The organism is Embleya sp. NPDC005971 (assembly GCF_040629175.1).
Lineage (GTDB): Bacteria > Actinomycetota > Actinomycetes > Streptomycetales > Streptomycetaceae > Embleya.
Genome location: NZ_JBEXUX010000019.1, coordinates 113,610 through 154,338 on the forward strand (window position 1 = coordinate 113,610; position 40,729 = coordinate 154,338).

Here is a 40,729-nt window from a genome sequence, read left to right on the forward strand (position 1 = left end):
CGGTACGGATGTGGTGGTCGGTGTCGTGGAGTGCCACGGACGACCCCGCACCGAGGAGCTGCTCGCCGGCCTGGAGGTCGTGCCGCGCAGGCAACTGTCGCATCGGTGCGGCTCGTTCACCGAGATGGACGTGGACGCGGTGATCGCCCGTCGACCGCAGGTCGTGCTGGTGGACGAACTCGCGCACACCAACGCGCCCGGTTCGCGCCACAAGAAGCGCTGGCAGGACGTCGAGCAACTGCTCGACGCCGGGATCGACGTGATCTCGACGGTGAACGTGCAACACCTCGAATCGCTCAACGCCGTGGTCGAGTCGATCACCGGTGTGGCGCAGCACGAGACGGTGCCGGACGGCGTGGTGCGTCGCGCGGACCAGGTCCAGCTCGTGGATCCGGCGCCGGAGGCCCTGCGGCGGCGGCCCGCGCACGGAAACGTGTATCCGCCCGAGGCCGCGGCGTCGGCCGACCGCTTCCGGCCGGGGAATCCGACGGCGTTGCGGGAGCTGGCGCTGCTGTGGGTGGCGGACCGGGTGGACGAGTACCTGCGCGAGTACCGCCACGACCACGGGATCGACGCAGCGTGGCGGGCCCGCGAGCGGGTGGTGGTCGCGCTGACCGGCGGGCCCGAGGGCGACACGCTGATCCGGCGCGCGGCCCGGATCGCCGGTCGGGGGCCGGGCGGGGAACTGCTGGCGGTGCACGTCGCGCGCAGCAACGCCCCGTCCGGCTGCTCGCCCGCCGACCTGGTCCGTCAGCGCCGCCTGGTGGACTCGCTGGGCGGCACGTTCCACTCCGTGGTCGGCGACGACGTGCCCGGTGCCCTGCTCGACTTCGCCCGGGGGGTCGACGCCACGCAGGTGGTGCTGGGCGGCAGCCGACGCAGATCCTGGCAGTACGTCCGCGGCCCCGGCGTCGGCGCCACCTTCGCCGCCCGCTCCGGCGACATCGACACGCACATCGTCACGCACGAACACGTCGGCCGCGGCCGGGACACCACGCCCAAACGCTCCGGCACCGCCCGGGGCCGGGCGGTGGCGAGTTGGGCGGTCGCCCTGCTCGGCCCACTGGTGCCGGCCGCCGTGCTCGTACCGATGCGCGGCGGTGTGGCGCTGCCCGGCGACATGCTGCTGTTCCTGGCCCTGACCGTCGGGGTCGCCCTGTTCGGCGGCCTGTGGCAGGCGGTCAGCACGGCCGTGGTCGGATCGTTGTTGCTGGACTACTACCTGACCGCGCCGACGCACACCCTGAAGATCGCCGCGCCGGGCAACGTGCTCGCCCTCGTGGTCTTCGTGGTGATCGCCCTGGCGGTGGCCTCGGTCGTCGACCTGGCGGCGCGGCGCGCGCAGCAGGCCGCGCGCAGCCAGGCGGAGGCGGACACGCTGAGCTTTCTGGCCGGCAGCGTACTGCGCGGTGAAGGAGCGTTACCCGCGCTGCTCGAACGGGTCCGCAGGACGTTCGGGGTGGAGTCGGTGGCCGTGCTGCAACGCGACGGATCGTGCGGGCCCTGGGAGAGCGTCGGCTCGATCGGCCCCAATCCGCCGACCCGGCCCGATACCGCGGACGTCGAGGTGCCGGTGGACGAGTCGCTCGCGCTGGTGTTGTCCGGTCGCGCGCTGCCCGCCGACACGCGCGCCGTCCTGGGCGCGTTCGCCGCGCAGGCCGCGCTGGCCCTGGAACGCCGCACCCTGGTCGCCGAGGCCGCCGAGGCCCGTCGGCTCGGCGAGGGGCACAGTGTCGACACCGCCCTGTTCGCCCTCGTCGCCCGGGATCTGCGCGCGCCCTTGGCCGTGATCAAGGCCGGCGCGTCCGGCCTGCGTTCGCACGAGGTGGACTGGGCGCGGGCGGAGCGGGCCGAGTTGCTGGCCACCATCGAGGCGGGCGCGGATCGGCTCGACCAACTGATCGGCAATCTGCTCGACATGAGCCGGCTGCGCATGGGCACGATCGAGCCGCTGCCGAGCGACATCGCGTTGGAGGAGGTGGTCCCGGGCGCGGTGGCCCGAGTCGCGCGGACGGCGGTACGGGTGTCGGTGCCCGGCACGCTGCCGACCGTGCGTGCCGACCCCGAGCTGCTGGACCGCGTGGTGGCGAATCTGGTCGAGAACGCCGTCCTGCACACCCCGCCCGAAACACCCGTGATCGTCGCCGCCGAGGTGGTCCGCGACCGCGTCGAACTGCGCGTGGTCGACCGCGGCCCCGGCCTGCCCGACGACGCCAAGGACCGCGTCTTCGAAGCCTTCGCCCGACACGGCGACGCCCCCCGAAGTCGTGGCGTCGGCCTGGGACTCGCGGTCGCCCGCGGCTTCGCCGAGGCCATGCACGGCTCGCTCGCCGCCGAGGACACCCCCGGCGGCGGCCTGACCATGATCCTCACCCTCCCCGCCTCCACCGAGCCCCGGCCCGAGCCCGAGCCGGACGACCTCCCGGCGGAACCCGCCTCCTGAGCCCTCGCGCCGAAGCGCGCCGACCCGGGCGAACACCCTGCGACCGGTCGTCGACCTCGCGATTGACAATAGGCAGGTATTTGCCTGCATAATTGATCGTGAGCCTCGAAGCGAGAGCGATGGACTCGATTTTCAAAGCACTGGCCGACCCCACCCGACGCCTGCTGCTCGACCGGCTGCACGAACACAACGGCCAAACGCTGCGCGAACTGTGCGAACGCCTGGACATGGCACGCCAGTCGGCGACCCAGCATCTGGACATTCTGGTGCGGGCCAACCTCGTGACCGTCGTGCGGCGCGGCCGGGAGCGGCTGCACTACCTCAACCCGGCACCGATCCACGAGATCGACGAGCGCTGGATCTCGGGCTTCGAGAAGCCCCGTCTGCAAGCGATCAGTGCCATCAGGAAACAGGCAGAGGAGTACGCCATGACCAACGCACCCGAACCCGTGCCCGACTACGTCTACGTCACCTACATCCGGGCGAGCGCCGACCAGGTGTGGCAGGCCCTGACCGACGCCGACCTGACGGCCCGATACTGGGGCCACGCCAACGTCTCGGACTGGCGGCCGGGGTCGGCCTGGGAGCACCGGCGCACCGACGGATCGGGCGCCGTCGACGTCGTCGGTCGGGTGCTCGAAACGGAGCCCCCGACCCGCCTGGTCATCACCTTCGAGGATTCCCCCGACGCCGAGGCGACGCGCGAACCGTCCGTCGTCACCTTCCTCGTCGAACCGCACCAGGACATCGTGCGGCTCACCGTGACCCACGAGAACCTGGCCGACCTCGCGATGCTCGACGGCATTTCGCATGGCTGGCCGGCCGTACTGGCGAACCTCAAGTCGCTGCTGGAGACCGGTGAGATCCTCCCCCAGGCGCCGTGGGAGATGCCGCCCGCACACGACTGAAAGACCCCCGCCCGCACTCCGCGCACCGGGTCGACCGCCCGCCGGGAGCGGAACCGGCGGGCGGGTCGCTTCGTTGAAGTAATCCCAGCAGGACCGGAATCGGGAGCGCGGATGCACGTGACGGTGGAGTGGGTGGACGCCCGCGAACGACTGCCCTTGGACGGCATGCCCGTGGCAGCGGCGACGACGGGCCGCTATCCCACGCACGCGGACGACCCCGAGTCCGGGCAGGACTTCTGGCTGGTGATGCCCATGCGCTTCGCCGCGCGCCACATCGACGAGGACGGCGTCGAGCGGCACGACTGCTTCGTCGACTCCGACCGCGTCGTGCGACTGCCGTACGGCCGCCCCGGCGCCGAACCCGTCACCCACTGGGCGGCGTTGCCCACGCTGCCCGGTACGACCACGCACTTTCTGCTGGGCGAGGACGTGCCCACGGCGCTGCACGACGCCCTGGGATAGGGCAGAACCCGGGCGCTTGGCCGAGCCGGAGCCTCAGCCGCGGACCAGGGTGCGGCCGAGGAGGTCGAGCAGCCGGTCCCAGTGGCGCTGCAGCCCGGCGGCGCTGAAGGCGTCGGTGTCGGCCATGGTGAAGCCGTGGGTCGTGTCGGGGTAGATCTCGGTGGTGTGGCCGACGCCTGCGGCGTCCAGGGCTTGGTAGAGCTCGCCGACGATCTCGGGTGTCAGGTCGCCTTCGGCCAGACCGAGATGCACCTCGGCGGTGAGCGTGGGGATCAGGCGGTGCAGGCTGTCGGGCGCGTCGCCGACCACGAAGCCGGGGTGGAATCCGGCGACCGCGGCCACTCGGTCGGGGTGGGCCGCCGCGGTGCGCATCGCGAAGAGGGTGCCGAGGCAGTAGCCGACCACAGCGACCGGGCCGGCGCCGACCTCGGCCCGGGTGGTGAGGAAGTCGAGGTAGGCGTCGGCGTCGCGCCGGCCGCTCTCGACGGTGTGCGCCCGGAGCAGGGGCATCAGCCGGTCGACGACCTCGGGTAGGACGTCCTCGCCGATGTGGTCCGGGAGTTCGACCGCCGGCGCCGGGCCGTGTCGGTAGTGGAGGTTGGGGACGAGCACGTAGTAGCCGTGCCCGGCCAGTTCGCGGGCCAGCGCCGCCGGCACCGGCCGCAGACCGAAGGCGTCCGTGTACAGCAGCACTCCCGGGTGCCGCTCGTTCCCGTCGGGGAAGGCGGCGAAGGCGTCGGCCCGGCCGTCGGGGGTGGGAATCGACAGTGTCTTGCTGGGAATGGTGGGGTTTCCTTCCGAGTTCGCTCGACGGCGTCGGCCGCACCGACGCCGTCGGCACGAGCGAACGTATATCGTTAGTCCGACTAACGCAACGGTAGGATGTGGGCCATGATCGAAGCCGAAGCCCCGAACCTGCCCGACGACGGCGCGCCCCGGACGCCCGACCGGCTGCGTCGACGGGCGAGCCGACTGTTGTCGCAGCTCACCACGCGGTCGGACCGGCTGATCAACGAGGGGCTGGCCCGAGTCGACGCCCGCAAGTGGCACTACGCCGTCCTGGCCTCGCTCCAGGACCTCGGACCGGGCAGCCAGGCGGCGCTGAGCGGGCGTACCGGCATCTACCGCAGCGACCTGGTCGGCGTGCTCAACGAACTGGCCGAGCGCGACCTCGTCGAGCGCACGCCGGACCCCCGCGACCAGCGCCGCAACGTCATCACCATCTCCCCCTCGGGCCGCCGACAGCTGCGCCGCCTCGACCGGGTCCTGGACGTCCTGCACGACGAACTGCTCGCCCCGCTGACCCCGGCCGAACGCGAGCAATTCGTGCAACTGCTCACCCGTTTGCTGGACCACCACTCCCAACCGTCCTGAGCCGGGCCATGGTCCGTGTGGCCTATGGCCGCAGGTTCGCGGAGTCGGCGGCGGAGGGGGTGGGGGACACGCGCTCGGCCAACCCGCGCACGCCGCTCACGGCGACCACGATCAGCACGACCAGGGTGTAACCGCCCTCGCGGGGGCCGGGGGCCCGGTACTCGGTCTGGGCCCACCAGGCGGCGGCGAACGCCACCCACAACAGACCGGTCAGGACCGAGGGGTTGTGCCGACGGCGGACGAAACCCGCGAGCGCGAACGGTACGAGCCCCAGGAACGGCAGCGCGTGGATCCAGGTCGGCGCCCCCAGGGCCGCGTAGTTGAGCGAGACCACATATGCCCAACTGATCGTGACACTCAGCCGAGCCGACCACAGCAGCGCCACCAGGGAGAGCACCAGCGCGACTTCGGCGGCGGGAATGAGGACGACCGGGACCGGCCGCTCGAACCGGACGAGCGCGATCGTGGAGATCAGCAGCAACACCCAGCCCACCACCGCGATGGCCCCCGCCTCGGTGAAGCGGTAGCGAATCTGCCACGGCGACTGCGGCCTCCCGCGCTCGGCCCCGAACCCGGGACCGGCCCCGAACCCCGGTGCGTACCCCGGCCCGGCGCCGGATCCGGGCCAGGGCCCGGCGCCGGGAACGGCTCCGGAAACGACCCGGGGTCCGGCGTCGAAACCACCCCCGAATCCCGCCCCGGCCCCGGGCGACCCCATCGGCGGCGCGGCGGGCCGCGGGGGCGGCGGCACCAGGGTGACCGCCGCCGCGGACCGGGCCGGCGCGGGCCGTCCGGCCCAGGCCGGTGACGGCGGTGTGCCCGTGGCGGTCGGCAGGCCGTGCGGCGCGACCGCCGTGACGTCGGCGCTCAGGGCCCGTTGCGCCGATTCCAACGCCGACCGGAACGCCGCCGCGTCGGCGTACCGCTGTGCCGGTGACTTGGCGAGTGCCGACAGTGCGAGTGTGTCGATCCCGCCCGGCACGTCCGCCCGCAGCGCCGACGGTGGCGGCGGTGTCTTGGTCAGGTGTTGGTTCATCACCGCGAACGGCGAATCTCCGGTGAACGGCGGTTGCCCGGTCAGCAGTTCGTAGAGCAGGCAGCCGAGCGAGTAGACGTCGGAACGCGCGTCGACCGCTTCCCCGTCGATCTGCTCGGGCGACAGGTACGCCGGCGTGCCGACCATGAGTCCGGTCGCGGTCAACCGCGTCGTCGTCTCGGCGAGTGCCTTGGCGATGCCGAAGTCGAGCACCTTGATCGCGCCGGACTCGGTGACCATCACGTTCGACGGCTTGATGTCCCGGTGGATCACCCCCAGGCCGTGACTGTGCACCAGGGCGTCGGCGACATCGCGGGCGATCGCCACCGCCCGCGCGATCGGCAGCGGGCCGGTGCGCAGCGCGTCGGTCAGGGTGTTGCCGTCGATGTACTCCATGACCAGGAACGGGACGGTGTCGCCACCGTCGACGTCCTCGCCCACGTCGTGCAACGTCGCCACACCGTGGTGGGACAGGGCGGCGCTGGTCCGGGCCTCCCGGCGGAATCGTTGGCGGAACTCCTCGTGACGGGTGAGTTCGGCGGGCAACACCTTCACGGCCACGGTGCGCCCGAGCTCGCGGTCGACGCCCTGCCAGACCTCCCCCATGCCGCCTCGGCCCACCAACCGCACCAGTTCGTACCGCCCTGCAAGTACCCGCATACCCGAGTGCCCCCGCTGCTCGACCGCCGTTGCCGCAGCCACGGTACGGCACCCGTCGGGCGGGGGGCGGTCGCGGACGCCGGCCCGACCACCCGCATACCGCGGCACGTTCGCGGGCCGAGGCGAGCCCGGACACGGCGCGCGTGGCCGGGACGAGCGGCGTGCGCGGTTCGTCGATGCCGGGCACGGGTGGAGGGGCGGGCGTCGGCCGCGAAGTCGAGCCCGCCGTACTCTTCGGCGGTGTTCCGGGTGGTGTCAGGCGGCCTTTGCCCGGCCTTCGGAAACCTGGCGCAGGGCGTCGTCGAGGTCGGACTGGGCGCGTTGCAGCCAGGCCGTGGTGATGTCCACGGCGTCGCCGAGTTCGCCGCTGCGCCGGTGCAGGTGCAGTTGCTCACCCTCCTCGGCGGCGCGGGCGTGCTTGATCGCGTGATGGATGCGCCCGGCTGCGGCGAGTTCGCCGCCCGCCACCTGGAGCCAGGCGCGGGTCGTCGCGTCGGCGACCTTGTCGGTGTTCGCGGAGTCGGTCAGCGCCCGCGCGATCGCCTCGATGCTCTTGCCCGCCAGCTTGCGTGTCGCCAACGCCGGTGGCAGACCGGGGAGTTGGTCCAGTTCGGCCAGGATCACACTCTCCAGCAGGGCCAGGCCGTACGTCACTCGGCCCAGTTTCAACAGATACTCGTCATCCGGAATCATCGAGCCATTGTGCGATACGGGTCGGACACGATCGCGACACCACACGGCGTGTCGCACCCAATGCAGCCGGACGCGCCGGGCTCTGCGCTCCCGGGGCCCGATCCGGTGGCCTCGACGGCTGCCGCAGGCATCCGCGTCGTCGGCCGGAGCAAGGAGCCGCCCGACGACTGGGGGTTGGATCACCGGGCGGTCCGGGCACCGACCACGGGGGTTGTCGGCGCATCCGCAACGATCCGCCGACCAACCGCCCGCGCTCAGTGCGCCGGTCGGGAGTGTTTGGGCAGCAGGCCGACCAGGAGAAGCGCGAGGAGGTACAGGGCGGCGCAGATGCCGAAGACCCATTGCGCGGCGTGGAAGTAGGACTGCGTGGTGCCGTGGGCGGCACGGGAGAAGAACACCGTGCCGAGGGCGGCGACACCGATGGCTCCGGCGAACTGTTGCACGGCGTTGAGCATGCCGGCACCGGTGCCGACCTCCTCGGCCGTGGCGTCGCCGAGGATGAAGTCGAAGAGCGGGATGAACATCAGGCCCGCGCCGAAGCCGGTGAGGAACAACGACGGCGCGAGTTGCCACACGGTGATGCCGGTGTTCCAGTGCACGGTGGACCACCACAGGGCGAGCAGGCCGACGATCGCGACGGACAGGCCGATGCGCATCGTGGCACGGCCGAGCTTCTCGGCGAGCACGGCACCCGCGAGCAGGACCGCGACGGCGGTGCCCAGCGCCCAGGGGATCAGGGTGAGGCCGGTGTGCAAGGGCGTCCAGTGCAGGCCGAGTTGCAACAACAGGTTGATGACCAGGACGAACGCGCCGAGCGAGGCGTAGAAGCCGCCGACGATCAGCAGTCCGACGACGAAGCTGCGCCGGCGGAACAGGGACGGCGTGATGACCGGGTGCGGGCTGCGACGTTCGGAGGCGACGAAGAGCGCGAACACCGCGACCGAGGCGACCATCGAGAGATACGTCCAGACCGGCCAACCCAGCTCGCGCCCCTGGATGAGCGGGACGATCAGCAGCGCGGAACCCGCGGTGAGCAGCCCCACGCCGACGAGGTCGAGCCGGCTGCCCGGGTCCTCACCGGCATGGTGGGGCAGGACGCGGCGGCCGAGGACCGCGGCGGCGACGCCGAAGGGCACGTTGATCAGGAAGATCGAGCGCCACTGGCTGCCGAACAGGTCCAGGTGGAGCAGCCAGCCGGCGAGGATCGGACCGGCCACCGTGGCCAGGCCCATGATCGGACCGAACGGCATGAGGGCCTTGCGCAGGTGCTCGGGCGGGAAGACGACCTTCACCAGTGCCATGCCCTGGGGGATCATCACCGATCCGAATAGTCCCTGGAGCAGGCGGGCTCCGATCAGGAAGCCGGGACCGGGCGCGAGGCCGCAGGCCAGTGAGGCGAGGGCGAAGCCGTTCAGGCCGATCAGGAACAGGCGTCGGCGGCCGAGGATGTCGCCGAGCCGGCCGGAGGTGACCAGGCCGAGGGCGAAGGCCGCGGTGTAGACGGTCAGCACCCATTGCAGGGTCATCGGGCCGCCGCCGAGGTCGGCGCGGATGGACGGACCCGCGAGGTTGGCGACGCTGGAGTCGATCAGGTCCATGATCTCGGCGATGAAGACGACGGCCAGGACCAGCCAGGCCCGCCGGAGGGGGATCGGATCGGCACGGGAAGCCGTCAACGAACTTTGTTCAGTAGTCATGAACTAAGTTCTAGGCGACGAACTTAGTTCTGGTCAAGCTAGAATGTGCCCATGCCCTCCGACCACCCGAGGCGGGGCCGAGCGGCCCGCCACGCACCACAGCCCGCCGATACCGCGCCGACGCCCTCGCGGAAGGCGCCGATCACCCTCGACCGCATCACCGACGCCGCCCTGCACGTCATCGCCACCGAGGGATACGACGCGCTCACCGTCCGCAGGATCACGCACGTCCTGGGGACCGGGCCCTCTTCGCTCTACGCGCACATCGTCAACAGGGACGACATCGACGACCTGATCATCGGGCGGCTCTGCTCCGAGATCGTGCTGCCCGAGCCCGATCCGGCGAACTGGCAAGCGCAGACCCGCGATGTGTGCGGCCAGCTCCGCGACCGGTTCCTCGCGTACCCGGGCGTCTCCCGCGCCGCGCTCGCCATGCTCCCCACCAACCTGGAGACCCTCCGGGTCAACGAGGGCCTGCTCGCCATCCTGCTCGCCGGGGGCGTCGATCCGCAGCGGGCGGCCTGGGCCATCGACAGCCTCTCGCTCTACGTCAGCGCCTACGCCCTGGAGCGCTCGCTGCTCGCGCAACGACGGAAGCACCCGGACCACGAGTGGGTTTTCAGCCGAGCCGAACTGGTCGGCCGGTTCGAGGCACTTCCGGCCGACCGGTTTCCGCAGATCAGGCGGCACGCGGCCGAACTGACCTCGGGCGCGGGGCACGACCGCTTCGACTTCGCCCTCGGCCTGATCATCGACAACCTCGTCCCGGAGCATCCCTCGACCCGGCCGGATCGGGTCGGGTAGGTCGTCCGGGGTCGGCGCGAACTCGGCGGAATCCGCAGGGCGGTTCGGTGCCGACCCGATGTCCGCGGCTGCGACGCCGGCCGCGGGCGAGGCGGGTCGGGCGGGGCATCACGGGTGTGCGACCGGGGCGTTCCTCGGATAGAGTTCCGCGGCCGATCGGCCACGGAACCACGGAGGCGACTTGTCCAACCATCCGGGATACCCAGGCCCCCAGGGCCCACCTCCTCCTCCGCATCCGAGCCAACCCAGGTGGGCCTGGTGGGTGGTGGGCATCGCCATCCCGCTGATCGGCATCTTCGTCACCATCGCCGTCAGTCGATCCGGGTCGGATTCGGATTCGAAGAGTCCGTCGGCGAATTCGGCCACCGTGCCCGGCACCTCGCCCCCGGCTGCCTCGCCGGGCGGGCAGAACCCGCCGGCCGGCGGTGCGGGCGGCCAGTCGGCGTCGAACACCCCGACGAACGCTGGTGGAACGGCGCGGGTCCTGTTCGGCCCGGGTCCGGTCACCGTCGACCCGAACAAGCAGTACGTCGACTTCGACACCAGTCCGCCGCTGGTCTCCCAGTCGAACAAGGCCGTGGACCTCGCCTTCCTGTACACGCTGGGCGCGCCCGAGCTCATGACGGTCGGCTCCAGCAACACCCTGGCCGCGATCCCGCAGGGCGATCCGGACCCGACGCCGCAGGTGTGCGCCGAGGCGATTCGCAAGCGCGGCACCTACCTGGGCGGCGAACTCGCCCAGGGCACCCGCTTGTGCATGGTCACCAACGAGGGGCGCACCGGGTTCATCCGGGTGGACGGGCCGGCCGCCGCCAACGTTCCGCTGCGACTCCAGGCGACCGTCTGGGATCTTCCCGGCTGAGGTCGGGGGGTCGCCGTCGGCGCCGGCCGTCGGGTTTGCCGAGGGTCACCGCCGATGACCGCGGTCGGGTTTGCCAAGACGGCAAAGAAGTTTGGCGGAATCGGCACCTCGGTCGCATGGTCGTAGTGGAGGTGGTCACGATGACCGATCGGCTGATGGACGACGATTACGACGTGGTGGTCGTCGGAGGTGGTGCCGCCGGACTGGGCGGAGCGTTGACGCTGGCGCGGGCCCGACGCTCGGTGTTGGTGATCGACTCCGGTGCCCCGCGCAACGCGCCGGCCGCGGGGGTGCACGGGCTGCCGACCCTGGACGGGATCGCGCCGGCGGAATACGTGGCCCGCGCCCGGGCCGAGGTGCGTGGCTACGGCGCCCACGTGGTCTTTGCCGAGGTCGACGCGGTCCGCCGTACCCGTGACGGGTTCACGGTGACGACGGCCGACGGTCGGGCCGTGCGTGCCCGTCGGTTGTTGGTGACCACCGGGCTGGTCGACGAATTGCCGGACGTACCCGGGCTGCGCGGCCGGTGGGGGCGGGACGTGCTGCACTGTCCGTACTGCCATGGTTGGGAGATCCGCGACCAGCCCGTCGGGGTGTTGGCCTGCGGCCCGCTGTCGGTGCACCAGGCGCTGTTGTTGCGCCAGTGGAGCGCGGATGTCACCTACTTCGCGCACACCATGCCCCCGAGCGACGAGGACGCGGAGCAACTGGCCGCCGTCGGCATCCGCGTGGTCGAGGGCGTGGTGGCATCGCTGGAGATCGCCGCGGACCGCCTCGTGGGCGTACGGCTGGGCGACGGCACCTTGGTCGCGCGTGCGGCGTTGGCGGTAGCGCCGCGGATGGTGGCCCGCGCCGGGTTCCTGGGCGGCATCGGATTGTGGCCGGTGGAGCATCCGTCGGGGGCCGGCGAGCACATCCCGGCCGACCCGTACGGCGCCACCGACGTACCGGGCGTGTGGGTCGCGGGCAACGTCACCGATCCCTCCGCCCAGGTCGGGACCTCGGCGGCCGCCGGCGCCGTCGCCGCGACCCGGATCAACGCCGACCTGGTCGCCGAGGCCACCCGATGCGCGGTCGCCGCCCGCCGGGACCCGTTCTCGGCGGACAACGAGGCCCGCGTGTGCGCGAGCGTGCTGGGCGACCGGCGCCACGGCCTGTGAGGCGCGGGCCGGCGGCGGCGCACGCTTTTGAGCGTCGTCGGCCGCCGACCCCGTGCGCTCGCGCCGGCCCGCCGCAGCTCCGGCCTAGACTCCGACCGTGGCCGGACAATCACGAACGACGACGAGTACGGCGCCGCTGTCGGGTGTGCGCTTCGTGGGGTTGCGCTTTCGGCTGGAGACGCGGGGGTTGCACCGCCCGGTCCCGGTCGAGGTCGCCGCGCTCACCCATCACGGTCCGGGCGATCACGTCGCCTGGCGCGCACACGCCCCGATCGAACCGCCCGCGCCCGACGGCGCGCCGCCCGCGCCGATCACCGTCCCGGTACCAGCCGCGGCGCCCGGCTCACTCGCCGCGGCACTGACGGACATCGAGCGCCACGTGACCCGCGATCTCCCGCACGCGATCATCGGGTTGCCGCCGTTCGCCGAGAAGACGCTCGTCCGGGAGCAGCGCGCCTACTGCCCGCTGCTCGCCTCGTGTGTCGTCCTGGACGTGCTCACCCTCGCGGCGATCGTCACCCCGACCGCCACACCGCAGTCCTTCGACACCAGGCTGCAACACCTGGGCCTGCGCCCGCCCCTCGAACGCGCGGTCACCTGGGACGCGTACGCACTGGCCCACCTGTTCCACACCACCGTCGCCAAGGGCATCGCCACCGGCCGCTGGTCCACGCTGGACGACCTGATCCGGGTCGCCGGCTCCTCCCCTCCCCCCGTCGAACCCGAATTCATGCCCGCACTCGACGTGCAGGAATCCCTCTTCGACTGAGGTCAGCGAGGTGGGGCGGAGAGCGGCCCGTTACCCGCCGTGCGCAGCAGGGGTTTGGTCATGGCCCGGGTGATCGTCGGGTCGCGGCCGTCGACGTAGGGGTCGCGGAGGGTGTAGCCGGCGCCCGCGAACAGGGCGAGGGCCCGTACGTTGCGGCTGCCGGTCTCCACGACCAGTCGCCGGGCGCCGGCCTGGGCGGCGGTGTGCTCCAGCGTGCCGAGCAGGCGGCGGCCGTGGCCGTGGCCGCGCTGTTCGGGTTCGACGTACAGGCGTTTGATCTCGGCCGCCCGACCGGGCATGGTGCGCCATCCGCCGCAGCCGACCGGGGTGTGTCCGCTGTAGGCGAGGACGAACAGGCCCTCGGGGAGCTCCAGATCGCGAGGCTCGGTGAGGTCGGGGTGATCGGCGAAGCCGTACAGGGCGACCTGTTCGGCGTACAGCGCATACAGCAGGATCTGGGTGTCCGGATGGGTGTAGGGACGCGGTACGAGCCGAACGTCGGCAAGGGCGTTGGGGCCATCGGCGCCGAACGGCCCGTGATGGCCCGGTGCCCCACCCAACACGGCCCCGCCCTTGGCGCGGTGCGCGAAACGGATCAACGACCTGCTCCCTTCCCGCCGACCCCGCACATCGGGGCTCCCCCACGATTCTCCGCGAAGCCCCCACACCCCGAACAGTGGCCCCGGCCAACAGACCACAATCCCTCCCCGTCAACTCCCCACCACCCCCGGGCACTCGCCACTGTCGAACCCGACGGGCCGACTCTCGGGTCGACGACTTCGGGGTTGCCCGGGGTGGTGGGGCGGAGCAGGATTCGGGGATGCGGTTTTCTGTGAATGTTCCGAACTTCGGTGACTTCGCCGATCCTCGGGTGGTGGCCGCGGTCGCGGTCGCCGCCGAAGAGGCCGGGTGGGATGGGCTGTTCGTCTGGGATCACGTGGTGCACGACAAACGGGCGCGGCGCGGGCAGCCGTTCGGTGATCCCTGGATGTTGCTGACCGCCGCGGCGTTGGCCACCTCGCGGATCAGGTTGGGCACCCTGGTCACCCCGGTGCCGCGCCGGCGGCCTCAGCAACTGGCTCGCCAGGTGGCCACGTTGGATGCGCTCAGTGGCGGGCGGGTGATCTTCGGCGCGGGGCTGGGCGGGCCGTTCGAGGACGAGTACGCGGACTTCGGCGAGCCGACGGACCCGGTCGTCCTCGCCGAACGCCTGGACGAGGGGCTCGATTTGCTCGATCGTTTTTGGTCGGGCGAGCCGGTGGAGCACGACGGAACACACTTCCGGGTCCGGGACGTGACGCTGCTGCCCGCCTCGACGCAGCGCCCGCGGCCGCCGGTGTGGATCGGCGGGTTCTGGCCCAATCGCCCGCCGATGCGCCGTGCCGCGCGCTGGGACGGCGCGGTGCCGTTGTTCGCCGACGCCCGGCACGGCCAGGCCCCGCCGCTCGACCAGGTGCACGACCTGGTCGCCTACGTGCGCAGGCACCGCGAGTCCGACGCACCCTTCGACCTCGTCCTCGGCGGCGTCAGTCCCACCGACCCCGCCCGCGCCCACGACCTGCTCGGGCCGCTGGTCGACGCCGGCGCCACCTGGTGGGACGAACGCCGACTCATGGCCGACGAAGACCTGTACCGGTCGGCCCCGATCCTGCGGCGCGTCGAAGCGGGGCCGCCGGTGTTCTAGGGCAGCCCGGTCCGCGACCCACGAAAGGTGGCGGCGGGCTCACGGTCGGCGGGCAGTAAGGGTTATAGTTGCGCTTCATCGGTTACCAAGGAGCGCAAGGCGTGCGAATCCCCCTTACCGACTACGCCCCCGGGGCGGCCGTCGCCACCGATCTGGTCAACACCTCACCGACCGTGCGACTCACCGGCGACGCCCTCCCCGATCCGGGCGCGCTGGCGAACTTCCTTGCCGAGCACGGGCTTTCCCTCGCCGCGACGGCCGACGGACGCCCGCCGACCGAGCAGGACCTGCATCGGGTACGGCTGCTGCGCCGCGAGGCACGCGTCGTCGTGGAAACCGAGACCGAGGCGCACGCCGTGGCGGGCGCGACCGTACTCGCCGACCGGGCCGGTCGCGCCCCCACCCTGCGTCGCGGCCCCGACGGCCGAGTGCAGTGGTACGTCCCGACCGCTCCCGAGGCCACCCTCGCCGACGAACTGGCCGCACTGATCGGCATCGCCCTGCTCGGCGTCGTCCAGGCGCTCGGCCACGAACGCTTCCGAGCCTGCGCCACCCCCCACTGCCGGGGCGTGTTCGTGGACACCAGCCGAGCCGGACGCCGCCGCTACTGCACGCCCGACCTGTGCGGCAACCGGGTCAACGTGGCCAACCACCGTGCCCGCAACAGGATTGGCGGCGTCCGATGAGCGCCCTCACCGGCACCCTGCACCTCCCGGACGGCAGCCCGATCCGCGGCCGCGGCCTGCGCCACCCGCTGCCGGACGGACCGGTCCCGGAGTTCGGGCTCTACCTCGGCTCCGACCGGCTGCGCCGCCGGCACGAGGACCGACTGCCGTGGCCGCACGCGTGGATCGACTGGCCCGACTTCCTCCTGCCGCGCGATCGGGACGCGGCCGTCCGCGAGATCCGGGCCCTGCACGAACGAGCCCGTACCGGCGCCTCGGTCGAGGTCGCCTGCGGCGGCGGCGTCGGCCGCACAGGCACGGTCATCGCCTGCCTCGCCGTGCTGGCCGGACTCGACCCCGCCGAGGCGATCGCCTGGACCCGACGCCGGCACCACCCGCGCGCCGTGGAAACCCCCTGGCAGCGCCGCTGGGTGAGCCGCTTCCCGGCGGCCTGAACGACCGCCGTGCGTGGCGCTACCCGCCCAGGTCGGCCAGCCGCTTCAGCGTCGCGTCGATCGACCCGCGTCCGGCGGGCAGCAGGGGCAGGCGCACGTCCGGGGTCGGAATGCGGCCCTGCGCGTGCAGCACGCCCTTGATCACGGTCGGGTTGGGTTCGCCGAACGCGGCGGCCGACAACCCGGCCAGCGCGTGGCCCAGCTCCCGGGCCCGCACGACGTCGCCGCCGCGCCAGGCGTCGGCCAGCGCCACGAACCGGTCGGTGGCCAGGTGCGCCGAGGCGAGGATGCCGCCCGCCGCGCCCAGGGCCAGCAGCGGGGACAGGAACAGGTCGTCGCCGGCCAGCACGGCGAAGTCCGGCGGCGACTCGCCGAGCAGGTCCACCGCGTCCTGATCGACATCGCCCGTCGCCAGCTTGACGCCCACCACGCCGGGAATCCGGGCCAACTCGCGCAGTCCGGCCGCGTCGAGCGGCTGCCCGGTGCGGTACGGGATGTGATAGACGATCAGCGGCAGCGGACTCGCGCTCGCCAGATGGGCGAAGTGCGCCCGTACGCCGGCCTGCGCGGGACGGGTGAAGTACGGGACCGGCACCAGCGCGGCGACGGCCGCGGGCCACCGCGCGAGCTCCGCGAGGGCATGCGCGGAGGCCCGGGTGTCGTTGTCGCCGGCGCCGATGGTCAGCGGCGCGCCCCGAGCCGCACACACCCGCGCGCACACGGCCAGGACCGCGAGTCGTTCGTCGGCGTCGAGGGTGGCGGCCTCGCCGGTCGTCCCCAGCGCGACGATCCCGGCGGCGCCCGCGTCCAGGACGCCGTGTGCGAGGCCCTCCAGTGCCTCCTCTGCGACGCCTCCGTCGGCGGCGAACGGTGTGACGAGCGGTACGTGAACCCCGTGCAGGGGTGGAAGCCGATGCATGCCCATCAGCGTGACCCGCACCTTTCGTTCAGGTCCAGTTCACATTGATAAATCCGAGCGTAAGCTGAGCTGATGCTCGATGTCCGTCGCCTGCGCCTGCTGCGCGAACTCTCGCTGCGCGGCACGATCGCCGCCGTCGCCGAGGCGCTCGCCTTCACCCCGTCCGCCGTCTCCCAGCAACTGGCCACCCTCGAACGCGAGGCGGGCGTGCCCCTGCTGGAGCGCACGGGCCGGCGGGTCACCCTCACCCCCGCCGGCCGCAACCTGGTCCGGCACGCCGAGGCCGTCCTGGCCCATCTGGAGCAGGCGGCGGCCGAACTGGCCGACACACGCCGCGGCCTGGCGGGCCCGCTGCGGATCGGCACCTTCCCCACCGCGACCCGAACCATCGTCCCGACGGTGCTGGCCGATCTCGGCGAGCGGCACCCGGGCCTGGAGCCGATGGTGCTGGAGATCGATCCGGCCGGCGTCGCGGACGCGCTGCGCGCGGGCGAGCTGGATGTGGCGCTGATCCACGAGTACGACTTCGTCCCGCCGACGGACGAACCGGGCCTGGCCGTGCGGCCGTTGTGCGTCGAGGCGATGTATCTCGCCTCGACGGCACCGGCGCCGCCGCCCGGGGCGGTCGCGTCGGTGCCGGCACACTGGCGCGACTCGCCCTGGATCACCGCGACTTCGGGCACGATGTGCCACGCGATGACGATCCGGGCCTGTCAGGCCGCCGGATTCACCCCGCGGGTACACCACCAGGTGGACGACTTCGCCACCGTGCTGACCCTGGTCGCGGCCGGCCGGGGCGTCGCCATCGTCCCGCAACTCGGGATCACCGACCCGCCGCCCGAGGTGCACCTGACCCGCCTGCCGATCCGGCGCCGCACCCGAATCGCCTTCCGCGACGGCGCCGCGGCCCACCCCGCGGTGGTCGCGGCCGTCGAAGCCCTGCGCACAGCCGTACCCGGCACGCTCGCCCGGGCATCGTGGCCCGCGCCCGACGAGCCGCACCCACGCGCGTGAACCTGCCCGAGCGAACGCGTGTCGCGAGCGGGGACACGGCGGGCGCGGGCGACCCTGTGACCCACCGGCCGCACCGGGCGGCGATCGCGAGGAGGTCGAGGCCATGCTCGTTCTCGGGCATTCGCAGGTCGAGGCGCTGCTCGAACTCGACGCGTTGATCGACGCCCTGGCCCCGGCGATGGCGGACCTGAGTGCGGGTCGCGCCTCGGCACCGGACCGGGTCGCCGCGCTGGTACCCGAACGGGACGCGTTCCTGGCGGCCATGCCGGGTCGGGTGCCCTCCGCCGGAGTGCTGATGAGCAAGCTGGTCTCCCTCTTCCCACACAACGCGGGCACCGCGCTGCCCACCCATCAGGCCCTGATCGTGGTGTTCGACCCGGCCACCGGGGAGCCCGCGGCGCTGCTGGACGGCACGGCGGTCACCGCGTGGCGGACCGGCGCCTGTTCGGCGTTGTCGGCACGGCTGTTGGCCCGCGAGGAAGCGACGGTGCTCGCGATCGTGGGCACCGGGGTGCAGGCCCGCTCGCACGCTCTCGCGATGTGCCGGGTCCGCCCGATCCGGCAGATCCGGGTGGCCGGCCGCGATCCGGCCAAGGCGGCGGCGTTGGCCGGCGAACTGTCGTCGCTGCTGGACGCCGAGGTACGACCCGCAGCCGACTACGCCGACGCGATCGCCGGTGCCGACATCGTGGCGGCGGCCACCCACTGCCTCGAACCCGTGGTGCGCCGCGCGTGGTTGGCGCCCGGCACGCATGTCACCTCGGTCGGCTTCAACCCGGCCGGCCGCGAACTCGACGACGCCACCATCGCCGACGCGCTGGTGTGTGTCGAGTCGCGACAGGCCGCGTTGGCGCCGTTTCCCACCGGCAGCAACGACCTGCTGACGCCGATCCGGGACGGCGTGATCACCGCCGGGCACGTGCATGCCGAACTGGGCGAACTCGTCGCCGGCACCCGCCCCGGACGCACCTCGCCGGAACAGCTCACCGTGTACAAGTCGGTCGGCGTCGCGGTGCAGGACGCGGTGGCCGCCGCGCTGGTGGTCGACGCCGCCCGGGAACGGGCGATCGGCGTCGAAATCGCCATGGCGTAGCGGCCCGACGGCCCGGCGCCGCGACCGCGGGACGCGCCGAGGTGCGCGGACCCGGCGGGTGTGTGGCACGCTCCGTTCGAGCGCGTCGAAACGATCACCGAACCGTCGGGGGTCGCGCGTGGGACCGAGTTGTGGGGCATGCCATGAATGACGGTACGCGGACCATCCGTTGGGGAATCCTGGCCACCGGCGGCATCGCCGCCGAGTTCACCAAGGCGCTGCAGAGCCTGCCGAACACGGAGGTCGTCGCGGTTGGTTCGCGCAGCCTGGAGAGCGCGAAGGCGTTCGCCGAGCGGTTCGGCATACCCCGCGCCCACGGCAGTTGGGCCGAACTCGCCGCGGACGACGACGTCGACGTCGTCTACGTGGCCACCCCACACGCGGCGCACCGGGTCGCGGCCGGGCTGTGTCTGGAGGCGGGCCGGGCGGTGTTGTGCGAGAAGGCGTTCACCCTCGACGCGCGCGAGGCCCTGGAACTGGTGGAACTGGCCCGGCAGCGCGGGCTGTTCCTGATGGAGGCGATGTGGACGTACTGTCACCCGCTGATCCGCCGGCTGCGCGAGCTGATCGCCGCCGGCGAGATCGGCGAGATCCGGAGCGTCTCGGCGGCGTTCGGCTTCGCCGGGGAGTTCCCGCCCGAGCATCGGTTGCGCGACCCCGCGCAGGGTGGCGGTGCGCTGCTCGACCTGGGCGTCTATCCGGTGTCCCTCGCCCAGTTGTTGCTCGGTGAGCCCGACGCGATCCGGGCCTGGGCGCATCTGACCCCCGAGGGCGTGGACGACAACACCGGGATCGTGCTGGGCTGGCACAACGGCGCCGTGGCCACCCTGGGTTGCACGTTCACCGCGCACACCGACGCCCCCGCGACGATTACCGGCAGCAGGGGCCGGATCGAATTCGCCGAGGGCTTCTTCTACCCCGACCGCTTCGTCGTCCACCGGCCGGGCCGGGAGCCGCGGACGGTCCTGCTCGCCGAGGTCACCGCCGATCCCGAACGCGGCACCATGCGGCACGAGGCCGCCGAGGTGAACCGCTGTCTGCGCGTCGGCGAGACCGAGTCGCCGCTGGTCCCGCTCGCCGGCACCCTCGCGGTGATGCGCACCCTGGACACCGTCCGCGAACAGATCGGCGTCCGCTACCCGAGCGTGCGCTGAATCAGCCCACCCGGCCGGCGCGGCCGGCCACCCGTACAGCCACCGGTGTGTCACGCGGCGCAGCCGGCCCCATGCCCTTCCCACGCAGTTCGCGGCAAGTTAAGGCGTCCGTCGCCGATATGCCGGAACCTTTTGCGCAGGAGGGTGTGCGTTGCCCGACCCCCTGAGACAAAGGACTGGTCACCTTGCGAACGCATTGGCGTGGAAGAGTCCGACTCGTCGCCGTCGCCCTGTCCGTGACGGCCTTCGGGTTGTCCGGCTCACCGGCATCCGCACAGGCCCCGACGCAGGAGTCGGCGGCCCAGGCAGCACCCACGGTGCGCATCAACGAGGTCGAGTCGAACGGCGGTTCGCCCGGCGACTGGGTCGAGGTGGTCAACACCGGTACCACGGCGGTCGACCTGTCCGGCTGGGTCGTCAAGGACAACGACAACTCGCACTCGTACACCGTCGCCGCCGGCACCTCGCTGGCGGCGGGCGGGCATCTGGCGCTGGACGTCGACTCCTCGTTCGGGTTGGGCAGTTCCGACTCGGCCCGGCTGTTCCGGGCCGGCGGCTCCACGCTGGTGGACTCCTACTCGTGGACCGCGCACGCGAGCACCACGTACGGCCGCTGCGCGGACGGCACCGGCGCGTTCACCACGACCACCGCACCGACCAAGGGCGCGGCGAACGCGTGCGGGCAGTCGTCCGGGAGCACTTGGCCCGGCGGCTCCGGCGTCACCGTCGCCGACGCCTCGAACGTGTTCGGCGAGAACCTCAGCGGTCTGTCCTTCCAGAGCCCCGGCGTGTTGTGGGCGGTGCGCAACGGCCCGAGCCGGCTCTACCGGCTGGTGCCCAACGGCGCGACGTGGCGCCCGGATCCGTCCGGTGGTTGGGCTTCGGGCAAGGCGTTGAACTACGCCAACGGCTCCGGCGACCCGGACGCGGAGGGCGTGAGCTTCAGCCCCGACGGGCTGTACGTGGCGACCGAACGCGACAACGACAACGACGGTGTCAGCCTGCCGAAGATCCTGCGCTACGACGTCGCCGGCACGGCCGGCTCGCTGAACGCGACCGCCGAATGGAATCTCACCGCCGATCTGCCCGCGGTGGCGGCCAACAGCGGTCTGGAGGGCATCTCCTGGATCCCGGACACGTTCCTCACCGCACACGGCTTCCGGGACGAACACACCGGCGCCGCCTACGACCCGGCCGCCTACCCGGGCCACGGCAGCGGCCTGGTCTTCGCCGGCCTGGAGGCCAACGGCACGGTGTACGCCTACGCGTTGAACCAGAGCGGCGGCGGATACACCCGGGTCGCCACCTTCACGAGCGGCTTCCCGGCGGTGATGGACCTCGAATTCGAGCCCGCCACCGGCCACTTGTGGGCCTCGTGCGACGACACCTGCCAGGGTCGGAGCGCCGTGCTCGACATCGACGCGCAGGGCCGGTTCACCGTGACCGCCCGGTACGACCGCCCGACCGGCATGCCCGACTACAACAACGAGGGCTTCGCCATCGCGCCACAGGCCGCCTGCGTCGCGGGCGTCAAGCCGGTCGTGTGGGCGGACGACGGCAACGACGGCGGCCACGCCCTTCGCGCCGGCACCCTCGCCTGCACTCCGTAACCGACCCGCACCGAACCGGCCACGCGGGACGGGCGCCCTCTCGGGGGCCCGTCCCGTTGCCACGCGCGGCGCCGACCGACCCCGACCGCGCGGACCCACACCCCCGTGGCGGGCCCGCCTCGTCCGGACCCGACGGCGACCCGCCGCGCGAGTACGCCGCCGGCCGCTACCTGTCGCCGTCCACCGTGTGGGTGTGCTTCACCAGGGCGTTCGCGTGGCCGTGACCGAGACCGTGCTCGGTCTTGAGCCAGGCGACCAGTTCCATGTGCTTGGTCAGCGGCGAGGATCGGATGACGTCCAGCCATTCCGAGACGGGTCGGCCGTACTTCTTCTCGATCGAAGGGAAGTAGGCGGCTGGGCCGTTGGCAACGTCGCTCATCGGGTCTCGTCCTCTCGGTGACCGGTGACAGGGTCTGCGATCCCGGTGGATCACCGGGGTCGCCCGGTCCCTGTCGTCCTTCTCGCGGATATGACCGCCGCGACCCGCGCGACTCATCGGTACCGGGATGAGATCCGGGTCACATGCCTGCCGGCCGCCTCATCCGACGTCGAACCACTCCTTGCCGGCCGCCCAGTGCGCCACCCACCCGGCGAATCCCGGGGCGCCGGAGGTGAATCCGAATTCGGCGCCGAAGGGCGTCGCGCCCTCGCCGCAGATGTTCCAGAGGTGTCCCCGGTGCGGCCCGGTGACGACGAGGTGCCAATACATGCCGCATCCGTCGGTGCCGAGCACGATCGTTCCGTGGTCGAAAACCTGCTCCAGGATCGGCTCGGTCTCCTCTTCGGGCCTGGGGTCGTCGTCCCACAACCACTGCGAGGTGAGCGGAAAGGGCTTGCCCGGATCGCGTTCCGGCCGACCGGCGCCCCAATCGGAGGGCATCTCCGCGAGCCCAAGGCCGAACTCCGGCGGCCCGGCCGACGACCCGTCGGTGATCTCGGCGACGAGGCTGCGATAGGGCTCGGGCAACACGACACCGTGCTCCGCCTCGAAGGCGTGCACCGCCGGCCATCCCAGTGCCGGCTTCGCCGAGCCGTCGGGATCGAACGCGGCGCGGAGCGCGGCCAGGACGTCGGGATCGGCGTGATCGATGTTCATCCGGCATCGATACCACTCGGTCGGCACCGGGTCCACCATCGGGTCACCACTCGGTCGCACCGCCGTTTCGACCGTGCTCCGATCCGTTTGGGCTCCACCGCCGGCCCCGTCCGGACCGCGGTCGTCCGCGAGGTGCCGGCGGGTGACATCTCACATAGTTTGTGACCGTTAGTGACAATCGATCACCGAGCGAAATGGTGCGCCGTCATGGCCGACAAGCCGACTGTTGTTCTCGTGCACGGGTTCTGGGGCGGGGCCGCCCACTGGGCGAAGGTCGTCGTCGAATTGCGCGATCGGGGCTTCGGTTCGTTGTTCGCGGTGGAGAATCCGTTGACGTCGCTGGCCGACGACGCCGAGCGCACCCGCAAGATGGTCCGGCAGGTGAACGGGCCGGTGCTGCTGGTGGGTCACTCCTACGGCGGTGCGGTCATCACCGAGATGGGCGATCTGCCCAATGTCACCGGGCTGGTCTACATCGCCGCGTTCGCTCCCGACGCGGGCGAGAGCCCCGGTCAGCTCAGCCAGGAGATGCCACCGGCCGCGTTCGACAACCTCGCTCCCGATTCGGACGGCTTCCTGTGGATCAAGCAGGACAAGTTCCGGGAGAGCTTCTGCCAGGACCTGTCCGAGGACGAGGCACTGGTCATGGCGGTCACCCAGAAGGCTCCCCTGGCCTCGACGTTCGGTGACACCGTGACCGCGCCGGCCTGGCGCGCCAAGCCGACCTGGTACCAGGTGTCGGCGCAGGACCGGATGATCGATCCGAACAACGAGCGGCGCATGGCCGAACGCACGCAGCCGCGCAAGGTCATCGAACTCGCCACCGGCCACGCCTCGTTGGCCTCGCAGCCGCTCCGGGTCGTCGACCTGATCGAGACCGCGGCCGGTGACGTCCCCGGCTGACCCCCGTCGAGTCCTCCCGCGCGACCCGGCTCAGCCCGAGTCGACGGTGAGGGCGTGGGTGGCCGCCGCCGCGATCGACGCCGCCAGGCCCGGCTGGTCCGGCGCGGGCAGCAGCGCGTCGCGCGGCGTGCCCTCGATCAACGCGTGCACCGCGGCGACCCGGGCGAGCGCGGTGATCGACCGCCGGGTCGTGGTGGCCGCCGTGAGCAGTCCGGGCAGCGCGTGCAACGGGCGCGGGCCGGTGGTGGCCGCCGCGAACCGCGGCGGTGCCTCGGGCCGGGCCCGCAGGACCGGGACACCCTCCGGCGGCGTGGCCAGTCCGGTGAGGTCGACGATCAGGTCGGCCTCGGCGGCGACCACCCCCAACGTGCCGGCTCCGGGACCGAAGGGGTCGAACAGGGTCAGGTCGGCGATGCCGGAGGCGATCAGCAACCCGGTCAGGTCCCCGCCCCGCGCCGGATCCACCAGCACCACGCGCCCGCTCAGCGGGTTGACCCCCCGGTTGACCAGCGCGTTGACCGTCGCGGCGGCGATGGCCACGGCGAGGCCGTCGTTGAGCGTGTCGAGCAGGAGCACCGGCGGCGTGGGGCCGAGGATGGTCCGGGTGGTCGACACGTGTTCGGGGCGGGTGTGAACGAGCACGACGGCGGCGAAACCGGGGGCGAGCAGCCGGACCGCCTGGGCGATGTCCTCGACCTGCGGCGTGGCGATGGGCAGCGGGAAGACGTCGAGCCCGGTGGCCCTGCGCAGGTGTACAGCCTGGGATTCGAGCGCGGGCAGCGCGGCGTCGGCGGGCAGCGCGTCGAAGTCCAGGACGGCGCTGGCGTCGCTGATCAACGCGACGCGGTGCCGTCGTCCGGTGTAGTGATCGGTCTGATCGGGGTGTGCGGCCAGGTGCGAGACGACCCGGCGGTCGGCGTCGGCGTCGAGCAGGGCGATGTCGTGACCGGTGGTGGTCGCCGCGCACACCCGCAGGGTCAACTTGCCGGTGGAGGCGGCGGCGAACACCGGGTCCTGGGTATGCAGCAGGTCGGCGCCCAGGCGCCGGGCCAGCGTCCGGGTGAGCCAGGCGAGCGTGCCGGGGCCGTCCGCGTCCAGGGTGATCCGACACGTGCCCATCGCGTCCGGCTCGTCGAGGCGACTGGCCACGGTGCCGGGTGCTTCGGCGAGTACGGTCGCGACCAGGCCGGCGGCGCCCGGCGGCACGTGGATGCGAAGGCTGTAGGCCGGATTGGTCGCGGGCCTGGATCCGGGCAGGTCGCGATTCACGGAGCGGCTCGGGGGGTGGTCGCGCGCAGGTCCTCGAGCAGTCCCATCCGGTCGGTGAGCAGGCCGGTCAGGATCCGGCGGGCGACCGCGAGCAGGTCGGCCACCTGGGGGCTGGTGAGCGTGTAGTAGACGCTCGAACCCTCCCGACGGCTGACCGCCACCAGGTTCGCCCGGCGCAGCACGGCCAACTGCTGGGACAGCCGCGTCGCCTCGATGCCGACCTCGGGCAACATTTCGGCGACCGCGTACTCGCGTTCGCTGAGCAACTCCAGCACCCGGATCCGGGCCGGGTGGCCGAGCGTCTTGAAGAACTCGGCCTTGAGTTCGTACAGCGGGGTGCTCACCGCTCCACGTCCCTCCGATCGCGCCGCGCCCGGTCGGCACGGATTGAGCAATTGCAGACTTTAGCAACTCGCGCTCCGAGTGATCGACCACGGGGGCGAGCGCGCCGCCCGCCGGCCCGCCCGAGCGCACGCACGCCTGCACGCCCAAGCACCCGGGCGCCTCGCGGGCCCGGTGGGCGCGCCGCCGCGTCACCGCGTCGCTCCGCTCAGTCGCGCGCGCGGTGCTGCGGCAGGGTGCCGGCGAAGACCGCCGCCTGGACGCGGCGTTCGAAGCCCAGCTTGTGCAGCATGGTCGACACGTAGTTCTTGACGGTCTTCTCCGCGAGATGCATGCGCTCGGCGATCTGCCGGTTGGTCAGGCCCTCCGCGACCAGGTCGAAGATGCGGCGTTCCTGGTCGGAGAGCGAGGCGACCCGGGGATCCTCGCCCGATCCGGTCCGCACCCGTTCGAGCACCTTCGCGGTGACCGCCGGATCGAGCAGCGACCGGCCGGCGGCAATCTCCCGTACCGCGCGCACCAGTTCGCTGCCCCTGATCTGCTTGAGCACATAGCCGGCCGCGCCGGCCATGATCGCGGAGAACAAGGCGTCCTCGTCGTCGTACGAGGTCAGGATCAACGCGTTGATCTCCGGGAAGGACGAGCGCACCGCACGGCAGACGTCGACCCCGCTGCCGTCGGGCAGTCGCCCGTCCAGGATGGCCACGTGCGGGCGCAGTGCCGGGATGCGCCGGATCGCCTCCTGCGCGGACGCCGACTCGCCGACCACCTCGATGTCGGGCTCGGCCCCGAGCAGGTCGGCCAGCCCGCGCCGGACGATCTCGTGGTCGTCCAGCAGGAACACCCGGATGGTGCCGCCCGGTTGCCCGCTCGCGGGTTGTGGCACGGGCATGCCCGCGGCGCCCGGATCACGCGGCAGCCGTACTCCGGCGGCGGCTTCGGTGGTGCGGCCGGCTTCCATGCTGTGCTCCCCGGGAGTTGCGGACGCGACACACCCGGTCGGGTCGGCGCGCCCTCAGTCTCACACCCGGCGACCGCACGGAACAGGGCCGGAAGTCCCGAATGACCGGGGCCCGTCGGGGCACGGTGCACGCCGATCGGCCCGTCCGCGACGACGGGCCGCCGCCCCGCGGCGGTGGCCGGCGAGTCGGCGTTTGACACCATGGGCCTCGGAAATGTCCCGATGAATCACCGAGGTCTTGGAGGGGTTGTGGCGTCGCACGAGCGACCCGCGCTGCCGCGCATGCGCCTGGACGAGCTGTTGGACGAGCTGCAGGCGCACGTGGAGGCGGTCCGCGCGACCCGGGATCGGGTGGGCGGACTGTTGGAGGCCGTGCTGTCGGTGGGCAGCGACCTGGACCTGGAGACCGTGCTGCGCCGGATCGTCGAATCCGCCACCACCCTGGTCGACGCCGAGTACGGCGCCCTGGGCGTGATCGGCGACGAGGAACGACTGGCCCGGTTCCTGCCGGTGGGCATGGACGCCGACACGATCCTGGGTATCGGCCCCTTCCCCACCGGGCGCGGCATCCTCGGCCTGATCATCCGCGACCCGCACCCGCTGCGCCTGCACGACCTCACCGAACACGCCGACTCCTTCGGCTTCCCACCCGGTCACCCGCCGATGAACACCTTCGTGGGCGTACCGATCCGCATCCGCGACACCGTCTTCGGCAACCTGTACCTGACCGAGAAACGCGGCGGCACCGACTTCGACGAGGACGACGAGGCGGTCCTGCGCACCCTCGCCGCCGCGGCCGGCGTCGCGATCGACAACGCCCGCCTGTACGACGACGTGCGCCGTCGCGAACACTGGCTCACCGCAAGCTCGGAACTCACCCGCAGCCTGCTCTCCGGCGACGACCCCGCGGACGTGCTGCGCTCGTTCACCGCGACCGTCCGGGAGATGGCCGAGGCCGACCTGGTCACCCTGGCCGTTCCGGTCCCGGGCACGCCCGACCTGGTCGTCGAGGCCGCCGAAGGGGTCGCCGCCGACCGGGTCCGAGGACTCGTCCTGTCCGGCGAAGGCACCCTGCTGGGCAAGGTGTTCAACTCCGGCGAGACGACCGTCACCGCCGACCTGGGCCGGCACCCGGGCGTGGTGGTCGCCACCGCGACGGGCGTCGACCTCGGCTCGGCCTTCTTGCTGCCGCTGGGCACTCCCGAACGCATCCGCGGCGTGCTCCTGGTCGCCAACCGCACCGACCGGCCGCAGTTGTCGGACGCCGTCGTGCGCATGGTGACCGGCTTCGCCGATCACGCCGCGCTCACCCTGGAGATCGCCGAGCGGCGCCGCGACGCCGAACTGCTGACCGTCTTCCAGGACCGCGACCGGATCGCCCGCGACCTGCACGACCTGGCCATCCAACGCCTGTTCGCCACCGGCATGACGCTGCAGAGCGCCACCCGCTTCATCGATCACCCCGAAGCCCTCGAACGGGTCGAGACCGCCGTCGACGCACTCGACGACACCATCAAGGTGATCCGTTCCACCATCTTCTCCCTCAAGGCCCGCGACCGGGAGACCGGCGCCGGCCTGCGCTCCCGCTGTCTGCGCGAAGTCGACGCGGCCGGCCCGGTCCTGGGCTTCTCGGCGACGCTGCGGGTGGACGGGCTGCTGGACACCCGGGTACCGGAACCGACCGCCGACCACGTCGTCGCCGTCCTGCGCGAGGCACTCGCCAACGCCGCCCGCCACGCGCACGCCGGCCGCGTCGACGTTCACGTCGAGGCCGACGCCGAGCAGGTGCGGGTACGGGTGCGCGACGACGGCGTCGGCCCGCCGGCCGACCGCACCCGCGACAGCGGCCTGGCCAACCTTCGCGAACGTGCCGAAACCCTGGGCGGCACCTGCTCGTTCGGGCCGGCCCCGGACGCCGGCTCGCTGCTGGACTGGCGGGTACCCCTGGACTGACCGGGGCGGGGCGCGGTCGTCGGCCGCGCCGCGTGGCCGGCGGTCGGGCGGGCTCGGTGGATTCGACACCCGGGCACCCGGGGTACGCGGTGGGTGCTCCTCGACGCCGAGCAGGCCCACCGGCTCACTCGGAGCGGGACCTCCGGCCCTGGGCCCGGTCCGCCCGACCACCGAGACTGATCACAGGTCGGCCCACCGGGGCCGCCGAGCACACCGAAGGGATCCGCCGTGAACCAGGCAGCCGAATCCACCGGTTCGACCTCCCAGTCGACTCCCCCGCGCGGGCACGTCGTCGTCGGTTTCGACGGCTCGCCCGGCGCGGAGCGGGCCGTGGACCTGGCGGCGGACGAGGCGCTGCGCCGGCACACCACCCTGGAGGTGCTGCACGCGCTCGAATGGGTCGAACTCGGGCACGCCGACGACCACTTCGGCCAACAACTGCGCGAGGAAGCACGCCACATCGTCGAGCGGGGCGCGGAACGTGCCCGGCTGCGCCACCCCGAGCTGTCCATCCGTTCCACCGTCGAATTCGCCAACGCCATGGACGCCTTGGAGGCCGCGAGCGACCGCGCCGCCCTGCTCGTGGTCGGCAGCCGGGGCCTGGGCGGCTTCGCCGGCCTGCTGCTCGGCTCGGTCAGCCTGCCCGTCTCGGCCGCGGCCCGCTGCCCGCTGCTGGTCGTGCACCCCGATCACGACACCAGCGGCACGGACGCCGCGAAGCCGATCGTGGTCGGCGTGTCCGACGACGACTGCGCCGCCGCGCTGGAGGCCGCCTTCGCCCGGGCCCAGTCCCAGGGCCTCCCGCTGCGGGCCCTGCACGTGTGGCGCTACCCGGCGATGATGGCGGGCAGCGCCGGCTACGCCCCGGCCCTGTACGACTGGCGCGAGGTGGCCCACGCCACCGTGACCACCGCGCTCGCGCCGCTGCGCGGGAAGTATCCGGACGTCACCGTCGTCGAGGACGTCGCCCTCGACACCCCGGCGCACGCCCTGGTCGGCGCGAGCGCCCACGCGACGCTGGTCGTGCTGGCCGCCCACCGCAAGACCGGCCGGTTCGGTCCCAACCTGGGCCGCGTCACGCACGCCGTCCTGCACCACTCCGAGGCGCCCGTCCTCCTCGTCCCGGTGACCGGTTGATCACCCGCTGAGCACGGGCCGGCGGCGGCTTCCTTCCGGTTGCCGAGGGGGGTATCCGAGATGCGATGATTCGAACATATGAACGACATCGCCGATGCCACGCCGTCCTGGGAGCTGCCCAGCCGGTTCGACGTCGCGCGCCAAAAGGTCCGGCACGGCACCCAGGCCCCGCCGGACGGGGGGCCCGAGCCGGCCGGGCCGGCCCGGCCCGATGCGCGCACGGTGGAAGCGCTGTACGAGGTATGCCCACCCGGCTACCGCAACCACGAGGTGCTGCGCCGATACCCGGCGCTGCTGGTACGCCTGGCCCGACACCACCTCCTGGCCGAGCTGGCCGAGCTCCGCCAGGGCTACTCCGACCTGCGCCGAGAGCTCAGGGACCAGGTCCCCGTGCACGTCATCCCGCAGGCCCTGGCGACCTACCGGCGGGAGGCGGCGGAAATCCACCGCGCGCTCGAACGAGTCGCCGCCATCGAACGGAGCCTGCCCCCGCCGCCACGACCCGGGCGAACCCGGACCCCCTGACCGAACACCGTCGCACCACGGGGCGGCGCCGGTCGGGCCTCGCAGGGCGTCGACCGGATCGAAAGATTGGCCTAGACCTTTCCATCGATTGGCATGGACCCGTCCGACTCCACCCGACTAGCATTCGAGCGGCATCGCACCATCTCCGAAGCCATCTGACAACTTGTCAAATGCCTTCCGAATCAAAGGAGTTGGCACGTGAAGAAACGTATCGCACTGCTCGTCGCGGGCGCCGCCGCCGTCCTGCTTCCCCTGGCCACGGCGACGAGCGCCGCCGCAGCCGGCGAGTTCCACGTGCGCGGTGTGTACTACACGCAGTCCGCGTGTCACGCGGCGGGCGTGGCGGGCTACGAACTGTGGGGCCCGAGCTTCTTCTGCTCCAACGGCCCCCAGGGCCTGATCTACCTCTACACGCACTGACCGGCCGATCGACCGGCACCCACCGCGCCCCGCCCACCGACGACCGTCGGCGGGCGGGGCGCGGCCCGTCGCGGACGCGCGCCCGCCCGGGTCGGCGGGGACGCCCGACGTGCTCCCTCACCCCTTGGCATCGACGCCCGAGTCGGCGTGCCAAAAGGCCCGTGCCGCGAAGCCGATCCACTCGGGGTTGTCCCAGGTCGCCCACCGGGCCCGCGCGTCCCGATCGATCCGCGCCGCCGCGTCGTCGACCGAGACCCCGTCCGCCCGCAACCGCCGGGTCTCGGCGCGCACATGGTCGAGGTAGCCCCGAACCTCGCGAATCAGTCCGGCATCGGCGACCTCGCCGTGGCCGGGAACGACGATCTCGGGCTCGTCGGCCAGCAGTCGGTCGAGCAGGGCGATCCAACCGCTCCCGTCGACGTCGGTGTCGAACGGCGGGAAGTACGGCAGGATCGGGAACATCCGGGTCTCCACCAGATCGCCCGTGAACAACACCCGCCCGTCGATCAGCACGGTCTGGTCGGACCCGGTGTGCGCCGGCCCCGAAGCCCGCAACACCGCGATGTGGCCGCCGAGATCGATCTCGGCCTCGTCGGCGTAGACCATGTCCGGATCAACCGATTCGACACCTTCGAGGGCCGCTGCGACGTGCGGCCCGAGCCCGGCGAACATGCCCGTGTAGCCGGCACCCTTGCGGCGCAATTCCTCGCGCTGGGCCCGGTTGTAGACGATCGTCGCGGCACCCTTGAACGCCTGTGCGCCGAAGCCGTGTTCGGGATGGAAGTGCGTGGTGGTCAGGTACAGCGGCCGGTCGCCGGCCAAACGCCTGGCCCGGTCGAGCACCCGGGCACCGTTGCGGGGACCGAGGCCGGTATCGATCACCAGCGCGGCCCGCTCGCCGACGACGATCCCGATGTTGGGCACCAGCGGTACCCGGTTGTCGGGGATGACGAAGACACCGGCGCACAACTCCACCGGCTCGCCCCGCACCACCGGCGGCGGGGCGTCGCGCACGTCCGGCGGCGCCGATCCACCGGCCGGTCCGGTGTCCGCGATCGAGTCGTTCGAGAAGGGTTCAACGGGGCACATTCCCGGGCCATCCCATCTGATCAGTGTTCAGACAACCCATGGACCATAACACCGATCCGGGACCGCACGTCTGAACGCTGTTAAGATCCACCGGTGAGCAAAGAGCGTTATCACCATGGCGAGCTGCGCGCCGCGCTGCTCGACGCCGCCGAGGCACTCGTACGCGAACGCGGAGTCGACGGCTGGTCGTTGCGTGAGGCATCGGCCCGGGTCGGCGTCGCCCCGAGCGCCGCCTACCATCACTTTCCCTCGCGCGACGCACTCGTGCGCACCCTGTCCGAACGGGTGATCGCCCGCCTCGGCGAGCGGCTGCGGCGGGCCGCCGGGCGCGCCTTTGGCGACCACCCCCACCGGCGTCTGATCGCCTACGGCCGCAGCTACGTGCGCTGGGCCATGGAGGACCCGGCGGTCGCCCGGTTGGCCTTCGCCGCCGGCCGGTCCGACCCACGCACCCCGATCTCCCCGCATCCCCACGACGTGCTCGTCGCCGAACTGGACCGGCTCGTCGACACCGGCGAACTGCCCTCCACCGCCCGCCCGGGAGCCGAATTCGTGGTCTGGGCCGCCGTGCACGGGTTGGCCACGCTGCTCACCGACGGCCTGGTCGAACTCGACGGCCCGCGCGCCACCGACCGGGAGGCGGAGCGACTGGTCGACGCCGTCCTGACCGGCCTGGTCCGGGAGCAAGCACCGGAGCAGCCCTGGCCCACCCCGCGCTCCGCCCACTCGCAACGCCACGCCGGCCCGTAGGCGTCGACGGCTGCGGCTTCACCGGCGCCACCGCGACCGACTCCGCCCTGCGGCCCCGGCGTGGCCGGTCGTGCCCGTCAGCTACCCCCGTACCGGCTCCGGAGCAGTTCGACGATGTCCACGGTGTCGGAGAGGCGGGGGTGGGCGGTGACCGTCCAGGTGGTGTTGGCGAATGCCTCCAGGGTCAGCAGGCAGTCGGAGAAGTCGTCGATGCGCAGTTGTTCGGGTTTCAGGCGTTCGCGCGACTCCGCGGCGACGACGAGCAGGTCCTCGGCCCATTCCAGTCCGTCCGCGAATTCCTTGAACTCGTGCCAGGACATCAGGAACCCGACCTGTGAGGCCAGCACGAGTTCGCCCGTTCGGCAGGCTTTCATCTCCCATGGCATGGTGCCGATGCCGATGCATTCCAACACGCTCCACTGCCAGTCGTTGTCCGGGACCACCTCGATCAACTCCGCCAGGCGAATATGGAAGCCGGGCCCCTGAAGCGGGAATTCGGTCTCGTTCATCACGTGTGCACTCACTCCCGTGACATCGCGGCGGCCGACCCGGAGGTCGCGTCGGCCGTGTTCGGCGGCCCGGCATCGAGTCGGTGGGCGAGTTTCGCGCCCTCCGGGTCGATGTGCGGGAGGAATCGGTGCAGTGGCCGGGGCAACCACCAGGCCCGATGGTCGAGAATCGCCATCACCGCCGGGACCAGCGTCATCCGCACCACGAAGGCGTCGAACAGGACACCGATCGCCAGCGCGAAACCCATGCCCTTGACCACTCCGTTGTCGGAGAGCACGAACGCCCCGAACACCGAGATCATGATCAACGCGGCGGCGGTGACCACCTTCGCGCTGTGGCCGTAGCCCACCCGCAGGGCCTCCTCCGCGGGCCGCCCGCGGGTGTACTCCTCGCGCATCCGCGAGACCAGGAAAACCTCGTAATCCATCGCCAGACCGAACAGGATGCCGATCACCAGGACGGGCAGGAAGCTCACGATCGGACCGGTGCCGTCCAGGCCGATCAGGCCGGACAACCAACCCCACTGGAAGACCGCCACCACCGCGCCCAACGCGCCGAGCACCGACAGCAGGAAACCCAGCGCCGCCTTGACCGGCACCACCACCGAGCGGAAGACCACGGTGAGCAGGAGGATCGCCAGGCCCATCACGACCAGGCAGTACACCGGCAGCGCCGACGCGAGCTTGGCCGCCACGTCCAGATCGACCGCCGTACTGCCCGTGACGTCGATCCGGGTCCCGGTGACCGCGGCGATCGGATCGCGCGCCCGGCGGATGTCGTCGAGCAGGTCCCGGGTGCGCGAGGACTCGGGGCCGGTCGCCGGAATCACCTTGACCAGCACGGTGTCCCCGGCCGCGTTCGGCACCGGCGGCGCCACCGAGGCCACCTCCGGCAGGTCGGCCACCCGGGCGGCGACCTGCTCCGCCGCGGGCCCGACCATCGTCCTCGGGCCCTGGACGACCACGATCAGCGCGCCGGTATAGCCCGGGCCGAAGCCGGCGTCGACCAGGTCCTGGGCTCGTACCGCCGTGGTGTCGCTGCGGTCCTTGGGCAGGCCCAGACGCAGATCCAGGGCGGGCAGCGCGCACAGGGCCAGCGCCGCGACGCCCAACGGCAACACCACCCACCGCGACCGGGTCACCGCGTGCACCCAGCGCAGCCCCGCCGACGCCCGCACACCGCCCCGCACACCGCCCCGCACACCGTCGCCCGCGCCGCCCCGCCCGCCGTCGGCCCGATCCGCCGACCGGCGCAGTGCCGGGATCGAACTCGCCGCCACCCGCGACCCGAGCACCCCCAGCAGCGCCGGCAACAGGGTCAGCGCGACCAGTACGGCCACCACCACGGTGGCGGCGGCGGCCACCCCCATCACGGTCAGGAACGGGATCCGCACCACCGCCAGCGCGGCCAACGCGATCACCACCGTGGCGCCCGCGAAGACCACCGCCGTCCCCGCCGTGCCCACCGCACGCGCGGCCGACTCCTCGGGTTCCACGCCGGCGCGCACCTGATCCCGGTGCCGGGACACGATGAACAACGCGTAGTCCACCCCGACCGCCAGACCCAGCATCGTCGCCAGCGTGAGCGAACTGCTGTCCATGGTCACGAAACGGCCGCCGGCGAGCACCAGCAGCACCCCGACGACCACCCCGACCAGCGCGGTCGCCAGGGGCACCAGCGAGGCGCGCAACGAGCGGAAGACGAACAGCAACACGCCCAGCGTGACGACCAGTCCGGCGATCTCGCCGACGCCGAACGGCGCCGGCTGCTCGACGAACGTGTCGCCGCCCAGTTCGACGGTCAGGCCGCGTGCCCTGGCCCCCTCGGCGATCTCCTCGACGGCGTCCCGGGTGGCCGCCGAGACGTCCTCGGCCTGCTTCTCGGTGAAGGTCAGCGCGATGATCGCGGTGGTCGCGTCGGCCGAGACCGCGCCGGCGCCGTACGGGTCCTCGGCCGCGGCCACCCCGGGCAGCGCGGCGGCTGCGGCGGTGGCGGCCGATACCGCCTGCCGCGCCGGTCCCGCGGTGATCGTGCCGCGGTCCGCCGCCCGGAGGACGATCCGGCCCTCCGCGCCGTCGGCGGTGGGGAATCGGGCCTCCAGGACGTCGAGGGATCGTTGCGACTCGGTGCCCGGGATGGTGTTCTGCGCCGCGAACGGCCGCATCAGGGTGACCGCGGCACCGGCCGCGAACAGCAGGATCAGCACCCAACCGGTGATGACGAGCCGGCGACGCCGATAGGCGAAGCGCCCCAGGCGATACAACAACGTGGACATCACGAACTCCCGGACGGTGCACTTCGAAGGCGGGGGTGGTCGACGCGAACCACGCTAGGAGCCGACCCGTCCCGCAACCGCCGACAACCGCCCCAGCCGGGGCCATTCACACGCAACTCCCATAGAACGGACCCCTGTTGGTACGACACCCTGAACGGGTGCCGGCACCCGTCGCGGACCGCACCGCAGCACCCGTCGACCCCACGCACGCGACCACCGCGCGGATGCCGGCACGGTGGTACGCACACGACCACCCGCCGACCGCCCACCCACCACCGACCACTCGACCGAAAGGCCCCGATGAGCCCCCCGGACCCGCAGGCCGGCCGGCCCGCCCACCCCGCACCCCAGGATCGCGGCCGTCTCCTGGTCGTCGACGACGAACCCGCGATCGTGGACACCGTCGCCCGCTTCCTGCGCTTCGTCGGCTACGACGTCCGCACCGCCGGCACCGGCCGCCAAGCCCTCACCGTCGCCCGGGACTTCCTGCCGGAGCTGATCCTGCTCGACGTGATGCTCCCGGACGACGACGGCTTCGAGGTGCTGCGCCGACTGCGCTCCGACGGTCTCCCGGTGGCCGTGGTCTTCCTCACCGCGCGCGACACCCGCAAGGACGTGGTCCGCGGCCTGACTGCGGGCGGCGACGACTACATCACCAAGCCGTTCGGCCTGGACGAGGTCACCGCGCGCGTCGAGGCCGTGCTCCGCCGCACCCGTCGCACCGACCCGGGCGGCGACGTACTTCGCGTCGCCGACCTCGAACTCGACGCCACCGCCCACCAGGTGCGCCGCGGCGGCCGGCCCGTCGATCTGTCGCCCACCGAATTCCGGTTGCTGCGCTACCTGATGCTGCATCCCGACCACGTACTGACTCGTGCCCGGCTGCTGGAACACGTGTGGTCCTACGACTTCAACGGCGACGACACCGTGGTGGCCACCTACATCAGCTACCTGCGCCGCAAGATCGACGACGGCCAGGGCACCCCGCTGATCCACACCCGTCGCGGGGTGGGCTACTGCCTGCGCACCCCACCGTGCTGAGCCGGCGGCCCAGAACACGCCGGCAACCGCTGAGCCGGCGGCTGGTGATCGTGCTCGTCCTGGTCTGCACCGTGGTCCTCAACACCTGTGCGGCGGTCACCGTGGGCGTATTGCGAGATTCGCTGTTCGACCGCCTGGACAACCAACTCGACACCACCGTGGCCGCGTTGCGAGCCCTGGACCAGCGCGAACGCAACAACCAGCCGCTCGGCCTGGATCCGGGCGTGTGGCTGACGTATCCCGGCGGCCTGCGCATCGCCCTGGCCGCCCCCGGCCGCCGTCCGCCGCACGGCCCGGGACCGAAGTTGACCGGCACGCTGCCGGCCGCCGGCCGCACGGTCACCGCCCGCTCCGGCGAGCCCGGCTCGGACGAGAGGTTCCGGGTCCGGATCCAGGATCTGACCGACGGGCGTACCGCCCTGGTCGCGTTGAGCACGAACGACGCCGAACAGGCGGCCGATCACGCGCTGTACGTCGTGCTGATCACCGTGGGCATCGCGCTGCCGACCCTGGGCCTGCTCGGCGCGCTGTTCGTGCGCCGCGAACTGCGGCCGTTGGAACAGGCCGCCCGTGTCGCCGACTCGATCGCGGCGGGCGACTACGCGCGGCGTGTGCACAATCCGCTGATCGGCCCGCGGACCGAGGTCGGCCGGTTGGCCACCGCCCTGGATCGCATGTTGGACCGGATCCAGGCCGCGTTCATGGCCCGGGACACCTCGGAGGAGCGGCTGCGGCGCTTCGTCGCGGACGCCTCCCACGAGTTGCGCACGCCTCTGCAATCGATCGGCGGATACACCGAGTTGTACCAGCGCGGCGCGCTCCCGGATCGGGCCTCGGTGGACGACGCGGTGGCTCGGATGCGCGCCGAGGTGCGTCGGATGAACGGCCTGGTCGAGGCGCTGTTGCTGCTCGCGCGCCTGGACGAGGAGCGGGAGATCGACCTGGAACCGGTGGACCTGGCCCGGGTGGTGGCCGACTCGTGCCGCGACGCCGCCGCCGTCGAGCCCGACCGGCCGCTCGACCACACCGCCCTCGCGGGCCCGGGGGCGGTGCTGGTGCTCGGCGACGAGGATCGACTGCGCCAGTTGGTGGCCAACCTGCTCGGCAACATCCGCATGCACACGCCGCCGGACGCGCCGGCCTCGGTCGAACTGCGGCGCGAGGCCGATCGGGTGTTGCTGACGGTGCGCGACGGCGGCCCGGGCATCCCGGCCGCCGACCTGCCGCACGTCTTCGATCGTTTCCACCGCGCGGACAAGAGCCGCAGCCGGGCCCAGGGCGGCAGCGGCCTGGGGTTGTCCATCGTCGCGGCGATCGTCGACATGCACCGCGGCGACATCCGGATCGACCCCGCGCCCGAGCGCGGCACCGTGGTCCGGGTACGCCTGCCCGCCCTCCCCGACACCCGCTCGACACCCCCGCCGACCTGAGCCGGCCCGACTGCGCCGTCTATGGACCGACCACCGTCTCCGGTGTCGACCGGGCGGGTCGCGTCACCGCGTCGTGGGCGCTCTCGTAGGGCAGTACGACGTGCACGGTCCAACCGCCGTCCGGGCCCGGGCCGATATGGAGCCGGCCGTCGTGCATCGCGACGCGCTCGCGCATGCCGATCAGGCCGTGGCCCATCCCGTCCCCCGGCGCCTGCGCCCCGCGCCCGTCGTCGCGGATCCGCACCTCCAGCGCGTCCTCGCGGTAGCGGACCAGGACCTCGGCGGTGGCGGCCGAACCGGCGTGTTTGCGGGTGTTGGTCAGGGCCTCCTGGATGATCCGGTAGGCGGTCGAGGCGACGGTGCGCGACGGGTCGATCGGCACGCCCTCGACGACCAGGCCCACCGACAGGCCCGCCCGCGCGACCTGGCCGACCAGGTCGTCCAGGTGTCGCAGGCTCGGCTGGGGCACCAGCGCCTCGGTCTCGCTCTGCGCGCGCAGCACGCCCAGCAGCCGGCGCATCTCCACCAACGCCTCGCGGCCGGTGCGGGCGATGGTGTCCAGCGCCTCGCGCGCCTTGTCCGGCGAGTTGTCGATGGCCCGACTCGCGCCGTCGGCCTGGACCACGATCACCGACACGTTGTGCGCCACCACGTCGTGCAACTCGCGGGCGATCCTGGATCGTTCGGCCGCTGCGGCGATCTGCGCCTGTTGGTCCCGCTCGAACTCCAGCCGGGCCGCCCGCTCTTCGAGTTCGGCGTAGTAGGCGCGGCGGGTGCGCATCGAGTCGCCGAGCACCCAGGCGATGCCGAGGGTGATGGTGAGGAAGCTGTAGACGAACACCGCCTCGCGCACGTTCAGGTCCAGGCTGCTGCCCCGGCGCACGCAGTAGAACGTGACGGGGACGGCGAATACGCAGACCAGCGCGATTCGCGACTGCCGACGGGTCCCGGACTTGGCCGCCACGTACAGCACCATCGGCACCGCGAAGCTCGCCACGGTCATCCCGGACGTCATCACGAGTTGTCCCGCACAGCCCAGTGCCACCAGCGCGAACGCGGCCCGGCGGCGCGCCCTGCGCAACGTCGCGCCCAGGCAGTAGAGCACCACGAGGATCGAGTGCCCGCAACGGGTGAAGCCACCCGGCGCGTTGTCGTCGTACACCTGACCGGCACTCGTCAACAACAACGGAAGCACGATCATCGCGTCCACCGACAGCGGGTGCGCACGCAGCCAGGCATAGAGTTTTTGCACACCGGCACGCTACGGTCGGCCACCCCGAGCGGGCGTCATCCGGCGCGGCGAGCGGGCTCATCCCTCCCAGGTCGCACACCGCAGGGGCGTTCCTCCTCACACCGGCCACCGACATCGGGCCGAAGGCTGACGACACCCCCATCGAGCAAGTCCCCGGCGCGGTCCGGGACATCGGCATCCACGAACACCGGCGGAACAGGTGACGGGTACGGCGGCGCGCGCCGCCGTACCCGTGCACCTCGGTGCGCCGTCGACTCCGCACGAACGGATCCGAGACGGTACGCCACCCGACGTACCGGCCTCGAAAGCGTTGCGGGACAACCCTCGACACCTGCCCGCGACGTCGACGGACCCCCTCCCGTCGAGCATCGCCCGCAAGCCGTCGCACGGGTCGTCGAACGCCCCTCCCCCCTCCGACCATCAACCCCGGCGTGACACGGGAATCACGGTCGCCCCCCAGGATGCCGCCGACTCGTCACGTCTGCGTGATCGTGTCGTCACCACCCGTGAACACGACTTTAGAGCCCGTTCCCGGCAAGAAAAAGGCAGCAAATCAGCCGGCCTCCGAGGTTGCGCCAAATGGCACAAACCGTCGGTTGCCCGACTCTCGGAGCCCGTCGCGATCCACGCCGCGGCACCGCGCACCCGGCGGCCACGGCCCTGCCTAGGTCGGGACGCGCCAGAGTTGGCCGCTGTCGCCGTTGGCCGAATACAGTTGCACCGCAGTCCCGTTCGCGGATTTCCCACCGGCCACGTCGAGCACCCCACCGCTCGCGACGTGCACGATCCGACCCTGTGCGTCGACCATCCACTTCTGCGCGGCGGAGTCGTTGCAGTCGAACAACTGGATCCGGTTGCCGTCGGTGCGGCGATTGCCCGCGTTGTCGAGGCACTTGCCCAACGCCCGCAGTGTGCCGTCCCGTTCCAGGATCCAGGACTGCCCCGGGCCGAGGTCGCAGGCCCGGATCCGAATCGGGGTGCCGTTGGCGGCCGTACCGCCCTCGACCTCCAGACACCGGCCGCCGATCCCGACCACCCGACCCTGCGGCGGCACCGGCGCGCCCGCCGCCGCGAGCGCCCGCAGGCCCTGGACGTCGAACTGCTGGACGTACCGGCCCGCACGGGAGTCCTGATAGCCGTTGGATGACGTGCACATCACCGGGCGTTCGGCCGAGTCGGCACCCTTGGGGCAGCCCCCCGGTGCGTCGTCCGCATGGGCCAGGCCCAGGGTGTGGCCCAGTTCGTGGCTGATGTGATTGCGCATGCCGGCCTCGCCGAATCGGGCGATCGGCGTGCCGTCCGCACGGAAGAAGGAGGCGTCGATGAACGCCTGTCCACCGACGACCGTGTCCCCGAGCGCCCGGGTATGGAAGCCGCAACTCCAATCGGGAGTGCCGCTTCCGTCGGTGACCACCCGCCACGGGCCGCCGTCGGCGGGCACCAGGCACGGGTGCGGCAGTACGCCCACCACGATGTCGCCCCGGCCGCGCGCGGTCGCATCGCCGGCCGGCTCGGTGTCCACCGCGATCGGCAACCCGGTGATCCGCCGCAACTCGGCCGCCGTGCGCTCGACGTACGGACCCAGCCAGGCGACCGCCCTGCGATCGTGGAACCGGAACGTGTAGCCGCTCGACGACAACCGCACCGCCCCACCCGACCGCCACCCGGCACCCGCCGACGGCGCACCGACCGACTCCGGCACGACGGCGGCCGACTCCGGCTCGACACCCGCCACCGCCGCCGGCGGCGAGTCGTCCTGCGTGCCGAACGCCGCATCGAACGGCGGCAAACCACCCACGAACACGGCCGCCGCCGCGAATCCGGCCACCAATACCATCCGACGCTTTCCCGAAGCTCGCAAAGCTCCATAACCCTTCGTCACCATGCAGCCACGCTGCGCTCGGAGCCGATCGAGAAGCCACGGTACACAGCGAAATGCCCATCGACTCCGATATCGGAAAGGCAATTACGAATCGGGGCACTTCATGCGCGACCGAGCGGAGCCGGGATCGGTGCCGACGCCCGCACCGGGCCCGCGACCGGCCGGCGCGCGTCGCGAGGTCGGCCCACCGGTTCACCCGTCGCCCGCCCCGCCGGAAACCCGAGAAGCCCCCGCCCCCGACGACAGGTCGGGGGCGGGGGCTTCGAGCCGGCAGGCGCCGTCGCGCGGTTGCGGCTACTTGGCCGGTTCCGGCTCCGTCGCCTCCTCCGGCTCGGTCTCGGTCGCCGGTGGTTCGGGGAGTTGCACGGATTGCAGGAGGAGTTGGGCCACGTCGACGACGCGGAGTTCCTCCTTGGCCTCGCCCGCCTGCTT

The 40,729-nt window shown here is 72.3% G+C and carries 39 protein-coding genes (1 of these 39 running past the window's edge); 23 read left to right on the forward strand and 16 right to left on the reverse strand.

What is annotated here, in order from left to right; genetic code table 11:
- The 3 genes from ABZ374_RS19035 to ABZ374_RS19045 form a co-directional block, all read left to right on the forward strand.
- On the forward strand, positions 1-2,443 hold the 3' portion of the coding sequence (locus tag ABZ374_RS19035) for an ATP-binding protein (protein ID WP_360312478.1). Its footprint begins 32 nt before the window's first position; the window shows 2,443 of its 2,475 coding nt (coding positions 33-2,475); the start codon falls outside the window, past its left edge; the stop codon is at positions 2,441-2,443.
- Between the two features lie 119 nt (positions 2,444-2,562).
- Positions 2,563-3,351 carry a metalloregulator ArsR/SmtB family transcription factor gene (locus ABZ374_RS19040; protein ID WP_360312392.1) on the forward strand — a complete coding sequence of 263 codons (789 nt, stop codon included), beginning with the start codon at positions 2,563-2,565 and terminating at the stop codon, positions 3,349-3,351.
- A gap of 111 nt (positions 3,352-3,462) precedes the next feature.
- Positions 3,463-3,813 (forward strand): AQJ64_40280 family protein, encoded by a 351-nt coding sequence (locus tag ABZ374_RS19045; RefSeq protein ID WP_360312394.1) that lies wholly within the window; start codon positions 3,463-3,465, stop codon positions 3,811-3,813.
- A 33-nt stretch (positions 3,814-3,846) separates the two neighbouring features.
- Here the strand turns inward: ABZ374_RS19045 and ABZ374_RS19050 are convergent, their stop codons facing one another.
- Positions 3,847-4,596 carry a dienelactone hydrolase family protein gene (locus ABZ374_RS19050; protein ID WP_360312480.1) on the reverse strand — a complete coding sequence of 250 codons (750 nt, stop codon included), beginning with the start codon at positions 4,594-4,596 and terminating at the stop codon, positions 3,847-3,849.
- 108 nt (positions 4,597-4,704) lie between these two features.
- Between ABZ374_RS19050 and ABZ374_RS19055 the strand changes: the two genes are divergently transcribed.
- Entirely contained in the window at positions 4,705-5,187 is a 483-nt protein-coding gene (locus ABZ374_RS19055; RefSeq protein ID WP_360312396.1) for a MarR family transcriptional regulator, read from the forward strand.
- A 22-nt stretch (positions 5,188-5,209) separates the two neighbouring features.
- Here ABZ374_RS19055 and ABZ374_RS19060 read toward each other — a convergent pair whose 3' ends face one another.
- From ABZ374_RS19060 to ABZ374_RS19070, 3 genes are all read right to left on the reverse strand, one after another.
- A complete protein-coding gene (locus ABZ374_RS19060; protein ID WP_360312398.1) occupies positions 5,210-6,925 on the reverse strand; it encodes a protein kinase in 1,716 nt (571 codons plus the stop codon).
- A 213-nt stretch (positions 6,926-7,138) separates the two neighbouring features.
- Positions 7,139-7,576: a hypothetical protein gene (locus ABZ374_RS19065; RefSeq protein WP_360312400.1), complete on the reverse strand. Its 438-nt coding sequence runs from the start codon at positions 7,574-7,576 to the stop codon at positions 7,139-7,141.
- Between the two features lie 254 nt (positions 7,577-7,830).
- Complete coding sequence (locus ABZ374_RS19070) at positions 7,831-9,273, reverse strand: DHA2 family efflux MFS transporter permease subunit (protein ID WP_360312402.1); 1,443 nt, start codon at positions 9,271-9,273, stop codon at positions 7,831-7,833.
- Between the two features lie 51 nt (positions 9,274-9,324).
- On the opposite strand from ABZ374_RS19070, the gene ABZ374_RS19075 reads away from it, so the two are divergent.
- The 4 genes from ABZ374_RS19075 (at position 9,325) to ABZ374_RS19090 (ending at position 12,868) form a co-directional block, all read left to right on the forward strand.
- Complete coding sequence (locus tag ABZ374_RS19075; RefSeq protein ID WP_360312404.1) at positions 9,325-10,077, forward strand: TetR/AcrR family transcriptional regulator; 753 nt, start codon at positions 9,325-9,327, stop codon at positions 10,075-10,077.
- Positions 10,078-10,339: 262 nt separating this feature from the next.
- The gene (locus ABZ374_RS19080) at positions 10,340-10,939 is read left to right on the forward strand and encodes a hypothetical protein (protein ID WP_360312406.1); all 600 of its coding nucleotides are present in this window, start codon (positions 10,340-10,342) and stop codon (positions 10,937-10,939) included.
- 140 nt (positions 10,940-11,079) lie between these two features.
- A complete protein-coding gene (locus ABZ374_RS19085) occupies positions 11,080-12,099 on the forward strand; it encodes an NAD(P)/FAD-dependent oxidoreductase (protein WP_360312408.1) in 1,020 nt (339 codons plus the stop codon).
- Between the two features lie 97 nt (positions 12,100-12,196).
- Entirely contained in the window at positions 12,197-12,868 is a 672-nt protein-coding gene (locus ABZ374_RS19090; RefSeq protein ID WP_360312410.1) for a hypothetical protein, read from the forward strand.
- A 2-nt stretch (positions 12,869-12,870) separates the two neighbouring features.
- Here the strand turns inward: ABZ374_RS19090 and ABZ374_RS19095 are convergent, their stop codons facing one another.
- A complete protein-coding gene (locus ABZ374_RS19095) occupies positions 12,871-13,467 on the reverse strand; it encodes a GNAT family N-acetyltransferase (RefSeq protein ID WP_360312412.1) in 597 nt (198 codons plus the stop codon).
- Positions 13,468-13,688: 221 nt separating this feature from the next.
- Here ABZ374_RS19095 and ABZ374_RS19100 point away from each other — a divergent pair, with 221 nt between their 5' ends.
- The 3 genes from ABZ374_RS19100 to ABZ374_RS19110 all read left to right on the forward strand — a co-directional run bounded on the left by ABZ374_RS19100 (position 13,689) and on the right by ABZ374_RS19110 (position 15,672).
- Positions 13,689-14,552, forward strand: a complete 864-nt coding sequence (locus ABZ374_RS19100) for an LLM class flavin-dependent oxidoreductase (protein WP_360312414.1) — start codon at positions 13,689-13,691, stop codon at positions 14,550-14,552.
- Positions 14,553-14,653: 101 nt separating this feature from the next.
- A complete protein-coding gene (locus ABZ374_RS19105) occupies positions 14,654-15,238 on the forward strand; it encodes a CGNR zinc finger domain-containing protein (RefSeq protein WP_360312416.1) in 585 nt (194 codons plus the stop codon).
- On the forward strand, positions 15,235-15,672 hold the full coding sequence (locus ABZ374_RS19110) for a protein-tyrosine phosphatase family protein (RefSeq protein WP_360312418.1): 438 nt from the start codon (positions 15,235-15,237) through the stop codon (positions 15,670-15,672). The genes ABZ374_RS19105 and ABZ374_RS19110 overlap by 4 nt, the downstream gene beginning before the upstream one ends.
- Positions 15,673-15,691: 19 nt before the next feature.
- On the opposite strand, the gene ABZ374_RS19115 is transcribed toward ABZ374_RS19110, so the two are convergent.
- Positions 15,692-16,597, reverse strand: a complete 906-nt coding sequence (locus ABZ374_RS19115) for a 4-hydroxy-tetrahydrodipicolinate synthase (protein ID WP_360312420.1) — start codon at positions 16,595-16,597, stop codon at positions 15,692-15,694.
- 66 nt (positions 16,598-16,663) lie between these two features.
- Between ABZ374_RS19115 and ABZ374_RS19120 the strand changes: the two genes are divergently transcribed.
- The 4 genes from ABZ374_RS19120 (at position 16,664) to ABZ374_RS19135 (ending at position 21,462) form a co-directional block, all read left to right on the forward strand.
- Positions 16,664-17,605 carry a LysR substrate-binding domain-containing protein gene (locus ABZ374_RS19120; RefSeq protein WP_360312422.1) on the forward strand — a complete coding sequence of 314 codons (942 nt, stop codon included), beginning with the start codon at positions 16,664-16,666 and terminating at the stop codon, positions 17,603-17,605.
- Between the two features lie 103 nt (positions 17,606-17,708).
- A complete protein-coding gene (locus tag ABZ374_RS19125; protein WP_360312424.1) occupies positions 17,709-18,698 on the forward strand; it encodes an ornithine cyclodeaminase family protein in 990 nt (329 codons plus the stop codon).
- A 143-nt stretch (positions 18,699-18,841) separates the two neighbouring features.
- A complete protein-coding gene (locus ABZ374_RS19130; protein ID WP_360312426.1) occupies positions 18,842-19,852 on the forward strand; it encodes a Gfo/Idh/MocA family oxidoreductase in 1,011 nt (336 codons plus the stop codon).
- Between the two features lie 185 nt (positions 19,853-20,037).
- Positions 20,038-21,462, forward strand: coding sequence for a lamin tail domain-containing protein (locus ABZ374_RS19135; protein ID WP_360312428.1), 1,425 nt, complete (start codon positions 20,038-20,040; stop codon positions 21,460-21,462).
- Between the two features lie 166 nt (positions 21,463-21,628).
- On the opposite strand, the gene ABZ374_RS19140 is transcribed toward ABZ374_RS19135, so the two are convergent.
- A complete protein-coding gene (locus tag ABZ374_RS19140; protein WP_360312430.1) occupies positions 21,629-21,841 on the reverse strand; it encodes a DUF4287 domain-containing protein in 213 nt (70 codons plus the stop codon).
- A 159-nt stretch (positions 21,842-22,000) separates the two neighbouring features.
- Positions 22,001-22,558 (reverse strand): SMI1/KNR4 family protein, encoded by a 558-nt coding sequence (locus tag ABZ374_RS19145; protein ID WP_360312432.1) that lies wholly within the window; start codon positions 22,556-22,558, stop codon positions 22,001-22,003.
- A gap of 207 nt (positions 22,559-22,765) precedes the next feature.
- Here ABZ374_RS19145 and ABZ374_RS19150 point away from each other — a divergent pair, with 207 nt between their 5' ends.
- Positions 22,766-23,461, forward strand: coding sequence for an alpha/beta hydrolase (locus ABZ374_RS19150; protein ID WP_360312434.1), 696 nt, complete (start codon positions 22,766-22,768; stop codon positions 23,459-23,461).
- A gap of 30 nt (positions 23,462-23,491) precedes the next feature.
- Here the strand turns inward: ABZ374_RS19150 and ABZ374_RS19155 are convergent, their stop codons facing one another.
- From ABZ374_RS19155 to ABZ374_RS19165, 3 genes are all read right to left on the reverse strand, one after another.
- On the reverse strand, positions 23,492-24,730 hold the full coding sequence (locus ABZ374_RS19155; RefSeq protein WP_360312436.1) for a malic enzyme-like protein: 1,239 nt from the start codon (positions 24,728-24,730) through the stop codon (positions 23,492-23,494).
- Positions 24,727-25,074 (reverse strand): metalloregulator ArsR/SmtB family transcription factor, encoded by a 348-nt coding sequence (locus ABZ374_RS19160; RefSeq protein ID WP_360312438.1) that lies wholly within the window; start codon positions 25,072-25,074, stop codon positions 24,727-24,729. Before ABZ374_RS19160 ends, ABZ374_RS19155 begins: the two co-directional genes overlap by 4 nt.
- 206 nt (positions 25,075-25,280) lie before the next feature.
- Entirely contained in the window at positions 25,281-26,033 is a 753-nt protein-coding gene (locus tag ABZ374_RS19165; RefSeq protein ID WP_360312440.1) for a response regulator transcription factor, read from the reverse strand.
- A gap of 249 nt (positions 26,034-26,282) precedes the next feature.
- Here ABZ374_RS19165 and ABZ374_RS19170 point away from each other — a divergent pair, with 249 nt between their 5' ends.
- From ABZ374_RS19170 to ABZ374_RS19185, 4 genes are all read left to right on the forward strand, one after another.
- Entirely contained in the window at positions 26,283-27,986 is a 1,704-nt protein-coding gene (locus tag ABZ374_RS19170; RefSeq protein ID WP_360312442.1) for a GAF domain-containing protein, read from the forward strand.
- Positions 27,987-28,214: 228 nt separating this feature from the next.
- Entirely contained in the window at positions 28,215-29,123 is a 909-nt protein-coding gene (locus ABZ374_RS19175) for a universal stress protein (protein WP_360312444.1), read from the forward strand.
- Positions 29,124-29,201: 78 nt separating this feature from the next.
- Positions 29,202-29,648, forward strand: a complete 447-nt coding sequence (locus ABZ374_RS19180) for a hypothetical protein (RefSeq protein ID WP_360312446.1) — start codon at positions 29,202-29,204, stop codon at positions 29,646-29,648.
- Between the two features lie 198 nt (positions 29,649-29,846).
- On the forward strand, positions 29,847-30,068 hold the full coding sequence (locus ABZ374_RS19185) for a hypothetical protein (RefSeq protein WP_360312448.1): 222 nt from the start codon (positions 29,847-29,849) through the stop codon (positions 30,066-30,068).
- A 117-nt stretch (positions 30,069-30,185) separates the two neighbouring features.
- Here ABZ374_RS19185 and ABZ374_RS19190 read toward each other — a convergent pair whose 3' ends face one another.
- Positions 30,186-31,157 (reverse strand): MBL fold metallo-hydrolase, encoded by a 972-nt coding sequence (locus tag ABZ374_RS19190; protein ID WP_360312450.1) that lies wholly within the window; start codon positions 31,155-31,157, stop codon positions 30,186-30,188.
- Between the two features lie 93 nt (positions 31,158-31,250).
- Between ABZ374_RS19190 and ABZ374_RS19195 the strand changes: the two genes are divergently transcribed.
- On the forward strand, positions 31,251-31,907 hold the full coding sequence (locus tag ABZ374_RS19195; RefSeq protein ID WP_360312452.1) for a TetR/AcrR family transcriptional regulator: 657 nt from the start codon (positions 31,251-31,253) through the stop codon (positions 31,905-31,907).
- A gap of 77 nt (positions 31,908-31,984) precedes the next feature.
- Here the strand turns inward: ABZ374_RS19195 and ABZ374_RS19200 are convergent, their stop codons facing one another.
- Positions 31,985-32,416: a hypothetical protein gene (locus ABZ374_RS19200; RefSeq protein ID WP_360312454.1), complete on the reverse strand. Its 432-nt coding sequence runs from the start codon at positions 32,414-32,416 to the stop codon at positions 31,985-31,987.
- A gap of 11 nt (positions 32,417-32,427) precedes the next feature.
- Positions 32,428-34,692, reverse strand: coding sequence for an MMPL family transporter (locus ABZ374_RS19205; protein ID WP_360312456.1), 2,265 nt, complete (start codon positions 34,690-34,692; stop codon positions 32,428-32,430).
- A gap of 300 nt (positions 34,693-34,992) precedes the next feature.
- Here ABZ374_RS19205 and ABZ374_RS19210 point away from each other — a divergent pair, with 300 nt between their 5' ends.
- Both ABZ374_RS19210 and ABZ374_RS19215 read left to right on the forward strand, forming a co-directional pair.
- Positions 34,993-35,733 carry a response regulator transcription factor gene (locus tag ABZ374_RS19210; RefSeq protein WP_360312458.1) on the forward strand — a complete coding sequence of 247 codons (741 nt, stop codon included), beginning with the start codon at positions 34,993-34,995 and terminating at the stop codon, positions 35,731-35,733.
- Positions 35,734-35,777: 44 nt separating this feature from the next.
- Complete coding sequence (locus ABZ374_RS19215) at positions 35,778-37,163, forward strand: HAMP domain-containing sensor histidine kinase (protein WP_360312460.1); 1,386 nt, start codon at positions 35,778-35,780, stop codon at positions 37,161-37,163.
- A gap of 19 nt (positions 37,164-37,182) precedes the next feature.
- On the opposite strand, the gene ABZ374_RS19220 is transcribed toward ABZ374_RS19215, so the two are convergent.
- A complete protein-coding gene (locus tag ABZ374_RS19220; protein ID WP_360312462.1) occupies positions 37,183-38,415 on the reverse strand; it encodes a sensor histidine kinase in 1,233 nt (410 codons plus the stop codon).
- 664 nt (positions 38,416-39,079) lie between these two features.
- Positions 39,080-40,252, reverse strand: coding sequence for a ricin-type beta-trefoil lectin domain protein (locus tag ABZ374_RS19225; RefSeq protein WP_360312464.1), 1,173 nt, complete (start codon positions 40,250-40,252; stop codon positions 39,080-39,082).
- Positions 40,253-40,729 lie beyond the last annotated feature (477 nt).

Coding starts and splice junctions, on each gene's coding strand:
- ABZ374_RS19120 (WP_360312422.1), top strand. CDS start 16,664: ATGCTCGATGTCCGTCGCCTGCGCCTGCTGCGCGAACTCTCGCTGCGC.
- ABZ374_RS19210 (WP_360312458.1), top strand. CDS start 34,993: ATGAGCCCCCCGGACCCGCAGGCCGGCCGGCCCGCCCACCCCGCACCC.
- ABZ374_RS19225 (WP_360312464.1), bottom strand. CDS start 40,252: ATGGTATTGGTGGCCGGATTCGCGGCGGCGGCCGTGTTCGTGGGTGGT.
- ABZ374_RS19085 (WP_360312408.1), top strand. CDS start 11,080: ATGACCGATCGGCTGATGGACGACGATTACGACGTGGTGGTCGTCGGA.
- ABZ374_RS19145 (WP_360312432.1), bottom strand. CDS start 22,558: ATGAACATCGATCACGCCGATCCCGACGTCCTGGCCGCGCTCCGCGCC.
- ABZ374_RS19110 (WP_360312418.1), top strand. CDS start 15,235: ATGAGCGCCCTCACCGGCACCCTGCACCTCCCGGACGGCAGCCCGATC.
- ABZ374_RS19205 (WP_360312456.1), bottom strand. CDS start 34,692: ATGTCCACGTTGTTGTATCGCCTGGGGCGCTTCGCCTATCGGCGTCGC.
- ABZ374_RS19100 (WP_360312414.1), top strand. CDS start 13,689: ATGCGGTTTTCTGTGAATGTTCCGAACTTCGGTGACTTCGCCGATCCT.
- ABZ374_RS19055 (WP_360312396.1), top strand. CDS start 4,705: ATGATCGAAGCCGAAGCCCCGAACCTGCCCGACGACGGCGCGCCCCGG.
- ABZ374_RS19070 (WP_360312402.1), bottom strand. CDS start 9,273: ATGACTACTGAACAAAGTTCGTTGACGGCTTCCCGTGCCGATCCGATC.
- ABZ374_RS19125 (WP_360312424.1), top strand. CDS start 17,709: ATGCTCGTTCTCGGGCATTCGCAGGTCGAGGCGCTGCTCGAACTCGAC.
- ABZ374_RS19075 (WP_360312404.1), top strand. CDS start 9,325: ATGCCCTCCGACCACCCGAGGCGGGGCCGAGCGGCCCGCCACGCACCA.
- ABZ374_RS19040 (WP_360312392.1), top strand. CDS start 2,563: ATGGACTCGATTTTCAAAGCACTGGCCGACCCCACCCGACGCCTGCTG.
- ABZ374_RS19190 (WP_360312450.1), bottom strand. CDS start 31,157: ATGTGCCCCGTTGAACCCTTCTCGAACGACTCGATCGCGGACACCGGA.
- ABZ374_RS19140 (WP_360312430.1), bottom strand. CDS start 21,841: ATGAGCGACGTTGCCAACGGCCCAGCCGCCTACTTCCCTTCGATCGAG.
- ABZ374_RS19150 (WP_360312434.1), top strand. CDS start 22,766: ATGGCCGACAAGCCGACTGTTGTTCTCGTGCACGGGTTCTGGGGCGGG.
- ABZ374_RS19165 (WP_360312440.1), bottom strand. CDS start 26,033: ATGGAAGCCGGCCGCACCACCGAAGCCGCCGCCGGAGTACGGCTGCCG.
- ABZ374_RS19200 (WP_360312454.1), bottom strand. CDS start 32,416: ATGAACGAGACCGAATTCCCGCTTCAGGGGCCCGGCTTCCATATTCGC.
- ABZ374_RS19065 (WP_360312400.1), bottom strand. CDS start 7,576: ATGATTCCGGATGACGAGTATCTGTTGAAACTGGGCCGAGTGACGTAC.
- ABZ374_RS19115 (WP_360312420.1), bottom strand. CDS start 16,597: ATGGGCATGCATCGGCTTCCACCCCTGCACGGGGTTCACGTACCGCTC.
- ABZ374_RS19045 (WP_360312394.1), top strand. CDS start 3,463: ATGCACGTGACGGTGGAGTGGGTGGACGCCCGCGAACGACTGCCCTTG.
- ABZ374_RS19130 (WP_360312426.1), top strand. CDS start 18,842: ATGAATGACGGTACGCGGACCATCCGTTGGGGAATCCTGGCCACCGGC.
- ABZ374_RS19180 (WP_360312446.1), top strand. CDS start 29,202: ATGAACGACATCGCCGATGCCACGCCGTCCTGGGAGCTGCCCAGCCGG.